Origin of the sequence: Streptomyces sp. NPDC049040, from assembly GCF_043197715.1 — a bacterium.
Lineage (GTDB): Bacteria > Actinomycetota > Actinomycetes > Streptomycetales > Streptomycetaceae > Actinacidiphila.
This window is the reverse complement of sequence record NZ_JBICTO010000020.1, coordinates 1-57,152: the sequence shown is the minus strand read 5'-3', so window position 1 is coordinate 57,152 and position 57,152 is coordinate 1. Positions and strand designations below refer to the sequence as shown.

Annotated in this window: 49 protein-coding genes, 1 tRNA gene and 1 pseudogene (1 of these 51 running past the window's edge); 18 read left to right on the top strand and 33 right to left on the bottom strand. The window is 71.5% G+C overall.

The genetic code is table 11. The features are described 5' to 3' along the window. Nucleotides 1–154, bottom strand: partial view of a hypothetical protein gene (locus ACGFMP_RS31795; protein ID WP_393676818.1) — the start only. Its footprint begins 407 nt before the window's first position; 154 of the gene's 561 nt are visible here — the first part of the coding sequence; it begins with the start codon at nt 152–154; its stop codon lies beyond the left edge, outside the window. 251 nt (nt 155–405) lie between these two features. Here ACGFMP_RS31795 and ACGFMP_RS31790 point away from each other — a divergent pair, with 251 nt between their 5' ends. The 3 genes from ACGFMP_RS31790 to ACGFMP_RS31780 all read left to right on the top strand — a co-directional run bounded on the left by ACGFMP_RS31790 (nt 406) and on the right by ACGFMP_RS31780 (nt 2,821). Further along, a complete protein-coding gene (locus ACGFMP_RS31790) occupies nt 406–789 on the top strand; it encodes a hypothetical protein (RefSeq protein ID WP_393676816.1) in 384 nt (127 codons plus the stop codon). A gap of 552 nt (nt 790–1,341) precedes the next feature. Next, nucleotides 1,342–2,397, top strand: coding sequence for a transposase (locus ACGFMP_RS31785; RefSeq protein WP_393676815.1), 1,056 nt, complete (start codon nt 1,342–1,344; stop codon nt 2,395–2,397). Between the two features lie 40 nt (nt 2,398–2,437). Further along, nucleotides 2,438–2,821, top strand: a complete 384-nt coding sequence (locus ACGFMP_RS31780; protein WP_393676813.1) for a DUF1524 domain-containing protein — start codon at nt 2,438–2,440, stop codon at nt 2,819–2,821. A gap of 136 nt (nt 2,822–2,957) precedes the next feature. Here ACGFMP_RS31780 and ACGFMP_RS31775 read toward each other — a convergent pair whose 3' ends face one another. Both ACGFMP_RS31775 and ACGFMP_RS31770 read right to left on the bottom strand, forming a co-directional pair. After that, on the bottom strand, nt 2,958–3,464 hold the full coding sequence (locus ACGFMP_RS31775; RefSeq protein WP_393676811.1) for a hypothetical protein: 507 nt from the start codon (nt 3,462–3,464) through the stop codon (nt 2,958–2,960). Nucleotides 3,465–3,767: 303 nt separating this feature from the next. Beyond that, a pseudogene (locus ACGFMP_RS31770) lies at nt 3,768–5,026 on the bottom strand (IS256 family transposase). Nucleotides 5,027–5,238: 212 nt separating this feature from the next. Between ACGFMP_RS31770 and ACGFMP_RS31765 the strand changes: the two are divergent. Next, entirely contained in the window at nt 5,239–6,468 is a 1,230-nt protein-coding gene (locus tag ACGFMP_RS31765) for a tyrosine-type recombinase/integrase (RefSeq protein WP_393676906.1), read from the top strand. Nucleotides 6,469–6,662: 194 nt separating this feature from the next. Here ACGFMP_RS31765 and ACGFMP_RS31760 read toward each other — a convergent pair. After that, nucleotides 6,663–6,736: transfer RNA gene (locus ACGFMP_RS31760), tRNA-Pro, on the bottom strand. A 107-nt stretch (nt 6,737–6,843) separates the two neighbouring features. Continuing rightward, nucleotides 6,844–7,380 carry a hypothetical protein gene (locus ACGFMP_RS31755; RefSeq protein WP_393676809.1) on the bottom strand — a complete coding sequence of 179 codons (537 nt, stop codon included), beginning with the start codon at nt 7,378–7,380 and terminating at the stop codon, nt 6,844–6,846. Between the two features lie 272 nt (nt 7,381–7,652). Here ACGFMP_RS31755 and ACGFMP_RS31750 point away from each other — a divergent pair, with 272 nt between their 5' ends. Continuing rightward, nucleotides 7,653–10,613, top strand: coding sequence for a glycoside hydrolase family 2 TIM barrel-domain containing protein (locus ACGFMP_RS31750; protein ID WP_393676807.1), 2,961 nt, complete (start codon nt 7,653–7,655; stop codon nt 10,611–10,613). Nucleotides 10,614–11,050: 437 nt separating this feature from the next. Here ACGFMP_RS31750 and ACGFMP_RS31745 read toward each other — a convergent pair whose 3' ends face one another. Further along, complete coding sequence (locus ACGFMP_RS31745; protein WP_393676805.1) at nt 11,051–12,241, bottom strand: MBL fold metallo-hydrolase; 1,191 nt, start codon at nt 12,239–12,241, stop codon at nt 11,051–11,053. A 402-nt stretch (nt 12,242–12,643) separates the two neighbouring features. Between ACGFMP_RS31745 and ACGFMP_RS31740 the strand changes: the two genes are divergently transcribed. From ACGFMP_RS31740 to ACGFMP_RS31715, 6 genes are read left to right on the top strand one after another with little or no spacing between them, the layout of a single operon-like run. After that, entirely contained in the window at nt 12,644–13,414 is a 771-nt protein-coding gene (locus ACGFMP_RS31740) for a GntR family transcriptional regulator (RefSeq protein WP_393676802.1), read from the top strand. Between the two features lie 37 nt (nt 13,415–13,451). Next, nucleotides 13,452–13,679 (top strand): ferredoxin family protein, encoded by a 228-nt coding sequence (locus tag ACGFMP_RS31735; RefSeq protein WP_393676801.1) that lies wholly within the window; start codon nt 13,452–13,454, stop codon nt 13,677–13,679. An 11-nt stretch (nt 13,680–13,690) separates the two neighbouring features. Continuing rightward, a complete protein-coding gene (locus ACGFMP_RS31730; RefSeq protein WP_393676799.1) occupies nt 13,691–15,115 on the top strand; it encodes an ABC transporter substrate-binding protein in 1,425 nt (474 codons plus the stop codon). Continuing rightward, the gene (locus ACGFMP_RS31725) at nt 15,112–16,056 is read left to right on the top strand and encodes an ABC transporter permease (protein WP_393676797.1); all 945 of its coding nucleotides are present in this window, start codon (nt 15,112–15,114) and stop codon (nt 16,054–16,056) included. The genes ACGFMP_RS31730 and ACGFMP_RS31725 overlap by 4 nt, the downstream gene beginning before the upstream one ends. 5 nt (nt 16,057–16,061) lie before the next feature. Then, a complete protein-coding gene (locus tag ACGFMP_RS31720) occupies nt 16,062–16,844 on the top strand; it encodes an ABC transporter ATP-binding protein (RefSeq protein WP_393676795.1) in 783 nt (260 codons plus the stop codon). A gap of 26 nt (nt 16,845–16,870) precedes the next feature. Continuing rightward, a complete protein-coding gene (locus ACGFMP_RS31715) occupies nt 16,871–19,831 on the top strand; it encodes a fumarate reductase/succinate dehydrogenase flavoprotein subunit (RefSeq protein ID WP_393676794.1) in 2,961 nt (986 codons plus the stop codon). Nucleotides 19,832–20,163: 332 nt separating this feature from the next. Here ACGFMP_RS31715 and ACGFMP_RS31710 read toward each other — a convergent pair whose 3' ends face one another. After that, complete coding sequence (locus tag ACGFMP_RS31710) at nt 20,164–20,412, bottom strand: DUF5302 domain-containing protein (protein ID WP_393676793.1); 249 nt, start codon at nt 20,410–20,412, stop codon at nt 20,164–20,166. 102 nt (nt 20,413–20,514) lie between these two features. On the opposite strand from ACGFMP_RS31710, the gene ACGFMP_RS31705 reads away from it, so the two are divergent. Further along, entirely contained in the window at nt 20,515–21,543 is a 1,029-nt protein-coding gene (locus ACGFMP_RS31705) for a saccharopine dehydrogenase family protein (protein WP_393676791.1), read from the top strand. 117 nt (nt 21,544–21,660) lie between these two features. On the opposite strand, the gene ACGFMP_RS31700 is transcribed toward ACGFMP_RS31705, so the two are convergent. From ACGFMP_RS31700 to ACGFMP_RS31680, 5 genes are all read right to left on the bottom strand, one after another. Next, complete coding sequence (locus ACGFMP_RS31700; RefSeq protein ID WP_393676790.1) at nt 21,661–22,467, bottom strand: SAM-dependent methyltransferase; 807 nt, start codon at nt 22,465–22,467, stop codon at nt 21,661–21,663. Then, on the bottom strand, nt 22,464–23,288 hold the full coding sequence (locus ACGFMP_RS31695; protein ID WP_393676788.1) for an SAM-dependent methyltransferase: 825 nt from the start codon (nt 23,286–23,288) through the stop codon (nt 22,464–22,466). The genes ACGFMP_RS31700 and ACGFMP_RS31695 overlap by 4 nt, the downstream gene beginning before the upstream one ends. A gap of 56 nt (nt 23,289–23,344) precedes the next feature. Further along, complete coding sequence (locus ACGFMP_RS31690) at nt 23,345–24,163, bottom strand: SAM-dependent methyltransferase (RefSeq protein WP_393676787.1); 819 nt, start codon at nt 24,161–24,163, stop codon at nt 23,345–23,347. 81 nt (nt 24,164–24,244) lie between these two features. Next, nucleotides 24,245–24,526, bottom strand: coding sequence for a DUF397 domain-containing protein (locus ACGFMP_RS31685; protein WP_393676785.1), 282 nt, complete (start codon nt 24,524–24,526; stop codon nt 24,245–24,247). 3 nt (nt 24,527–24,529) lie between these two features. Beyond that, entirely contained in the window at nt 24,530–25,354 is an 825-nt protein-coding gene (locus ACGFMP_RS31680; RefSeq protein ID WP_393676904.1) for a helix-turn-helix domain-containing protein, read from the bottom strand. A gap of 178 nt (nt 25,355–25,532) precedes the next feature. Between ACGFMP_RS31680 and ACGFMP_RS31675 the strand changes: the two genes are divergently transcribed. After that, nucleotides 25,533–25,991, top strand: a complete 459-nt coding sequence (locus tag ACGFMP_RS31675) for an ATP-binding protein (protein ID WP_393676784.1) — start codon at nt 25,533–25,535, stop codon at nt 25,989–25,991. A gap of 135 nt (nt 25,992–26,126) precedes the next feature. Here ACGFMP_RS31675 and ACGFMP_RS31670 read toward each other — a convergent pair whose 3' ends face one another. Together ACGFMP_RS31670 and ACGFMP_RS31665 are read right to left on the bottom strand one after the other, a co-directional pair. Beyond that, the gene (locus ACGFMP_RS31670) at nt 26,127–26,921 is read right to left on the bottom strand and encodes an SGNH/GDSL hydrolase family protein (protein WP_393676783.1); all 795 of its coding nucleotides are present in this window, start codon (nt 26,919–26,921) and stop codon (nt 26,127–26,129) included. A gap of 79 nt (nt 26,922–27,000) precedes the next feature. After that, the gene (locus tag ACGFMP_RS31665; protein ID WP_393676782.1) at nt 27,001–29,112 is read right to left on the bottom strand and encodes an alpha-galactosidase; all 2,112 of its coding nucleotides are present in this window, start codon (nt 29,110–29,112) and stop codon (nt 27,001–27,003) included. Nucleotides 29,113–29,292: 180 nt separating this feature from the next. On the opposite strand from ACGFMP_RS31665, the gene ACGFMP_RS31660 reads away from it, so the two are divergent. Continuing rightward, nucleotides 29,293–30,129: a tyrosine-protein phosphatase gene (locus ACGFMP_RS31660; RefSeq protein WP_393676780.1), complete on the top strand. Its 837-nt coding sequence runs from the start codon at nt 29,293–29,295 to the stop codon at nt 30,127–30,129. A gap of 124 nt (nt 30,130–30,253) precedes the next feature. Here the strand turns inward: ACGFMP_RS31660 and ACGFMP_RS31655 are convergent, their stop codons facing one another. The 16 genes from ACGFMP_RS31655 to ACGFMP_RS31580 all read right to left on the bottom strand — a co-directional run bounded on the left by ACGFMP_RS31655 (nt 30,254) and on the right by ACGFMP_RS31580 (nt 49,570). Next, on the bottom strand, nt 30,254–31,741 hold the full coding sequence (locus tag ACGFMP_RS31655) for an aspartate aminotransferase family protein (protein ID WP_393676778.1): 1,488 nt from the start codon (nt 31,739–31,741) through the stop codon (nt 30,254–30,256). After that, nucleotides 31,728–33,722, bottom strand: a complete 1,995-nt coding sequence (gene dxs, locus ACGFMP_RS31650) for a 1-deoxy-D-xylulose-5-phosphate synthase (RefSeq protein ID WP_393676776.1) — start codon at nt 33,720–33,722, stop codon at nt 31,728–31,730. The genes ACGFMP_RS31655 and dxs overlap by 14 nt, the downstream gene beginning before the upstream one ends. Before the next feature lie 126 nt (nt 33,723–33,848). Further along, nucleotides 33,849–34,877, bottom strand: coding sequence for an adenosyl-hopene transferase HpnH (gene hpnH / locus ACGFMP_RS31645; RefSeq protein ID WP_393676775.1), 1,029 nt, complete (start codon nt 34,875–34,877; stop codon nt 33,849–33,851). Then, a complete protein-coding gene (locus ACGFMP_RS31640) occupies nt 34,878–35,486 on the bottom strand; it encodes a 1-hydroxy-2-methyl-2-butenyl 4-diphosphate reductase (protein ID WP_393676773.1) in 609 nt (202 codons plus the stop codon). Nucleotides 35,487–35,489: 3 nt separating this feature from the next. Further along, nucleotides 35,490–37,511 (bottom strand): squalene--hopene cyclase, encoded by a 2,022-nt coding sequence (gene shc, locus ACGFMP_RS31635; protein ID WP_393676772.1) that lies wholly within the window; start codon nt 37,509–37,511, stop codon nt 35,490–35,492. A gap of 99 nt (nt 37,512–37,610) precedes the next feature. Then, a complete protein-coding gene (locus tag ACGFMP_RS31630) occupies nt 37,611–38,681 on the bottom strand; it encodes a polyprenyl synthetase family protein (protein WP_393676770.1) in 1,071 nt (356 codons plus the stop codon). Continuing rightward, nucleotides 38,678–40,087, bottom strand: coding sequence for a hydroxysqualene dehydroxylase HpnE (gene hpnE, locus ACGFMP_RS31625; protein ID WP_393676769.1), 1,410 nt, complete (start codon nt 40,085–40,087; stop codon nt 38,678–38,680). The genes ACGFMP_RS31630 and hpnE overlap by 4 nt, the downstream gene beginning before the upstream one ends. Nucleotides 40,088–40,247: 160 nt before the next feature. After that, complete coding sequence (gene hpnD / locus ACGFMP_RS31620; RefSeq protein WP_393676767.1) at nt 40,248–41,192, bottom strand: presqualene diphosphate synthase HpnD; 945 nt, start codon at nt 41,190–41,192, stop codon at nt 40,248–40,250. Beyond that, entirely contained in the window at nt 41,189–42,076 is an 888-nt protein-coding gene (gene hpnC / locus ACGFMP_RS31615; RefSeq protein WP_393676765.1) for a squalene synthase HpnC, read from the bottom strand. Before hpnC ends, hpnD begins: the two co-directional genes overlap by 4 nt. A 320-nt stretch (nt 42,077–42,396) precedes the next feature. Continuing rightward, complete coding sequence (locus tag ACGFMP_RS31610) at nt 42,397–43,203, bottom strand: ABC transporter ATP-binding protein (RefSeq protein ID WP_393676764.1); 807 nt, start codon at nt 43,201–43,203, stop codon at nt 42,397–42,399. After that, complete coding sequence (locus tag ACGFMP_RS31605; RefSeq protein WP_393676763.1) at nt 43,190–44,119, bottom strand: ABC transporter permease; 930 nt, start codon at nt 44,117–44,119, stop codon at nt 43,190–43,192. Before ACGFMP_RS31605 ends, ACGFMP_RS31610 begins: the two co-directional genes overlap by 14 nt. Nucleotides 44,120–44,200: 81 nt before the next feature. Continuing rightward, nucleotides 44,201–45,085, bottom strand: a complete 885-nt coding sequence (locus tag ACGFMP_RS31600) for a glycosyltransferase family 2 protein (RefSeq protein WP_393676761.1) — start codon at nt 45,083–45,085, stop codon at nt 44,201–44,203. Between the two features lie 7 nt (nt 45,086–45,092). Beyond that, nucleotides 45,093–45,872, bottom strand: coding sequence for a CDP-alcohol phosphatidyltransferase family protein (locus ACGFMP_RS31595; RefSeq protein ID WP_393676760.1), 780 nt, complete (start codon nt 45,870–45,872; stop codon nt 45,093–45,095). Further along, nucleotides 45,850–46,911 carry an iron-containing alcohol dehydrogenase family protein gene (locus ACGFMP_RS31590; protein ID WP_393676758.1) on the bottom strand — a complete coding sequence of 354 codons (1,062 nt, stop codon included), beginning with the start codon at nt 46,909–46,911 and terminating at the stop codon, nt 45,850–45,852. Before ACGFMP_RS31590 ends, ACGFMP_RS31595 begins: the two co-directional genes overlap by 23 nt. Continuing rightward, complete coding sequence (locus ACGFMP_RS31585) at nt 46,899–47,651, bottom strand: sugar phosphate nucleotidyltransferase (RefSeq protein ID WP_393676756.1); 753 nt, start codon at nt 47,649–47,651, stop codon at nt 46,899–46,901. The genes ACGFMP_RS31590 and ACGFMP_RS31585 overlap by 13 nt, the downstream gene beginning before the upstream one ends. Then, a complete protein-coding gene (locus ACGFMP_RS31580) occupies nt 47,648–49,570 on the bottom strand; it encodes a DUF5941 domain-containing protein (protein ID WP_393676754.1) in 1,923 nt (640 codons plus the stop codon). The genes ACGFMP_RS31585 and ACGFMP_RS31580 overlap by 4 nt, the downstream gene beginning before the upstream one ends. Nucleotides 49,571–50,118: 548 nt before the next feature. On the opposite strand from ACGFMP_RS31580, the gene ACGFMP_RS31575 reads away from it, so the two are divergent. Together ACGFMP_RS31575 and idi are read left to right on the top strand one after the other, a co-directional pair. Next, entirely contained in the window at nt 50,119–51,057 is a 939-nt protein-coding gene (locus tag ACGFMP_RS31575) for a cation diffusion facilitator family transporter (RefSeq protein WP_393676752.1), read from the top strand. Between the two features lie 74 nt (nt 51,058–51,131). After that, nucleotides 51,132–51,743 (top strand): isopentenyl-diphosphate Delta-isomerase, encoded by a 612-nt coding sequence (idi, locus tag ACGFMP_RS31570; RefSeq protein WP_393676750.1) that lies wholly within the window; start codon nt 51,132–51,134, stop codon nt 51,741–51,743. 7 nt (nt 51,744–51,750) lie between these two features. On the opposite strand, the gene ACGFMP_RS31565 is transcribed toward idi, so the two are convergent. Then, a complete protein-coding gene (locus ACGFMP_RS31565; protein WP_393676903.1) occupies nt 51,751–52,221 on the bottom strand; it encodes an ATP-binding protein in 471 nt (156 codons plus the stop codon). Between the two features lie 249 nt (nt 52,222–52,470). On the opposite strand from ACGFMP_RS31565, the gene ACGFMP_RS31560 reads away from it, so the two are divergent. Beyond that, the gene (locus tag ACGFMP_RS31560) at nt 52,471–53,244 is read left to right on the top strand and encodes an enoyl-CoA hydratase/isomerase family protein (protein WP_393676902.1); all 774 of its coding nucleotides are present in this window, start codon (nt 52,471–52,473) and stop codon (nt 53,242–53,244) included. Between the two features lie 40 nt (nt 53,245–53,284). Here ACGFMP_RS31560 and ACGFMP_RS31555 read toward each other — a convergent pair whose 3' ends face one another. Together ACGFMP_RS31555 and ACGFMP_RS31550 are read right to left on the bottom strand one after the other, a co-directional pair. Beyond that, nucleotides 53,285–54,172 (bottom strand): DMT family transporter, encoded by an 888-nt coding sequence (locus tag ACGFMP_RS31555; RefSeq protein WP_393676749.1) that lies wholly within the window; start codon nt 54,170–54,172, stop codon nt 53,285–53,287. A 208-nt stretch (nt 54,173–54,380) separates the two neighbouring features. Further along, nucleotides 54,381–55,196: a TrmB family transcriptional regulator gene (locus ACGFMP_RS31550; RefSeq protein WP_393676747.1), complete on the bottom strand. Its 816-nt coding sequence runs from the start codon at nt 55,194–55,196 to the stop codon at nt 54,381–54,383. Nucleotides 55,197–55,507: 311 nt separating this feature from the next. Here ACGFMP_RS31550 and ACGFMP_RS31545 point away from each other — a divergent pair. Beyond that, nucleotides 55,508–57,152, top strand: a 1,645-nt coding sequence (locus ACGFMP_RS31545; RefSeq protein WP_393676745.1) for a putative Ig domain-containing protein, incomplete at its 3' end; no start/stop codon positions are given.

Here is a 57,152-nt window from a genome sequence, read left to right as displayed (position 1 = left end):
AGAACCACTTGTCATTCCTAAGGTCCCAGACCGTCCAGACTCTAGTGAGCGTCCGGCCAGCAAGACCACGCAGACGTTGCCCATGCTCCTGCACGATGTCACTACGCCTGTCCAACCATGCTGGCCGGTAGCCCGCGATACCGAAATCGAACATGACGTCATCTTGCCAGAGGCCCTCTTCCTGGGATCAAAGCAATCCCGAACGACGACCAGCCGTCGACTTCTCGAACAGCCCTATCGGGACAAAATGCTCTTCAAGAGGGCGGTTTGTGGGCTGTTGTCCATTGCCGGGTGAGCCTGGGAGGGGCTGCTGTGATGTCGACCTGTAGTTGGCCGTTCCGGTTCCGAGTCGGCCAGTGGGCGGACGCGTGACGAGGCGGGCGGGGCCTCTGGCAGCATGGGCTTGTGACTAATGCGAACGACGCGGACGACCCGCTCCAGCTGCTGATGGGCCTTGAGGTCAGCGCCGTGTCTTTCGTGCGCGACTTCGTCGAGCTGCACTTCGATGGACCGATTCTGCGGGCCTTGAGCGACCCCTCGGGGGTGTACGGGGGCCGCGAGTGGCGCTTTCCCGCACCAGGGTCGCTGGAGCTCATGCGCTGCTACATCGGCAAGACCGTCGACGGCTATGAACTGGATCCAGATCGGATTCTCGCCCTGGACTTTGGAGAGCACCGCTTCGTCATCCCGCTCGACTCCGATTCAAGCGGTGGTCCCGAGGCGGCCCACATGGTCGGCGTCGACGAGAGCGGTCGGGCTTCTGTCCTCGGCGGGATGTGGATCTGGTGACAAGAGCGGCGCCGATCCGGGGTGGCCGATCGGTCGTGGTCACAGCGGCTGGTCCTGGTGCCCTGCCACTCTCAGGTGAAGGCGATGGCTGCTCCGGTCGCGATCGAGAGTTGTGCAGCCTGGAGGAGTTGCAGGCACACATAGGATTCGACGCCGTACGCTGCCATCCCCCGTCGGCCGGCCCTTCGGCATCGGCGGCCTCGAAGACCTCTTCGGAGTGCGGATCGAGGTTTTTTGGGTGAGGTCGGGTACGCCGAGCTGGCCGCGCATCCTGATGCTCTGGCCCAGCTGCGTGCCGACATGTGCCTCGCCGGCTGGCGCGACGAGCGCCAGCTTGAACAGTTCCTGACCCTGTAGGTGCCGGATATTGCATCCGCGCCGGTCACAGCCCTGGTTCGGGGTCAGCGGTGCGCGGTGGCAGTTGAGCGTCCGACGCAGGGAAGGCTGCTCGTGGAGCCCGTACTGCTTCAAAATCCCTTCACCACTGGTGACCTGGTCCGATGCGCACGACCGGATAACCGTCCGGCATCATCGGAACTTGTGCTCGTACAGATGGTCTACCTACTCGCCACCCGGATCTTCGCCTGTCTTGTCCTGCTGTGCCGATCCTCCGCCGCCAAGAACGCCGAGATACTGGTCCTTCGACACGAGGTTGCAGTGCTGCGCCGGCAAGTCGACGCCTCGAAGCCGACCTGGCCCGACCGCGCACTGATCGCCGCTCTGTCCCGGCTACTGCCGCGGATCCTGCGCGGCCACCGGATCGTCTCTCCGCGTACCCTGCTGGCCTGGCACCAGCACCTGGTCAAACAGAAGTGGACCCAGCCCCGATCGCCAGGACGGCCACCGGTATCCGACGAGCTGCACAACCTGATCATCCGGCTCGGCGTCGAGAATCCCCGCTGGGGCGCCCGCCGCGTCCACGGCGAACTGCACCGCCTCGGCCACAAGGTCAGCGCATCCACCGTCCGCCGCATCCTGCGTCAAGCCGGCCTCGGACCCGCACCACGACACCAGCCGGCCCGAGGCGAGTGGGCGGTGTTCCTGAAAGCCCAGGCCAGCGGCCTGCTCGCCACGGATTTCTTTCACGTGGACACCATCACAGTGCAGCGTCTGTACGCCTTGTTCGTCATGGAGGTCCGCACCCGCACCGTTCACATCCTCGGCGTGACCGCCCACCCCAGTGCCGCCTGGGCGACCCAGCAAGCCCGGCAACTCCTGTGGCACCTCGGCGACAGGGCTGCCGATTTCACCCACCTCATCCGTGACCGCGACACCAAGTTCACCGCCGCGTTCGATGCTGTCTTCGCCAGCGAAAACATCACCGTGACCAAGATTCCCCCGAGAAGCCCGAACTGCAACCCGCACGCCGAACGCTTCGTCCGGTCCGTGCGGGAGGAGTGCACCGACCGGCTCCTGATCTACGACCGCGGCCACGCGCACAAGATCCTCCACGAGTACGTCACCCACTTCAACCGGCACCGGCCGCACCAAGGACGAGATCAACTCGCTCCCCTCGACGACCCGAATGTCATCGCCTTCCCTGCCGCCCGCATCGAGCGGCGGCAAGCGGTCGCCAGCCTGATCAACGAGTACCACAGGGCGAGTTGAACAAGGGACAACCTCCCAGGTCAGAGCCTGTGAAGGCGTTTTGAAGCACTACGGGCCTACGTCAACGGGCGAAGCCGGAGAAGCCGCCGCCGCACTCGTCATCGACCATCTCGTGCCACTCGCCGAGACCTGGGATTCGGGCGCCTCGAAGTGGACCAAGGCCCGCCGCGTCGCCTACGCCAAGTATCTGACCGACCCCCGGCACCTGGTTGCTGTGAGCGCCCGTTCCAACAGGAGCAAGGCCGATCAGGACCCGGCCACCTGGATGCCGCCGTCCCCCGATGCGACCTGCCGCTACACCGCCGACTGGATCAGCGTGAAACGCACCTGGGGCCTGAGCATCGACCAGCCCGAGCAGGACGCCCTCACCCGCCCGGCAGCCTCCTGCCCCGACCAGGACATCGCCTACACCCCCGCAGCCTGACCCCCGCCACAGCACCAGGCAGCTTCCTTCGCGCCCTCACCCTCGCGCGGGCGGCTATCTGCGGATAAGGACACGCCCAGCACACTCACGCCAGCAGCCTGGCCTTCGCTGACGTCTCTCCCAAGGCGCAGCCCTCCTACGCGTGATCCTCGTCATCACCAGAGCCAAACTTGACTTGCCAAAGAGTCGACTGGAAGCGCGCGTCGCCTTGTGCCCAATAGCAGCGAGCCATTTCGACGATCGCAGCATATTCGGCGCATCCTACAACGGAGATCAACGTAGCGCCTACCAAGGACCCGTCGTCGTACGGTCGAGCCAACATAGCGACGCTTCCCTCGTAGCAGTACCCCTGGATGAGCCAGTGGTCAAACGACTCCGAGAGAGACAGTGTTGCAGGATCGTGGAATTCCTCCTCAGAAAGCAACGCCGCCAAGACATTATCTGGATCTTTGGAGAATAGACTAAATCTATGATCCGAGAATCGCGGAAGGTTTCCCATTTCCTCGAAAGCGCCGTAGGCAAAGCTGGGCTCAGCACCACCGATCAGCCGACCTTCGATGACCAACTGGACTCGGGACTCGCCTGAAGCAACCACCGGGGTGACAAGCAGGCCAAATCGACCGTCGTCGGTCAGAAATCGCAAGACCTACCTCCTTCTGACCGAAATCGGGATATCGTCGAGGGGAATAGCAACGGGATTACCGGACTTCGTTACCCCATTACTACTTCCGCTGAAGTGCCACACATCCTCGGTGTGCTGAGAGTAACGGTAATACACAGCCTTTTTCCCAGAGCCGATCTTGGTCCATCGCACCCTGCCAACCTGGACACTGTTGGCAAATTGCTCTTCCGCATCAGCTGGCAGCACACCTTTCGCAGGATTATATGGATTCGGGCCGCCCCACGGGGGTCTGTAAAACGAGCGGTGTAACTGGGGTTGTTGGGGTTACTGGCGTGCTGCTGAGAGGCGGCCGTCGAAGGTGATGTCGAAGGCGTTCAGCGCGGTCTTCCAGCGCATGGTCCAGCGGGCCTGGCCCTTGCCGGTGGGGTCGAGCGACATGACAGCCATGTAGACGCACTTCAGGGCGGCTTGCTCGTTGGGGAAGTGGCCACGGGCTTTGACCGCCCGGCGGATCCTGGCGTTCACGGACTCGATCGCATTCGTGGTGCAGACGATGCGGCGGATCTCGGTGTCGAAGCGGAGGAAGGGGGTGAACTCCTCCCATGCGTTCTCCCGGAGCCGGCGATCGCCGGGTTCTTCCTGCCCCAGGTATCGGCGAACTCGGCGAAGCGTTCCAGCGCGGCCTCTTCGGTTGCGGCGGTGTAGACAGGCTTCAGCACACGGGCGATTTTGTCCCAGTCCTGGCGGGCGGCATAGCGGAAGGAGTTCCGCAGCAGGTGGACCACGCAGGTCTGGACGATCGTTTGTGGCCACACCGCTTCGACCGCGTCGGGCAGACCCTTCAGGCCGTCGCAGACCAGCATGAGGACGTCGTTGACGCCGCGGTTCTTGATCTCGGTGAGGATGTGCAGCCAGTGCTTGGCGCCCTCGCCGCCGTCGCCGGCCCACAAGCCGAGGATCTCGCGACGGCCGTCGACGGTGGCGGCCAGGGCCACATAGATCGGCCGGTTGGCGACGGCGCCATCGCGGATCTTCACGTGGATCGCGTCGATGAAGACCACCGGGTGGACGCCGTCCAGCGGTCGGCTCTGCCATTCGGCCATGCTGTCCATGACCTTGTCGGTGATCGTGGAGATCGTCTGACGGGAGACCTCGGCGCCATAGACCTCGGCCAGGTGAGCCTGGACCTCGCCGGTGGTCAAGCCCTTCGCGGACAGTGAGATCACCATCTCGTCCACGCCGGTCAGGCGCTTCTGCCGCTTCTTGACGATCTTCGGCTCGAAGGAGCCGTCACGGTCGCGGGGCACCGATATCTCGACCGGACCGACGTCCGTGAGCACGGTCTTGGCCCGGGTCCCGTTCCGAGAGTTGCCTCCGTTCTTGCCTACCGGGTCGTGCTTGTCATAGCCGAGGTGGTCGGTGATCTCGCCCTCCAGGGCGGACTCCGGCAGCCGCTTCGTCAGCTGCTGCAGCAGCCCGCCCTCACCGGTCAGTTGCAGGCCCTCGGCCTGGGCACGACCCACCAGCTCGTCAATGAGCTGGTCGTCCACCGCCCGTCCGGTGCGGCTTGGCCGCCTCGACAGATTCGGCCTCGGCCACGTTCTCGCTGGTCATCGACGCATCTTCCTTGATCAGGAGTTACACCGAACGTTTTACAGTCCCGGCGCTGGCGTGCCGAACGACCGCCGCAGGGACCACCCTTCATCCGCCTCTCCGACCGTGTCGTCCTCTACGACGACAACGACCTGCAGACGTGGCTGGCCGAGCGACGCACCGACCCCGGGCAGGTGGCAGCCTGACCCCCTACGTCCACAGCCTGCCCATCGCTGTCCCCCTGTCTGCCGACATCGAGCACCGTCCCGAACGGGGGCTCCCCTACCGTGCCCGCGTGCGATGGGTCGACCCCCACACCAAGCGGCGCGCGTCGCTTTCCCAGTCCCATTCCACGCAGGACGCCGCGCAAGAGTGGCTTGACGCCCTCCACGCTTCAGCTGCCCGCGGAATCGATCCCACCGCCGCTACGCAAACCCTCGCCGAATACGGCAACACCCACATGGCACTGGCCCTGCGAGGACTGGAGCCCAAGACCACCGACCCATACCTGGCCGGGTGGCGGCTGCGCGTCGTGCCCGCTCTCGGGCACCTGCCGGTGACCATGGTGACCAACGGGGCTGTCGACCGCACCATCTACGCCTGGATCGCCGACGGAGAGGGCCGCTCCACCGTCAAGAACACCCTCGCCGTCTTGGTGCGCGTCATGGAACAGGCCGTCCGCGACGGACTGATCACCGCCAACCCCGCCCGTATCAAGGGCTGGCAGCGCCAGTACCAGCTTGCCGAGGACGAACTCGACGACCCGCGCGCGCTCGCCCTGCGCAACTGGGCGGCTCTGCAAGAGCTCGCCGCGGCCCTTGTCGCCCGCTCCCACGAGCAGTACACCGGCTGGGGCGACGTCGTCACCTTCTCCGCCTGCACCGCCGCCCGCATCGGTGAAGTCTCCGGAGTACGGGTCAAGGACATCGACACCAGGAACTGGATCTGGACACTACGCCGCCAGACCACCCCCTCCCCCGGCGGCCTCGCCGACAAGAACACCAAAGGCAAGACCGCCCGCCGCGTCCCCCTCATCGAAGAGATACGCCCCATGGTCGCCCAACGCCTGCTCACACTGCGGGACAAGCCCGACGCCCGCCTGTTCACCGGACCACGCGGCGGCCGCATCACCACCGCCGTCCTGCGCGACGCCACCCACTGGGACGAAGTCGTACGCGCGCTCGGTTACGAACACCTGCGCCGCCACGACCTGCGCCACACCGGCCTGACATGGATGGCGGACGCCGGAGTCCCCCTGCACGTCCTGCGGTTGATCGCCGGACACGGCTCCCTGCACACCACCCAGCGCTACCTCCACCCCGACCTGCAAGCCGTCATGAACGCCGGCCGCACCTTCAGCAACCACCTGACCCCGCCCCCCGCCCTGCCGCCGCCCTCCCCCGGGCTGTCAGCAACCCTCCGCCGCTTGTAGGAACCGCACAATCCCCACCCGTAGGACGTGATCTTGGTCCCCAAGAAAACAGGCTCTGACCTGCGGGTTTTCTAGAGCCACGGTCCCCAAGTGGTCCCCCACTACTGACCCGTCATCAGACGGGCATGATTCCCAAAAACGAGAAGAGGCCCGCTGACCTGGCCGAATGCCAGTCAGCGGACCTCTCTGCACCGTCGGGACGACAGGATTTGAACCTGCGACCCCTTGACCCCCAGTCAAGTGCGCTACCAAGCTGCGCCACGTCCCGGTGCCTGGCCGGTCCGGGGTGGTGTCCCGGCTGGCCGTGCATGAGAACAATACCTCACGTCGGGCGGTGTTCGCTCGCACCCGGGGGTGGGGTGGGGGTGGTGGGGGTCACTCCTCGTGGTCGGGGGGTGACGGGGGCGCCGTGGGGGCGGGCTTGGGGGGTTGAGGGGTGGGCGGGCGGCGGGCGTCCTCCGCGCTGTTCTGGGCGCCGAGGGATCCGAAGTAGAAGCCCGAGACGGTGGCCAGGACGGTCATCAGGGAGGTCACGATGGTCTTGGGGAGGTCGCCGGAGTCGGCGCCGGAGGAGAGCATCGCCACGGCCAAGGCGAAGCCGACCAGGGCCAGGATGAGGACGGCGATGATGCTGCGGGTCAGGCCGCGGACCCCGCGGGGTTCGCGCAGGTCGCGGAGGAAGTCGCGGACCTCCGCGTCGGTGGCGGCGCGGTCGATCAGGTGGTCGGTGAGCTGGCGGCGCCAGGCGGTGGCCCGGCGGACGTCCATGAGGAGCGGTACGACGGCGATCGCGGAGATGACCACGACGACCACCGCGATCAGGACGAAGGCCGAGCGGCCGCTGAGGCCGCTGATCGGCTCCGCGGCTCCGTTCACGGCGGCGGCCGCGGTCACGGCTGGTGAGTGGGTCATCACAGTTTCCCCCCAGTGTTTCGGGCGGGCAGGATCCCAGCGGGTCGGCCGGACGGTCAAGTCCCCCGCCGGTTGGGGCAATTGGGTGGCAGCGGCGCTGCGCTGGCATGAGGGTGTAACGAGGCCGCGGGCGGGGCGCCGTACCGATTCGGTGACCGGTACATCTAGCGGCGGGCCCGTCGCCTCAGCAGAATCGAACCTGCAGATCAACCGGGCCGGACAGGTCCGGACAGCCCGACCCCCGGGGAACCGGGACCTGAGGAGCAGCAACGATGCACGACGCGGAGCCGTCCGAGGCCGTTCCGTACTACGAGGACATGGCCCCCGGTACGGGTGCGCTGCCGCCCCGGGCCTGGTCGGCGGTCTCCGACGCCCGGCGGGTGGGCCTCGGCGGGGCATGGCGCTTCCGTCTGTCGGCGACCGCGGAGGCGGAGGACGACTCCTTCGCCCGGCCGGGTTACGACGCCGCCCACTGGGACGTGCTGCCGGTGCCGTCGCACTGGCCGCTCCAGGGGCACGGCCTGCCCGCGTACACCAATATCCGCTACCCCTTCCCGATCGATCCGCCGCACGTGCCGACGGAGAACCCGACCGGAGACCACCTGCGGATGTTCGACCTGCCGGACGACTGGCCCGGGGGCGCGGCGGTGCTGCGCTTCGACGGGGTGGACTCCTGCGCCCGGGTGTGGCTGAACGGGACCGAGCTCGGCACCTTCAAGGGCAGCAGGCTGCCGGTGGAGTTCGAGGTCGGCGAGCTGCTGCAGCCGCAGGGGAACGTGCTGGCCGTACGGGTGCACCAGTGGTCGTCGGGCAGCTACCTGGAGGACCAGGACATGTGGTGGCTGCCGGGGATCTTCCGGGAGGTCACGCTGATCGAGCGGCCGGAGGGCGCGGTCGGCGACTTCTTCGTGCACTGCGGCTACGACCACACCACCGGGCTGGGCACGCTGCGGGTGGACTGCGAGCCCGGCGGCACGGTCACTGTGCCGGAGCTCGGCCTCGACATCCCGACCGGCGAGCCGGTGACCGTGGCCGTGGAGCCCTGGTCCGCGGAGCTGCCGCGGCTCTACGACGCGGAACTGGCGACCGAGGGAGAGCGCATTCCGCTGCGGATCGGCTTCCGTACCGTCGCCGTCGAGGACGGTGTACTCAAGGTCAACGGGCGGCGGATCGCCTTCCGCGGCGTGAACCGGCACGAGTTCGACCCGGACCACGGTCGGGCGCTGGACCAGGAGACGATGCGCGACGACCTGCTGCTGATGAAGCGGCACAACATCAACGCGGTACGCACCAGCCACTATCCGCCGCACCCGGCGTTCCTCGACCTGTGCGACGAGCTGGGCATGTGGGTGATCGACGAGTGCGATCTGGAGACGCACGGCTTCGAGGAGGTCGGCTGGCGCGGCAATCCGGTGGCGGACGAGCGCTGGACGCCGGCGCTGCTCGACCGGGCCGCCCGGATGGTGGAGCGGGACAAGAACCACCCCTCGGTGGTGATGTGGTCGCTGGGCAACGAGTGCGGCACCGGCGCGGGGCTGTCCGCGATGGCGTCCTGGATCCGCGACCGCGACCCGGCCCGGCCGATCCACTACGAGGGCGACCTGTCCTGCGCGGACGTGGACGTCTACTCGCGGATGTACGCCGACCACGCCGAGTCGGAGCTGATCGGCCGCCGCGCCGAACCGCCCCTGGCGGACGCGGAGTCGGACAAGCGGCGGCGCGACATGCCCTTCCTGCTCTGCGAGTACGCGCACGCGATGGGCAACGGCCCTGGCGGGCTGGCCGAATACCAGCGGATCTTCGACACGTACGAGCGCTGCCAGGGCGGCTTCGTCTGGGAGTGGATCGACCACGGGCTGCGCCGCAGGACCGCGGACGGGACGGCGTACTTCGCCTACGGCGGTGACTTCGGCGAGGAGCTGCATGACGGGAACTTCGTCTGCGACGGGCTCCTCTTCCCCGACCGCACCCCCTCGCCCGGGCTGGTCGAGTACAAGAAGGTGATCGAGCCGGTGCGGATCGAGGGCGATCCCGGGCGCGGGGTCGTCACGGTCACCAACCGCCATGACTTCGCGGACCTCTCGGGGCTGGTCTTCCGCTGGTCGTACGAGGTGGAGGGGGTCGTGGCGGACTCGGGCCGCTTCACCGTTCCGGCCACCGGACCCGGGGAGAGCGCTCTCCTCGAACTGCCGGCGCTCCCTCACTCCCCCGGTGGCGGCGAGGCCTGGTGGACGGTACGCGCGCTGCTGGCCGAGGACACCGCCTGGGCGCCGTCGGGGCACGAGGTGGCCTGGACCCAGTTCGCGGCGGCGGACCAGGGCGTCGGCGGCCGTGCGCACCTGGGCGCACCGCACTCCCCGCGGCTGGCCGAGGGCGGGATGATCGTGCTCGGCCCCGGCACCTTCGACGCCGCCAGCGGCGCCCTGCGCTACCTCGGCAACGCCCAGGTGCACGCCCCGCGCCTGGACGTGTGGCGGGCGCCCACCGACAACGACCGCGGCATGCCCTGGTTCGCCGACAGCCAACTCGAAGGCCAGTGGCGGGAGTCGGGCATGCACCGGATGCAGCAGCGGGTGGTGGGTGTCGCCGTCGGCGGCGACGCGCTGACCGTCACCACCCGGGTCGCCCCTGCGGCCGCCGACCACGCCCTGCGGACCGTGTACACCTGGACCGCGAGCGGCGACCGGCTGCGGCTTGACGTCGCGGTGACCCCCGAGGGCGACTGGCGGCTGCCGCTCCCCCGGCTCGGGGTACGTATCGGGCTCTGCCCCACCCTGGACTCCGTCGAGTGGTACGGCGGCGGGCCAGGCGAGGCGTACCCCGACAGCCGCACGGCGGCCAGGGTCGGGCGCTGGCGGTCCTCGGTCGACGCGCTCCAGACCCCCTACGTCCGCCCGCAGGAGAACGGTGCCAGGGCCGATGTGCGGTGGGCGGAACTGCGGCGGGCCGACGGCTCGGGCGTACGGATCGAGGGCGCGCCGGCCTTCTGGCTGACCGCGCGGCCGTGGAGCACCGAGGCGCTCGACGCCGCGGAGCACACCTACGACCTGGAGCATTCGGACACCCTGTGGGTGCATCTGGACCACGGGCTGCACGGCCTGGGCAGCGCGTCCTGCGGCCCGGTGGTACTGCCCGGCTTCCGGTTGGACGCCGCTCCGGCCGACTTCTCCTTCACCTTCGTCCGGTTGGACGCCGCCCAGCCGTCGCCGGACGGGGACCAGGAGCGGCGGTGACCCGGTCGATCCGTCCCTGACGGCCTACCGGCCCGCCGGCGCCCCACGCCGTCTGCCTGCTACCGCGGGCGCGGGCGAGGACGCGAGCGGGGGCTGCCCCGAGCAGGACCATGCCCTGCTCGGGGCGGTCTTCGCGGCGCCTTGGGCGGTACCGGCGCCCGGGTCCGCCTTCGCGGTGGACGACGGGCCAGGGCAGGCGGTGGGACAGCTGACCCGCCTGGGCCGGGCGACCTCGTAGCGGTCGCAGTACGGCCTGCGGGTACGCCCGGGGGCGGCACCAGGGCGGACCCTTGCCCGCGACGGTGCCCGTACCCACGACGGTGCCGTACCCGGCGGGTGAGGCACCCCGCTGCCTGCCAAGGTGGCACCGGGTCCCGTGAACGCCTCGCTGCCGGTGCCCGGTGCCGTGCGCCTGCCGGGCCGCCCGCGGCCGGCGGCTACTCGGGGCGGGCCGCCTCGTAGTCGTCGGCCGGGTGGTCGGCGCCGGCCGGGCGGGCGGGGTGCACGGGCCAGCCGCCCGCGGGGAGGACGGCGACCTCGCGCCACCACCAGTCGTCGGGCTGCGGGTCGGCCGGTTCGAAGGGGGCGCCGACCCGGGGGATGGCGATCTTCGCCCCGGTCGCACGGGCGGCCGCGACGGTGCCCTCCGCGGGGTCGGCCCAGCCGTGCTGGGCGAGGTTGAAGGTGCCCCAGTGGATCGGCAGCATCACGCCGCGCGGGGTGCCGCCGGACAGGTCGGTGTGCGCCTGCATGCCCTCGGCGGGCGTCATGTGGATGTCGGGCCAGAACTCGCTGTAGGCGCCGATCTGGATCATCGTGGCGTCGAAGGGTCCGTGCTCGGCGCCGATGTCGGCGAAGCCGGGGAAGTAGCCGGTGTCGCCGCTGTGGAAGATCCGGTGCGTGCCGTCGGTGACCGCCCAGGACGCCCACAGGGTCTGCTGCCGCCCGCGCAGGCCGCGCCCGCAGAAGTGCCGGGCGGGGGTGGCGGTCAGGCTGAGGCCGGCGATCTCGGTGGACTCGTTCCAGTCCAGCTCGTGTATCCGGGCCGCCGGCACGCCCCAGTGCTCCAGGTGCGCGCCGACGCCGAGGGGGACCGCGAACACGGCTTCGCTGCGCCGGAGTTCGATGATGCTCGGCATGTCGAGGTGGTCGTAGTGGTCGTGCGAGATCACGACCACGTCGATGCCGGTCAGCGAGCCCAGCGGGACGGGGGCGGGGTGCACGCGCCGCGGTCCGACGAGGGAGAAGGGCGAGCAGCGCTCTCCCCACACCGGGTCGAACAGCACCCGGCGGCCGCCTGTCTCGGCCAGCACCGTGGAGTGCCCCATCCAGGTCAGCCGCAGTCCTGACGCGGGCGGCACGGCGATGTCGGCGAGGGTGGTGGGGTGTACGGGGACCGGCCTGGCCGGTTTCCTGGTCACCCGGGCCTCTTTGCGGAGGTTCGCGGGCAGCGACGTGAACATCTCGCGGCTCGGGCCCGACCGGGTCCCGATCGGGTTCACGAACGCCCCGTCCGCGTAGTTCGGGGACTGCAGGATTCGCTCGAGACGGGCGCCTGTGGGGTCGGCCCCGAACGGCGCGGGGCGCGCTTTCACGAGGCGGGAGGGCTGTCGGCCGGCGCCGGTCACTTTTCCTCCGGGTGGAAATCGTTTGATCGGCGGACTATCCGCCCCCTCCATTATGCGGGGGCCGGTGGATCATCCCCGGGGGGCCTGCCCGTCCCCGGCGGTGTCCGTGGCCCGGCGGTGGTGGGGGCCAGGTGCAGGGCTTCGCAGACCGCGGCAGGACGGAGTTCTCCATCGGGCGCTTCAGGAGGGAGCCCACTGCCGCGCGGGGGAAGCGGTCGGGGCCTGTGGTGGCGGATCTGCCAGGAGCGGGGGCATCGCCCCAGGTCAGGGCGGTGCCGATCGCGGGTCAGATGGCGCAACACAGCAGCAACACCATTCCGCGGTGCCCGTCGGTATGGTCCGTGGGCGGCGGCGAAAAGACCGCCGACCGCGGAGCACACCGAGACGAAGGCGGACCACCCGATGGCAGCCGACCGCACCCGTGAGCGCACCGCACCGGTGGCCGCCGCACGGCGTCGCAGGCTGCGGGCGGACCAGGCGCGGCAGTTGGCCGATCTGCTGCGCCGGCAGGTGCTGGGGCAGGTGTTCACCGACGGTGTGCTGCCGCACGAGGATGCGCTCGGCGCCGAGTACGGGGTGTCCCGCAACACCGTGCGCCAGGCGCTGGACCTGCTGCGGGCCGAGCACCTGGTGGAGCGGGTGCCGGGGCTCGGCACGGTGGTGGTGGGGCAGAAGTACCCGCACGGGCTCGACCGGCTGATGGGCCTGGCGGAGACGCTGCACGGGCACGGCCGGGTCAGCAACGAGGTGCGCGCGCTCGGCCCGGTGCGCGCGCCCGCCGCGGTCGCGTCGCGGCTGGGGGTCAGGGAGCACGACGACGTGCTCTACGTCGAGCGGCTGCGGCGGCTCGACGGCCTGCCCTTGTCGCTCGACCTCACCTACATCCCGATGGACCTCGGCATCGGCCTGCTCAGCGCCGACCTGGAGAACAACGACGTCTTCCGGCTGCTCGAGCAGATCTCGGGACAGCCGCTCGGCACCGCCGAGATCACCCTGGAGGCGGTCAGCGCCGACCTGCACTCCGCGACCGTGCTCGAAGCGCCGCGCGGTGCGGCCCTGTTGATGCTCGAACGGCTCAGCCACCTGTCCGACGGCCGCCCGGTGGACCTGGAGTTCGTCCGCTTCCGCGGCGACCGGATCACCATGCGCGGCCTGCTGCACCGCGGCGCCTGACCGGCGCCACCACCGAACCCCGTCCCTGGAGACAGCCATGCCTGTCGTGCCCCAGCGCGCAGACGTACCCGTGACCATCGACGAGTCCAAGTGCATCGACGGCTGCACCCTGTGCGTCGACATGTGCCCGCTGGACTCCCTGGCGATCGACCCGGACAGCGGCAAGGCCTTCATGCACGTCGACGAGTGCTGGTACTGCGGCCCGTGCGCAGCCCGCTGCCCGACCGGCGCGGTGACCGTCAACATGCCCTATCTGCTGCGTTGAAAGGTGCGGAGATGCGCAAGAACCTGCTGATGGCGGGTGCCGCCGCCCTGCTGCTGCCGCTGGCCGGCTGCGGCTCGGACGCGGGCGGCGGCAGCGGTGGGAAGACCGTCACCGTGCATGTCGGATACCAGTCCAAGACGATCAACACCGTGACGGCGGGCACCCTGCTGCGCTCGCTCGGCTACTTCGAGCAGCAACTGGACGCGCTCGGGCGGCGCGACGGCACGAGGTACAAGGTCGACTGGCAGGACTACGCGACCGGGGCGCCGATCACGGCGCAGATGGTGGCGGGGAAGATCGACGTCGGGTCGATGGGGGACTTTCCGCTGCTGATCAACGCGGCCCGCGGGACGCAGATGCGGCAGCCGACAGAACTGGTGTCGGTGACCGGCTACAACCTGCGCGGCGGGCTCAACATGGTGGTGACCGCGCCGGATTCGAAGCTGACCGGCCTGGCCGGGCTGCGCGGGGCAAAGGTGTCGACGAGTGTCGGCTCCGCGGCGGACGGCACGCTGGTGCGGGCGCTGCAGCAGCGCGGCATCGACGCCGACAAGGACCTGCACAAGCTCAACCAGCAGCCCGCGGTGGGTGCTTCGTCGCTCCAGGCCGGCAGCGTGGACGCGCTGTCGCAGTTCGTGGCCTGGCCGGGGCAGCTGGTCTTCCAGGGCAAGGCGAAGGCGCTCTACGACGGGGCCGCGCTCGACCTGCCGACCTTCCACGGGGTGACCGTGCGCAAGGACTTCGCCAAGCGGAGGCCCACGGTGGTGGACGCCTTCCTGGCCGCGCAGATCCAGGCCACCGACTATCTGCACGCCCACCCGCTGGACGCGGCGCAGAAGGTCGCCACCGCCACCGGGCTGCCGCCGGAGGTGGTCTACCTCTACAACGGGCCGGGCGGCATCGCCACCTTCGACCCGACGATCAAGCCGCAGCTGCTGGAGGCGTTCGCCGAGGACGTGCCGGTGCTGGCCTCGGAGAAGCTGGTCGGGAAGATCGACATCAGCCACTTCGCCGACGACAGCTTCATCAAGCGGGCGGTCGGCGCGGACTACGGCAGGCAGGTCGCCTCGGTGGCCAACCCGGCCCCGGTGACCGGCACCGACCCGCTGTGTGGCGGCAAGGTCGCCGACCCGGCGACGGCGAGCGAGGCGTGGCCGGCCGGGCAGCAGCAGACGGTGCCTTTCAGCACCCCGAGCTGCCTGTTGCGGTATCTCGGTCAGCACCCGGGGGCCGCGGTGCGCGCAGCTTACGTACCCGACGCGTTGACCGGGACGCGCTGGTTCGCCGACCGCTCGGTGTGGGCGGTGGATCCGGCGGCCGGGGCCAAGGACCGCTTCCGGCCGTTCACGACGCCGGAGAACGCCCGCAACTGGGTGACGGCGCACCCGGGTTCGCGGCTGGTGGACTTCGCGCAGGCCGTGCGGGACGCGTCGTGACCGGCAGTACGCGGGTCCACCGCTACCTGCTGCGTACGGCCTCGCTGCTCGCCTTCCTCGGCGCGTGGCAGGCGGTGACCGCGCTGCGGGTGCATCTGTGGGTGCACTTCGAGCAGTTGCCGACGGTGGTGCAGGTCGGCCGGGAGTTCCGGCACCGGCTGGGCACCGGTGTCTACTGGCAGGACCTGGGCGACAGCCTCGGCCGGATCCTCACCGGCTTCGGCCTCGCCGCGGTGCTGGGGGTGGCCTGCGGGGTCGCCATCGGGCGCTCCCGGCTCGCCGAGGACCTGCTCGGGCCGATCGTCGAACTGCTGCGGCCCATACCGGCGATCGCGCTGGTGCCGGTGGCGATCCTGCTCTTCCCGAGCAACGAGCAGGGCATTGTCTTCATCACCTTCTCCGCCGCCTTCTTCCCGGTCCTGGTCAGCACCCGGCACGCGGTGCGCGCGCTGACCCCGGTGTGGGAGGAGGCCGTGCTGACCATGGGCGGCGGGCGGTGGCGGGTACTGGCCCAGGTGGTGCTGCCGGGCGCGCTGCCGGGCATATTCGGCGGCCTTTCGGTCGGCATCGGAGTGGCGTGGATCTGCGTGATCTCCGCGGAGATGATCTCCGGCGAGTACGGGGTCGGCTACCGCACCTGGCAGGACTACACCGTGGTGGACTACCCGGGGGTGCTGGTCGGCATGGTCACCATCGGGTTGCTGGGCCATCTCACCTCCTCCGCGGTGGAGTTCGCCGGCCGGCGGGCCACCCGTTGGCTGCCGCGGACCGAACAGCGCCCGGATCGGGGCGCGGTACGCCGCCGGGCCCGCACCTCCCCCGCCCCCGAAGGTCCTGCGCGCGTCGGGCCGGGCGTGGCTGCCGGGGACGGCCGCCGGGCTGCACCGGGACCGGGGGCAGAGCCCGTGTCCGTATCCGACTCCGCACCCCACGGCAGGTGACCGCCATGACCCTCTCCGCCACTTCCGCCGCGCCGCGTCCGCCCGCCGCGGACGGTGCCCGGCTCACGCTGCGCGATGTCGCGCTGGGACGGCGCGGCGCCCCGGTGCTCGCCGGGGTCGCGCTCGACGTGGTGCCCGGCGAGGTGCTGACGGTGGTCGGCGCCTCAGGGTGCGGCAAGTCGACGCTGCTGCGCACCCTGGCCGGGCTGCTGCCGCCGCTTGACGGCGAGGTGGCCGAGGACGGCCGCCCGCTGACCGGCCCTGGTGGCGGGCGCGCGCTGGTCTTCCAGGAGGACGGCCTGCTGCCGTGGCGCACCGCCCGAGCCAATGTCGAACTCCCGCTGGCCATTGCCAAGGTGGCCAGGTCCGAGCGCAGGGAGCGGGCTCGGGAGTGGCTGGGGCGGGTCGGACTCGCGGGCTGCGAGGACCGGTTGCCGCACCGGTTGTCCGGCGGTCAGCGGCAGCGGGTCCAGCTGGCCAGGGCGCTCGCGGGGCAGCCGCGGGTGCTGCTGATGGACGAGCCGTTCGGGGCGCTGGACGCCCAGACCCGGGCCGGGATGCAGCAGTTGCTCGTCGATGTGCTGCGCTCGACCCGCGCGACCGTCGTCTTCGTCACCCACGACGTGGACGAGGCGCTCTTCCTCGGTGACCGGGTGGCGCTGCTCGGCGCGTCCCGGGACGTGCCGGTGCGGCTGGTCACGGTGCCGCGCCCGCGCGACCGGGGGGCGCACGACACCGCCGCGACCACCGCTGTGCGCCGTGACCTCCTTGAATCGCTGGCCAGTTGACACCGCCGACCTCCGAAGGGCCTTCGATGGACATCCCCGAGCTGACCGACGCCGAGGAGTTCGGCTGCGACGTGCTGGTGATCGGCGGCGGCACGGCGGGGACCATGGCCGCGCTGACCGCGGCCGAGAACGGCGCGGACGTGCTGCTGCTGGAGAAGGCGCACGTCAGGCACTCGGGCGCGCTCGCCATGGGCATGGACGGCGTCAACAACGCCGTGATACCCGGCCGGGCGGAACCCGACGACTACGTCGCGGAGATCACCCGCGCCAACGACGGCATCGTCAACCAGGCCACCGTCCGGCAGACGGCGACCCGCGGCTTCGCGATGGTTCAGCGCCTGGAGCGCTACGGCGTGAAGTTCGAGAAGGACGAGCACGGGGAGTACGCGGTCCGGCAGGTGCACAGGTCCGGCAGCTACGTGCTGCCGATGCCGGAGGGCAAGGACGTCAAGAAGGTCCTCTACCGGGTGCTGCGGCGGCGCGAGATGCGTGAGCGGATCACGATCGAGAACCGGGTGATGCCGGTCCGCGTCCTGACCGTCGACGGCCGGGCGGTGGGCGCCGCCGGCTTCAACACCCGTACCGGGCGCTTCGTGACGGTACGGGCCGGTGCGGTGATCCTGGCGACCGGCGCGGCCGGCCGGCTGGGCCTGCCCGCCAGCGGATACCTCTACGGCACCTACGAGAACCCCACCAACGCCGGTGACGGGCACGCCATGGCCTACCACGCGGGTGCCGAGCTCAGCGGTATCGAGTGCTTCCAGATCAACCCGCTGATCAAGGACTACAACGGGCCGGCCTGCGCGTACGTCGCGAACCCCTTCGGCGGCTACCAGGTCAACCGGCACGGGGAGCGGTTCGTCGACTCCGACTACTGGTCGGGCCGGATGATGAGCGAGTTCGCGGCCGAGGTCGCCTCGGAGCGCGGCCCCGTCTACCTCAAGCTCAGCCACCTGCCGGAGGAGTCGGTCGCGGCGCTCGAGACCATCCTGCACTCCACCGAGCGGCCCACCCGCGGCACCTTCCACGCGGGCCGCGGGCACGACTACCGCACCCACGACGTGGAGATGCACATCTCGGAGATCGGCCTGTGCGGGGGCCATTCGGCCTCCGGGGTGTGGGTCGACGAGCACGCCCGCACCACCGTGCCGGGGCTCTACGCGGCAGGCGACCTGGCGTGCGTGCCGCACAACTACATGATCGGCGCCTTCGTCTACGGGGAGTTGGCGGGCGCCGACGCGGCCGGCCGGGCCCGCTACGAGGGGCCGCTGCCCGCAGAGCAGCTGGCGGCTGCGCACGAGCTGGTCTACCGGCCGCTGCGGCACCCGGAAGGGCCGCCGCAGACCCAGGTCGAATACAAGCTGCGGCGCTTCGTCAACGACTATGTGGCGCCGCCCAAGAGCGGCGCCCGGCTGTCGCTGGCGGTGGAGTCCTTCGAGCGGATGCGCGGCGAGATCGAGGAGATGGGCGGGCACACCCCGCATGAGCTGATGCGGTGCGCCGAGGTGTCCTTCATCCGGGACTGCGCGGAGATGGCGGCACGGTCGTCGCTGGCGCGGACCGAGAGCCGCTGGGGGCTCTACCACGAGCGGACCGACCACCCGGAGCGGGACGACGCGGCATGGCTGCACCACCTCAACCTGCGCAAGGGGGAGGGCGGCGCGATGGAATTCCTGACCCGGCCGGTGGCGCCCTACGTGGTGCCGGTCGAGGGCTTCACGCCGGGCGGCGGTGAGGTGCGGCTGATCGGGGAGGTGCTGCCCGAGCAGGTCGCGACGGCCGGGCGGCGGGAGGTGCCGCCGGTCGACCCGGGGGCGGTGGCGGCGCGGGCGGTGCCGGCGGGGTCACAGGCCGCAGGGGCGTCAGCCGCGGGTGGCTCGCCGCGGATTCTCGCGCTGCTGGAGCTGGCCGAGCGGGAGCCGGCGCTGGCGGACCTCGCGCCGTATCTCGCCGACGCCGACGCGGCCGTGCGGCGGGCGGCCGTCGACACGCTGACCGAGACGGTGCCCGCGGGCACGGGGCCGGCGCTGGCGGCCGCGCTGGCCGACGCGGACAGCGCGGTGCGGGGCGCCGCGGGCGCCGGGTTGCTGGAACTCGTCGAAGTGCTGCCGCCCACGCCGGAGCTGGCGGCCGCGCTGACGGAGGCCATGGGTCGTGACGACCCGGCCGCCCGGGCCGCCGCCGCGGGCACGATGCGGGCGCTGCGGTTGGGCGGGAGAGCGCTCTATGCCGATGCGCTCGGCGATCCCGACCCCCGGGTACGGATCGAGGCGGTCCGCGGCCTGATCGCCCTGGACGCGCCTGACGCCCTCACACCGGCCGCCGGCGACGCCTCGCGCGAGGTGCGGGTGGCTCTGGCCAAGGGGCTCGCGACGGTGGCGGGTGGGCAGGGGGCGGACCCCGCGACCGCAGGCGGTGCGGAGCCGGCCGACGAGGCCGACGGGGCCGTTCCGGGCACGGTGGCGGCGGGTGTGCGGGGCGCGAGCCGCGCGACTGCCGTCGAGGCGGGTGTGGGCGCGGTGGCGGCGGCTGCTGGGCACGCCCCGGGCTCCGTCACGGTCGACGGGGCCGCCGTGTCCGAACGGGCCGCGGTGGCGGCGGGAGTGCGGGGCGACGTGGCCGCCGGGCTGCTCGGGCGATTGGCGGCGGACGCCGATCCGCTGGTGCGGGCCGCCGCGCTGGAGTCGGCGGGGGCGATCGGCTGCCCGCCGCCACTCGACACCCTCGCCGTCTCCGCCGTCACCGATGCGCAGTGGCGGGTGCGGCGGGGGGCGGTCGTCGCGCTGGGCGGCGCGGCGCGGGAGATCGCTCTCCCGGCGCTTCTGCCGGCGGCGACCGACGAGCATGCCGACGTGCGGCGTGCGGCCGTCACCGCGCTCGGCCGGTACGCGCGGCTGACCGAGGTGGGCGCGGTCCTCCACGGAGCAGCCGGGACGGATCCGGACGCCGATGTTCGCGCCTACGCGCGGCGTGCTCTCACGTCCTGAGGGTTCGCCGCCGGGGGCGGTCGGGGGGCACCCGGTGCCGCTCGCGGGGGCGGCCCCTGAGGCCCTTCCCCGTGCGGTGGGTGGCCTGCTGCCGGGCCGCCGGGGCCGAGCGCGCGGGGGGCCCCACGCCCCGGGCACCCGCCCCATGCGGTGGATCGTGGGCCGCCTCACCGCCGAGGGCGGGGGCGCCGGTGCTCGTGGGCCCGGGCCCCGAGGGTGAACCGTCGCACGCAGCATCGCCGCGTCCGGGAGCCGGTGCGCGCGAGCCCCGGGTGGCGCGGGGCAGCGGGGAAGGCCCGCCCGGGGAGCCGGGCGGGGCGGAGAGGGGAAGGTCAGCCGCTCTTGCGGCGGAATTCGCGGGCGCCGCCGGCGCGGCCGTGGGCGCCGTGGATCTTGGACTGGTCGGGTCCTGTGCCGGCACCGCCGGCACCGCGACGGGCGCCCTGCTTGCGTTCGAGGGCTTCGCGGAACTTCCGCTTCACCTCGTCCTCCTCCTCGGCGGGCGCCGCGGCGTCCGTTTCCTCGGTGGAGGGTTCTGCGTCCGCGGGGGCCGCGGCGGCCTGCTGCTGTTGGTCGGTCATGCCACCAGAGTCGCACGCCGCGGCCCCGGCGCCCACCCGATATCCCCGACGCGGGCGGCGCGTGTACGGTTCCGGTCACGACCTCGGAGGAGGATCAGACCCATGACCTGGCTGTTGTACGGCGCTACCGGCTACACGGGCCGCCTGATCGCCCGCCGCGCCGTCACCCTCGGCATGCGCCCCGTCCTTGCTGGTCGCAGCGCCGCGAAGGTGGTGCCGCTGGCGGCCGAACTCGGTCTGGAGCACCGAGTGTTCGGCCTTCAGGAGCCGGGCGCGATACGCCGCGGCCTGGCCGGCGTGGAGAGCGTGGCGCACTGCGCGGGCCCCTTCACCCGTACCGCTCTGCCGATGGCGGCGGCCTGCGTGGAGACGGGCACCGGCTATCTGGACATCACCGGTGAGATCGACGTCTTCGAGTCGCTGCACGCGATGGGCGGCCGGGCGGCTGCTGCCGGGGTGACGCTGCTGCCGGGCGCGGGCTTCGACGTGGTGCCCACCGACTGCGTGGCCGCGCTGCTCGCGGCACGGCTGCCGGACGCGACGCAGCTGGACCTGGCCTTCCTCACCGGCGGCGGGGCGAGCCCCGGCACGGTGCGTACCGCGGTGGAGAGCGCGGCGGACGGCGGGCGGATCCGTTCCGGCGGCGAGATCCGCACGGTGCCCTTCGCTTCGCGGCAGGTGCGGGCGGCCTTCCCCTCGGGGGCGCGGACGGTGGTGTCGGTGCCGTGGGGTGACGTCAGTACGGCCTACCACTCGACCGGCATCCCTGACATCACCACCTACACGGCGGTGCCGGCGGCCGCGCTCGCCGCGACCCGGGTGCTGCGGCTCGGCCCGCTGCGCGGGGCGGTCGGCGGGGCGGTGGGGCGGCTGGTGCGCGGTCCGGGTGAGCGGGCGCTGAACGGCACCGGCTGCGAGGTGTGGGGGCGGGCGAGGGACGCGGCGGGCAACACGGTCTCGGCGACGCTCACCGGCCCGAATCCGTACCGTCTGACGGTGGACGCGGTGCTGCGGATCATCGAGCGGCTGCCGGGGCTGCCGGACGGCTTCCAGACGCCGTCCCGTGCGCTGGGCGCGGACTTCGCCGCGACCCTGGACGGTGTGGAGGTCACCATGGCCGCGCTGCGCTGACCTGCGGGGCGCGGCCGGGGGTGGTGGTCGGACGACGGCCGCAGCGGTTCGAGAATGCCGCTGCGGCCGCCGCCCTTCCCTTCCCCGGTGATGGTTGGTTTGTGGGGGCGGGGCGGCTCAGGGCTTTCGGCCGACGCCGCCGTAGATGCCGATGTTGCGCAGGTCGTCCGGTTCCGGCTCGGGTCCTTGCGGGTGCCACAGCGGTACGCGTACCAGCCCCGGCTCCAGCAGGTCGAAGCCGTCGAAGAAGGCCAGGACCTCGTCGTACGGGCGCAGGCTCAGGTTCGCGGTGGACTTGCGGTAGACCGAGACGGCCTCGTCGACCTTGTGGGCGTGGAAGTCGGCCGTGCCGTGCGAGAGCACCAGGTGGCTGCCGGAGGGCAGCGCGTCGCGCAGCAGCGCCACGGTGCCCGCCGGGTCCTCGTCGTCGCCGACGAAGTGCAGCACGGAGACGAGCATGACCGCCACCGGCCGGGTGAAGTCGATCAGCCCGTTGACGGCGGGGTGTTCGAGGATGCTCCGCGGGTTGCGCATGTCGGCGAGCCCGAAGGCGGTGTTGCTCGCGCGCAGCAGCCGGGCTCCCGCGTGGGCGGCCACGATCGGGTCGTTGTCGACGTACACGACGCGGGCGTCGGGGGCCGCGGACTGGGCGATCTCGTGGGTGTTGGGCGAGGTCGGGATGCCGGTGCCGATGTCGATGAACTGCCGGACGCCCGCGGCGACCAGGTGCCCGACGGTGCGCCGCAGGAATTCGCGGTTGGCCAGTGCGCTGTCGACGACCGCGGGGGAGGCTTTGATGATCTGCTCCGCGGCCTCGCGGTCGACGAGGTAGTTGTCCCTGCCGCCGAGGTAGTAGTCGTACATCCGGGCCGGGTGCGGCCTGCTGGTGTCGATCCCCCCGGCGAGGAACCCCTGTTCGGTCATCGCGCCTCCTTGACGCCGATACCGCCGTATGTCCCGACGTGGCCGAGTTCCTCCGCGGACGGCAGCGGGCCGTCCGGGTGCCACAGCGGGATCTGGACCAGGCCCGGGTCGGTCAGCTCGAAGCCGTCGAAGAACGGCATGATCTGCTCGTAGGTCCTGGTGGTGACCGTCGCGGTCGCCCCGCGGTCCTTGTAGACGTCCTTGGCCTCCTCCACGCCCGCCTCCGGAGGGTGGAAGTCGGTGGTGGCGTGGGTGAGGACCAGCCGGCTGCCGGCGGGCAGCGCGTCGCGGTAGGCGGCGACCAGCGCCGCCGGGTCCTCCTCGTCCTTGATGAAGTGCAGGACGGCCACCAGCATCAGCCCGACCGGCTGGTCGAAGTCGATCATCCCGCCGATGGTCGGGTGCTTCAGGATGCTCTCCGGGTCGCGCAGGTCGGCCAGGAAGAACCCGGTGTTCCCCGCGCCGAGCAGGTGCGCCCCGGCGTGGGCGGCCACGATCGGGTCGTTGTCGACGTAGGCCACCCGGATGTCCTCGGACACCTCGTGGGCGACCTGGTGGGTGTTGGGCGAGGTCGGGATGCCGGTGCCGATGTCGATGATCTGCCGGATACCGCTCTCCGCCAGCCGGCGCACCGCACGGTGCATGAAGCGGCGGTTGGCGCGGGTGGTCGGCACGATGTCGGGAAAGACGTCGACCACGCGCTGGGCGGCCTCCCGGTCGACCTCGTAGTTGTCCCTGCCGCCGAGGAAGTAGTCGTACATCCGGGCCGGGTGCGGCCTGCTGGTGTCTATCTGCTCGGCGGGCAGTCCCTCGTCGGCCAACGCCGTCCTCCGGTCTTCCTCGTGGTTGGGTGGTACGGGTGACACGCGGTTACCGCTCAGTTCTTGACGCCGACGCCGGCGTAGAAGCCGACATGGGCGAGTTCCTGCTCCGACGGGACGGGGCCGTCCGGGCGCCACAGCGGCGGCTGGACCAGGCCGGGGTCGACGAGGTCGAAGCCGTCGAAGAAGCCCAGCACCTGCTCGCGGGAGCGCAGGGTCAAGGTGGCGGTGGCCCCCTTGTCCCGGTAGACGTCCCGGGCTTCGCCCGCGTCGCCGTCCAGCTGGTGGAAGTCTCCTGTCGTGTGGCTGAGGACCAGCCGGCTGCCGGCGGGCAGCGCGTCGCGGTAGGCGGCGACCAGCGCCGCCGGGTCCTCCTCGTCCTTGATGAAGTGCAGGACGGCCACCAGCATCAGCCCGACCGGCTGGTCGAAGTCGATCATCCCGCCGATGGTCGGGTGCTTCAGGATGCTCTCCGGGTCACGCACGTCACCGAGGAAGAATCCGGTGTTCCCCGCGCCGAGCAGGTGCGCCCCCGCGTAGGTCGCCACGATCGGGTCGTTGTCGACGTAGGCGACGCGGACGTCGGGCGAGACCTTCTGCGCGACCTGGTGGGTGTTGGGCGCGGTCGGGATGCCGGTGCCGATGTCGATGATCTGCCGGATACCGCTCTCCGCCATGTACCGCACGGCCCGGTGCATGAAGCGGCGGTTGCCCTGCGCCATGGAGACGATGTCCGGGAAGAGGTCGATCACTCGCTGGGCCGCCTCGCGGTCCACCTCGTAGTTGTCCCTGCCGCCCAGGTAGTAGTCGTACATGCGGGCCGGATGCGGCCTGCTGGTGTCTATCTGCTCCGCGGTGAATCCCTGGTCGGTCAAGGCCGTCCTCCGGTTCCTTCGCTCGCTGCCGCGCGCTGGGTTCGTGCTGTGTGCATGGGTGGTGCCTTCGTACGTGGTTGCTCAGCCGAGCAGGAAATCCGCCTCGCCCGCTTTGGCGCCCAGGATGAACGTGGTGATCTCGTGATTGCTGTAGATCAGCGCGGGACCGTCGGGATCGGTGGACTGCCGCAGCGCCACCCTCCCGTCATTGAGTTTCTTGGCCTCGACACAGGAGCCGCCGTTGCCACCGCTCCACGGCTTCCGCCAACCCTCGACACCGAGTTGGTTGGCGGGCATTCCGTTGTAGATTCCGTCGTATACGTCCTCGTACCCGCATATGCTGTCATTGCCGACGCGACCCATGGTTCAGATCTCCTTGCGCATGCCATCGAGGATGGCTTTGGTGCTCTGTGCTGGCGCGGCCTGCGCGCACATCCGGTCAAGCGCTTCCAGGAACGCGGACACGTCGTCGCGCTCGTCGAAGTAGACGCCGCCCACCAGGCTTTCGGCGTAGGCGATGTCCGGAATCTCCTGGAGCTGGAATCGGAAGATGTGGAAGGGCCCGTACATCGCCGGGTGCGGCCCCGCCGCGAACGGCATGATCTGCAGCCTGACGTTGGGCAGCTCGGTGGCCTCCATCAGCCGCTCGATCTGCTCGCGCATGACCCGCCGGCCGCCGATCGGGCGGCGCAGCACCGTCTCGTCCATGACGATCCACAGCAGCGGCGCGTCGGCGCGTGTGACCAGGGCCTGGCGTTCGTTCCGCAGCGTGACCAGCCGGTCGATCTCCTCCGGCGCCGCGTGCGGCAGGCCCGCGCGCAGCGTGGCGCGGGCGTAACCGGCGGTCTGGAGCAGGCCGGGGGCGTAGTGCGGCTCGTACGCGCGGATGACCGCGGCCTCGCCCTCGAGGCTGACGAAGGCGCTGAACCAGTCGGGCAGGACGTCGCGGAAGCTGTGCCACCAGCCGGGCCTGTTGGCCTCGCGGGCGAGTGCGAGGAAACCGCTGATCTCCTCGGGTGAGGTGATTCCATAAGTGATGAGCAGCTTCTCGACATACGGGATTTTCAGCCCGACTTCCGCCTTTTCCATCCGGCGGACCGTGGCGTGTGTGACGTCCAGCGCGCGACCGGCCTGCTCCAGGCTGATACCGGCCTGCTCCCGCAGATCCTGAAGGCGCTTTCCGAGCACCATGCGCAGGACGGTCGGGGCTCCTCCCGGCCGGGGGTCCATCACGTGGCTCATCCTCCAACTTCCTTGGCTGAGAAGCAGTCTGTCATGTTGTCAGCGCACGCGACAGCATGTAGCGCCGATTCTGTAAATTACAGATCGGACCTTGCCATGTGTCCCGCGCGAGCCTCATAGTTACGGAGTGGTTCCTTCACCTGACGCCCTTCGGCGCGAGCGCCGAGACGGTGTCGGCGACCCCGGCCGCCATGACGTGTTCAGGCTGCCCGCGCTCAGTGCGTCCGTTGCGGACGCCCGCGGGCGGATCCGTGCTCGTCTGCGGGAATGGGGCGCCGACACGGAACTACGCGATGACGCAAGTCTGGTGGTGACCGAGCTGTTCACCAACGCGGTACGGCACACCGACAGCGAGAAGATCACCTGTGTACTGCACGACCAGGGCAACGTCGTACGGGTCGAAGTGACCGATCAGGGCCGGGGCGCGGCTGAGCCCGCGCCCGGGATCGCCGGCGCCGACGAAGAAGGCGGGCGGGGGCTGCTGCTGGTCAGCGTGCTCTCGCTGGCATGGGGGTCGGACCCGGCGGAGGACGGTACGGGTCGGGTGGTGTGGGCCGAACTGGCCACGCACCGCTCGCACCACTGACGTAGCGCCTCCGCCGGGCCCGATGGCGCCCGCCGGGCAGCGGACCCGGAACCTTCCCAACGGCGGCGGGACGGCCGACCGGCCGCCCGGCCCCGGCTCGGCACCCGGCCCCGCGGACCCGACACCCGCAGGGATTCAGCGCAGCGGCAGCAGGTCGGGGCGCTTGGGCTCGACGTGGTCGCCCGAGGACTCGCCGCGCAGCCGGCGCCCGATCCACGGCACCAGATACTCCCGCGCCCACTGGATGTTGTCCCGGCGCACCTCCGACGGCAGCCGCGGGTCCTGCGGCGGCCAGGCGTGGTCGGGGTCGGTGGGCACGTCGAGGCCGAGTACCTGGGCGGCGCGCAGCGCGACCCGGGTGTGGCCCTCGGCCGACAGGTGCAGCCGGTCGTCGCTCCACGCCCTGCGGTCCTGGACCGAGCGCAGCGACCACAGGTCGAGAACCGGACATCCGTGGCGGTCGGCGATGGCCCGCACATGGGCGGTGTAGGTGGCGATCTTGCCCCGCAGGTGCCGCAGCACGGGCACCCCGCGGGTGTCGAAACCGGTGCAGACCAGGACCGTGCCGACGGCGCCGCTGAGTTCGACGACCGCGGCCTCGAAGCGCTCGGCGATGGCGTCCGGGTCGCCGCCCGGGCGCAGGATGTCGTTGCCGCCGGCGCAGAAGGTGACCAGGTCGGGGGCGAGTTCGACGGCCCGCGGCACCTGTTCCGCCACGATCTGGTCGAGCAGCCTGCCGCGCACCGCGAGGTTGGCGTAGCGGAAGGCGTACTCCTCGCGCCGGTCGGCGAGCAGTACCGCGAGCCGGTCGGCCCAGCCGACGAAGCCGCCGTCGGGGCCGGGGTCGCCGACGCCTTCGGTGAAGCTGTCCCCCACCGCGGTGTACGACCCGATCACGCCATCGTTGAGTCCTTGCGAATCGTCAGCCACGTCGGACCATCTTTCTCCCCTCGGTGCGGCCTACGCGACCGTAAGGGGGTGTTGACGCGACGTGATTCATCCCACCAGGTCAAAGTCGGCGCAGATGGAATACGGCGGCGTCGAGGTCGCCGGCCAGTGTGGTGCGCAGTCCGCGCTCGGCGAGCACCGCCCCGCGCTGCACGACTCCGGTGGCCACGTCGCGGTACGAGGCGTCGCGGTCGAGGCCGCGCAGCCGCAGCGGCGGCACCGGGATGCCGAAGGCCTGCGCCGGCAGCCAGGCCAGGACGACGGTGTCCGCGCCGTGCACGTACTGGACGGCGGTCAGACCGCCGTCGCCGGGCGGGCGCAGCCGGTAGAGGTCGCCGAGTTGCACGACGGGGCGGACCGTCTTGTAGAGCGCCACCCAGCTGGCGGCCTCCGCGCGTTCCTCCGGGCTCCACTCCAGCAGGTCGCCGCCGATGCCCAGTACGCCCGCCATGGCGCTGACGAAGCGGAAGCGCAGCGAGCTGCGGCGGTGGTTGAGCATGGGGCTCGGGCTGTCGGTCACCCAGGCGGCCATCACCCGGGCGGGGTGCAGCTGGCTGAAACCGTGCTGGATCGGCAGCCGGTCGAGAGGGTCGGTGTTGTCGGAGGTCCACACCTGGTCGGTGCGCGCCATGATGCCCAGGTCGGCCCGGCCGCCGCCGCCGGAGCAGGACTCGAAGGCCACCGACGGGTGCGCGGCCCGCAGCCGGTCGATCAGCTCGTACAGGCCTTCGACATGGGCGGTCCACAGCCGCTCCGGATAGCGCTCTCCCGGCCAGCCGGGGTCGGTGAAGCAGCGGTTGAAGTCCCATTTCAGGTAGTCGACGGGGGCGCTGTGCAGCAGTGCGTCGAGCCGTTCCGCGAGGTGTTCGCGCACATCGGTGCGCGCCAGGTTGAGCACCAGCTGGTTGCGGTATTCGGTGGTGCGGCGGCCGGGGTGGTGCTGGACCCAGTCCGGGTGGGCGCGGTAGAGGTCGCTGTCGGGGTTGACCATCTCGGGTTCGACCCAGATGCCGAACTGCATGCCGAGCGCGTGCACCTCGTCGGAGAGCGGTTTCAGGCCGTTCGGGAAGCGGTCCCTGTTGGGCGCCCAGTCCCCCAGGCCCGCCCGGTCGCTCACCCGGGCGCCGAACCAGCCGTCGTCCACCACGAACAGCTCCACGCCCATCGCCGCCGCCCGCCGGGCGAGCTCGCGCTGCTGCCGCTCGCCGACGTCGAAGCCGGTGGCCTCCCAGGAGTTGTAGAGCACCGGCCGCACCTCCTGCCCGTCCGGTACGACATGGGCCAGCTGGTAGGCGTGCCAGGCCCTGCTGGCGGCGCCGAAGCCGCCGTCGGTCCACAGGGCGGCGAAGACCGGGCTGGTGTAGGAGTCGCCGGGTTCGAGGCGTACGAGTCCCGCGTCGTCGTGTCCTGCGCCGCCGGTGGCCTGCACGCGCCCGTCCGGCAGGTCCGCGACCGCGATCCGCCAGGAGCCGGACCAGGCCAGCGCGCCGGTCCAGACCTCGCCGTGCTCCTCCCCCGCGTCGCCGGCGTCCAGCGCGAACCACGGCACGTGGTGGTGGCCGGTGTGGCCGCGGCGGGAGCCGATCACCCGCTCGCCGGGCGTCAGCGGGGCGCGTACCAGCCGGCTCTCCGCGCCCCAGCGGCCGTGCAGCTGGGACATCCGCCAGCCGTCGCGGTGCGGCAGCGTCCAGGTGGCCGCGTCGGCCCGCAGCAGCTCCAGCGGGTCGCGGTGGCCGTTGGGGACGTGGGTGGCGGTCGTCCAGCGCTCGACGACGTCGCAGCCGGGGCGCAGCCGGTAGTGCAGGGTGAGGTCGAGGTGGTGCAGCGAGTCGTGGAAGTGCAGCCGAAGTTCGTGGCCTGCCGGGCCCGCGGCCGTCTCGTACTCCTCGAAGCACCACTCGGTGCCGCGCACCTGCCGGGACCTCACCGACAGGGCGGGGCGGACGAAGCGGGGGCCGCCCTCGACCGGGTACTCCTCGTGGCCGTCGAGCGCCGACTCGAAGGGCCGCTCGGCGGGCAGCGGGTCGGCCGCGAGGGCTTCGGCGTCGGAGAGCGCGATCCGCCGTCCCCAGTGCAGGTGCAGCAGCTCGTCGCGTTCGGTGAGGTGCAGGGCGTAGCTGCTGCCAGGACCCGAGAGCAGCCAGAGCCGGCCGGATCCGCCCGTTTCGATCATCTGAACTCCCCTTGCCCCGATCGGGTCCGGACATCATCGGCCCAGCCCCCGCGGAGGGGCAATGCTTGCACCCCCAGCAGTGGTCCAACGGACACATACCGCTCGGTACGCCGTCTCCTCCGCTGCCGTATCGTCGGGTGTGCCCCAGCATGAGCGGTAGCGAGCAACGGAGGAGCGCAGGTGACGCAGGAAGTGCGGCAGTCCACCCCGTGGGAACCGGAACCCGAGCCCCAGCTGACCGGCGTACGCAATTTCCGCGACGTCGGCGGTCTGCCCACCACGGACGGCCGCCGGGTCAGGAACGGCGTGCTGTTCCGCAGCGGCCACCTCGCGCACGCCACCGCACATGATGCCGCCTTCCTCGAAGGGCTCGGCCTGCACACCGTCTTCGACTTCCGCAACCCCGACGACGTCGCCATCGAGGGCGAGGACACCGCTCTCCCGGGCACCCGCAACCTGAGCATGCCGCTCAACGACCCGGCCGACAGCGCGGGCTTCTGGCAGACCGTGCGGGACGGCGACGTGGCGTCGCTGCGGGCCGTGCTGGCCGACGGCCGCGCCGCGGCCCGGATGGTCGCCGCCTACCGCAAGCTCATCCTGGAGCGTACGAAGGAGCACTCCCGGATGCTGGAGCTGCTCAGCGAGCCGGGGCAGCCGGCGGTGCCCGCCCTGCTGCACTGCGCCGCGGGCAAGGACCGGGCCGGCACCTCGATCGCGATCATCCTGCTCGCGCTGGGCGTGGAGCGGTCCGCGATCGAGGCGGACTACCTGGAGAGCAACGCCAGGCACCGCCGCTACAAGGTGGTGCGGGGCGACGGCAGCACGGGCACCGCCATCGACCCGGAGATCAGGGAACTGCTCAGCCCGCTGTTCGAGGCACGGGTGGAGTATCTGCGTGCGGCCTTCGACACCATCGAGGAGCGCTGGGGCTCGGTCGACCGCTACCTCGAGGAAGGCCTCGGCCTGACCCCCGAGAGCCGGGAACGCCTGCGCGAGCACCTGCTGACCGCGGCCTGACCCGCCCCGGGCGCGCCCCCGCGCGGGGGCGCGCCAGAAGGCACCGGCGGCGGGCCGCGGGACCCGCCCCGGGGCCTGTCGCCCGGATCCCGGCGGCGTCCCGCGGAGATCCGGACGGCAGACGCTAGCGGTTCGCGACCGCCTGCTTGACCAGCGTCTTGCCGAAGTCCCACATCAGACCGCCGCCGCCGTGCGCGTCGTCCATCACCTCGGTGAAGGCGGTCACGAAGCGCTCCACGTCGGCCTCGTCCACCACCAGCGGCGGGATCAGCTTGATGATCTCCACGTGGTCGCCGGAGACCTGGGTGAGGATGTGGTGGCGCTGGAGCAGCGGCACCACCACCATCTGCGCGAACAGGCCCTTGCGCGCGGCCTGGAGCATCGTCCAGCGGCCGCGCAGGCCCAGTGACTTGGGGCGGCCGAACTCGATGCCGATCATCAGGCCGCGGCCGCGCACCTCCTTGAGCAGTTCGTACCGGTCGGTGAGCGCGGCCAGCCGGGTGCGCAGCAGGTCGCCCATCACCCGGCTGTTCTCGACCAGCCGCTCGTCCTCGACCACCGCGAGGGTGGCCAGGCCCGCGGCCATCGCCTGGGCGTTGGAGCCGAAGCTCGCCGAGTGCACCAGCACCCGGTCCATGGAGGAGTAGACCTTCTTGAAGATCCAGTCCCGGCCGAGCGTGGCGCCCACCGGGACGTAGCCGCCGGAGAGCGTCTTGGCCACCGTCACCAGGTCGGGCTCGACGCCCTCCTCGTGCTGGTAGGCGTAGAAGGCGCCGGTGCGGCCGATGCCGGTCTGCACCTCGTCGCAGATCAGCAGCGCCTTGTGCCTGTGCAGCAGTTCCTGGGCGGCGCGCAGGTAGCCGGGCGGCGGGATGTAGACGCCGTGGCCCTGGATGGGCTCGATGATCATGGCGGCCACGTCGCCGCGCTTGAGCTCCCTGGCGAGCGCGTCCAGGTCGCCGATCTCGACGGCGGTGTCCGGCAGCAGCGGCGCGAAGCCGTCCTGGAAGCCGGCTTCGCCGTTGACCGAGAGCGATCCGGTGGTCAGGCCGTGGAAGGAGTGCTTGCAGTACAGGATCCGCGGCTTGCCGGTGGCGTAGCGGGCGAACTTCAGCGCGGTCTCGACCGCCTCGGTGCCGCTGTTGCCGAAGAACACCCGGTCCAGGTGCGGGGTGTGGCCGAGCAGCCGCTCGGCGAGCAGGCCCGGCAGCGGCTGGCAGTCGAAGCGGGTGAGGTCGGCGAGCCCCGCGTCCAGCACGTCGTGCAGCGCCTTGCGGACCACCGGGTGGTGCCGGCCGAGGCCCATCACCCCGAAGCCGGCCAGCATGTCGAGGTAGTCGTTGCCCTCCGCGTCCCAGAAGTGGGCGCCCTCGGCCCGCTCGTAGACCTTGTCGAAGCCGATGGTGTGCAGCATGCGCGGCAGTTGGTGGTTGAGGTACCTGCTGTGCAGGTCGTAGCGCTCGCCGCCGCGCTCGGCGATCAGCGTCGCCAGGTCGAAGCCCTTGGGCTGCCCGCCGGGGCCCTCCTGGGCGGCGGGGCCGCCCGCCGCCGGGTCACCGGCGGCGGGCTCCGTACCGATCGGCTGCTTACCGGTCGGTTCAGACGATGTCATCGCTCAGCTGCTCCTTGCGTACGTGGGTGCCGCTCCCGGCAGTATGCGGCGCGGGGATCGCCGGGCCGGCCGCGGGGTCGCCGGCGGCGCCCGCGCTCCTGGCCTTGATGCGCAGCAGGGCCGCGCCGATGCCGCCGGCGATCTCGGCGGGGGTCAGGCCCAGGTCGGCGAGCAGTTCGCCGCGCTTGGCGTGGGCGAGGAACTGCTGCGGGATGCCGAAGTCGCGTACCGGCACGTCCACGCCGGCGTCGCGCAGCGCCTGGGCGACGGCGGAACCCACGCCGCCGGCCCGCCCGTTGTCCTCGACCACGGCCACCATGCGGTGCCTGGCGGCCAGTGCGGGCAGCGCGGGGTCGACGGGCTTGACCCAGCGCGGGTCGACCACGGTGACGCCGATCCTGCGGCCCGCCAGGAGTTCCGCGGCCGACTTCCCGCAGCCGCCGAGGGCGCCGACGGCGACCAGCAGCACGTCCTCGCCCTGGTCCTGCGCGGGTTGGTGCAGGACGTCCATGCCGCCGACCCGGCCGATCGCCGGGAGCGGTTCGCCAGCGGTCTCCTTCGGGAAGCGGATCACGGTGGGGGCGTCGTGGACGTCGACGGCCTCGCGCAGCTGGGCGCGCAGCTGGTCGGCGTCGCGCGGGGCGGCGATCCGCAGGCCGGGCACGACCTGGAGGATCGACATGTCCCACATGCCGTTGTGGGAGGGCCCGTCGACGCCGGTCACCCCGGCGCGGTCGAGGACGAAGGTGACACCGCACTTGTGCAGGGCCACGTCCATCAGCACCTGGTCGAAGGCCCGGTTGAGGAAGGTCGCGTAGACCGCGACGACCGGGTGCAGGCCTCCGGTGGCCAGTCCGGCCGCCGAGGTCGCGGCGTGCTGTTCTGCGATGCCGACGTCGAAGACCCGCCCCGGGTGGGCGCGCGCGAAGGGTTCGAGGCCGACCGGCTGGAGCATGGCGGCGGTGATGGCGACCACGTCGGGCCGCTCCTCGCCGATGGCGACCATCTCCTCGCCGAAGACCGAGGTCCAGGAGGGCCCGCCGGAGGGGGCGAGCGGGCGGCAGGTGGCCGGGTCCATGACGCCGACGGTGTGGAAGCGGTCGGCCTCGTCCTGCTCGGCGGCCGGGTAGCCGCGGCCCTTCTCGGTGAGGCAGTGCACCAGCACGGGGCCGTGGAAGCGGCGGGCGCGGCGCAGCGCGGAGTCCACGGCGGCGATGTCGTGGCCGTCGATCGGGCCGAGGTATTTCAGGCCCAGGTCCTCGAACATGCCCTGCGGCGCGAAGGCGTCCTTGAAGCCCTTCTTGGCGCCGTGCAGGGATTCGTAGAGGGGCTGGCCGATCACCGGGGTCTGCTGGAGCAGCTGCTTGCCCCAGGACAGGAAGCGCTCGTAGCCGTCGGTGGTGCGCAGCGTGGCCAGGTGGTTGGCGAGGCCGCCGATCGTCGGCGCGTAGGAGCGCTCGTTGTCGTTGACCACGATGATCAGCGGCCGGTCCCTGGCGGCGGCGATGTTGTTCAGCGCCTCCCAGGCCATGCCGCCGGTCAGCGCACCGTCGCCGATGACGGCGACGACGTGGTCGTCGCGGCCCTGGATCTCGTTGGCCTTGGCCAGTCCGTCGGCCCAGCCCAGCACGGTCGAGGCGTGGCTGTTCTCGATCACGTCGTGGTCGGACTCGGCGCGCGAGGGGTAGCCGGACAGGCCGCCCTTGCTGCGGAGTTTGGAGAAGTCCTGGCGGCCGGTCAGCAGCTTGTGGACGTAGCTCTGGTGGCCGGTGTCCCACAGGATCCGGTCGGCGGGCGAGTCGAAGACGCGGTGCAGCGCGATGGTCAGCTCCACCACACCGAGGTTGGGGCCCAGGTGCCCGCCGGTCCTCGCCACCGCCTGGACGAGGAAGTGGCGGATCTCGGCGGCCAGTTCGTCCAGCCGGCCGTCGGGCAGCGCCTTCAGGTCGCGCGGGCCCTTGATGTTCTCCAGCATCGACATGTACAGACCTCGTTCCTGCCGGGTTGTGCTCCGGATCGCCGGCCGCCCACCGGCCGGCGGCAGTACGGGTACGAGCCACCGGCCGGTCGTGCCGGCCGGTGGCTCGTACCCGCGATCACCGGGAGGTCACTTCGCGCGGTTCGACGCGACGGTCTCCCTGGCGGCTCGGATGGACTCCTTGAGCGAGCCCATGGTCGCGAGGACCGCGGTGGGCTCGTAGCCGCAGTGGGCCATGCAGTTGTCGCAGCGGTCGTCCTTGCCGCGGCCGTACTTGTCCCAGTCCGTCTTGTCGATCAGCTCCTGGTAGGTCGGCACGTAGCCGTCGGCCATCAGGTAGCAGGGGCGCTGCCAGCCGAAGAGCGAGTAGTTGGGGATCGCCCAGGCGGTGCAGGGGAAGTCCGCCTTGCCCTCGAGGAAGTCGAGGAAGAGCGGGCTGTGGTTGAGCCGCCACTTGCGCCGGTTGCCGCCGTCGAAGGCCTTCTTGAAGAGCTCCCGGGTCTGTGCGACGCCCAGGAAGTGCTCCTGGTCGGGGGCCTTCTCGTAGGCGTACGCGGGCGACAGCATCATCTCCTCCACCTTGAGATCGTCATTGAGGAAGTTCATGACCTCGATGATCGTCTGCGGGGTGTCGGTGTTGAAGAAGGTCGAGTTGGTGGTCACCCGGAATCCGCGGCGCTGCGCCTCCTTGATCGCCGCGACGGCCTCGTCGAAGGTGCCCTCCTTGGCCACCGATTCGTCGTGCCGTTCCCGCATGCCGTCGATATGAACAGTGAAGGCGAAGTAGGGCGACGGGGTGAATTTCTCGATCTTCTTGCGCAGCAGCAGGGCATTGGTGCAGAGGAAGACGAACTTCTTCTTCGCCACCAGCTGCCGGACGATCTCGTCGATCTGCGGGTGCATGAGCGGCTCGCCGCCGGCGATCGACACCATGGGGGCCCCGGACTCCAGCACCGCCCCCACGGCCTGCGCCACGGGCATGCGCTGCTTGAGCACCCCGGCAGGATGCTGGATCTTGCCGCAGCCCTCACAGGCGAGGTTGCACGCGAAAAGGGGTTCCAGCTCGACGATGAGCGGGAACTTTTCGCGCCGCCGGACCATTTTCTGTTCGAAGAGGTACGACGCGATACGGACGGTCTGACGAAGCGGCATGGCCATCTAGCTCACCTCCGGGGGAGCAGTGGTAGTGCGGTGCCAATCGAGAAAGGCGGGTACAAGATCTCTGAGCACCCGGAATGCGATGATCCCGGTGCGTAGCGTTCCGACGCGCACGAGTTCGTATTCGGGCGTGTCGACGACGACGCGGGCCGCGGCGATGTGCTGCGCTCCTTCTGCGAGCGCGGCACGCCGCATGGCGGCCGATTCCATGTCGACGGCGATGGCACCGGTCGCCGCCAGCGCGGTGCGTTCCGCACCCCGCACGACATGGTCGGACTCGGCCAGGGGGCCGGTGTGCACGGTGTTCCCCGCGGCCTTGAGGGCGGCGGCAAGCGCCGCGCTGTCATGCCCCTCGTCGGAGACGACGATGTCACCTGGCCGCATGCCGGGGGCGAGCCCCGCGCAGAAGCCGGTGGTGACGACGGCGGCGTCGCGCAGCGCAGGGTCGTGCAGCGCCTTGCGTACGGCCGCTTCCGCGGCTGTGGGCCCCATGCCGGTACGGAGCACGGTGAGCGGGTGCGCGGCGCCCCTGGCCGCTCCCCTGCGCAGCGCGAAACGCTCGATGCGCAGGGCGCACACCACCAGCAGCGGTGGTCCGGTATGACCCACGAACTATGCCCCCTTTCCCGCGGCTGTGGCGGTGGCGGTGTGTCCCGCGGCACCGAAGGGCTCGCTGCGGGCGTAGCGTCCGAGCGCGGTGAGCGGGAAGACCATGCGGTACAGGTGGTAGTTGATCGAGAAGTCCCGCGGGAAGCCGGTGCCGGTGAAGTAGGGCTCGTCCCACGAGCCGTCCGGCAGCTGGGTGTCGGCCAGCCACCGCACCCCGCGCTCGACGGCGGGGGTGTCCCGGCGGCCGGCGGCGAGCAGCGCCATCAGCGCCCAGGCGGTCTGCGAGGCGGTGGAGTGCCCGCGTCCTGCCCATTCCCTGTCGGAGTAGGAGCGCAGGTCCTCGCCCCAGCCGCCGTCGGCGTTCTGCACGGACTCCAGCCAGTCGACGGCCCTGCGGATCGCCGGGTGGTCGGCGGGCAGCCCGGCTGCGGCCAGCGCGGGGACCGCGGAGCCGGTGCCGTAGATGTAGTTGACGCCCCAGCGGCCGAACCAGGAGCCGTTGTCCTCCTGCTCGGCCAGCAGCCAGTCGATGCCGCTGCGGGTGTGCGGGTCCCCCTCGATGCCCAGTGCGGCGAGCATCTCCACCACGTGGGCGGTGACGTCCGCGGACGGCGGGTCGATGACCTCGCCGAAGTCGCAGAAGGGCAGCCGGTTGGGGAAGGGGCTGGTGTTGTCGGCGTCGAAGGCGCCCCAGGCGCCGTTCCTGGACTGCATGCCGACCGTCCAGCGCACCGCCCGGTCCACGGCGGTGTCCACCCGGGCCTGGTCGGGGTGGGCGACCCGGCGAAGCGCGAGCACGACCTCGGCGGTGTCGTCGATGTCGGGGTAGTTGTCGTTGTGGAATTCGAAGGCCCAGCCGCCGGGGGCGAGCTGCGGGCGCTGCACGGACCAGTCGCCCGGGCGGGTGATCTGCTCCCCCATCATCCAGTCGGCCGCCTTGATCAGCGCCGGGTGGTCCGCGGGCAGGCCGGCGTCGGCCAGCGCGATCGCGGCGAGGCAGGTGTCCCAGACCGGGGACTGGCATGCCTCGATCATCCGGACGCCCTCTTCCGGCCAGACGGCGAAACGATCCAGCGAATCCAGCCCGGCCTTGAGCACCGGGTGGTCCAGGTCGTAGCCGAGCAGGTGCAGGGCGATCACCGAGTACACGGCCGGCGGCTGGATGCCGCCCCAGCAGCCGTCGGCCTCCTGGCGCTCGATGATCCAGCGGGCGCACGCGTTCATGGCGCTGCGCCGGACCGGACGCGGGCTGAAGCGTCGGTAGACGTGCAGCACCTGGTCGAGCCGCTGGAAGACCCCGTCCCAGCTGGTGATGGGGGCACGGCGCTGCTTGGGGCTGGGCTGCGCGGGGTTGATGTGCAGTTCGTCGATGCCGAAGGGGGCGGGGCGCACCGGGCGCAGCGCGCCGACGACGGTCAGCGGCACGATGGTCTGCCTGGCCCAGCAGCCGAAGGAGTAGATGTTCAGCGGCATCCACTTGGGCAGGTAGATGACCTCGGGCGGGAGCTCCGGCAGGTCGTCCCAGTCCCACCAGCCGAAAAGCGCGAGCCAGATCCGGGTGAAGACCCGGCTGGCCGCCACCCCTCCCTCGCCGCGCGACCACTTGGCGGCCAGCGACATGTGCGCCTGGTCCGGGGAGTCCCCGGCGAGGCGGAGCGCCACGTAGGCCTCGATGGTGGCGGACAGGTCGCCCGGGCCGCCGTGGAAGGTGGGCCAGGCGCCGTCCTCGCGCTGCTGGGAGCGGATCCAGCGGGCGGAGGCGGCCGTGGTGGACGCGTCCTGGATGCCGAGGAACTGACGCAGCAGCAGGTCCTCGGCGTCCATCGTCACATTGGTCTCGAGGTCGCCCTTCCACCATCCGTCAGGGTGCTGCCGCGCCAGGAGGTGGTCTGCGGCGCGCTGCACGGCACGCTGCGCCGCCGCCTCGGGGTCACCGGATGGAACAGGATCCGGGTCCGAGGTGCTGCTGGCCGAGGGTGTCCGGTGGGTTGGCGTACCTGGACTGCCATCGGTCGTCGCTGTCATGGCTTCCCCTTTGCAGTTGAGACTTCTGCGGTGTTGGGGGCGGCCGTCGGCCGTCACATGCGAGGGACCGGCGACGTCAGCGCTCCACGTTGCTGTTCTTTACTTCTCGCGGACCACCACAAAATCCGCAAGACCTACGAGTTTACGATTAATTTCTTCCGGCATGTCCATTTTGTCCAGCGCGGCGACGGCGGTTGCGTACTGCCTCCTGGCTTCCTGGGAAGTCCATTCGCGCCCGCCGGCCTCTTCGATCAACGCCGCGCGCATGGCGAACTCTTCCTCGTTGAAGGCATCGTTTTCAGGATTCTTCGCATCCGCCGCGAGCAGTTCACCCAGCCGCTCCGATGCCGGGCCGCCGGCGGCCAGCGCGGCCACCACGGGAAGGGACTTCTTGCGCTGCCGCAGGTCGCTCCAGGTCTGCTTACCGGTGCTCGCCGGATCGCCCCAGATGCCCAGCAGGTCGTCCACCGCCTGGAAGGCCAGCCCCAGGTGGTAGCCGTACTCCTCCAGCGCGTCGGCGTCGGCCTCGGACGCGCCGCCGAGCACCGCGCCGATGGAGGCGGCACAGGCCAGCAGCGAGCCGGTCTTGTTGCCCTCCATGTCCAGGCACTCCTGGACGGAGACCCGCTCGAGGTGTTCGAAGGTGATGTCCTGGGCCTGACCGTCGATCAGCTTGCGGGTGGCGGTGGTCAGCCGGCGTGCGGCCCTTCCCGCCTCCACGGTGCCCTGCTCCAGCAGGATCTCGTTGGCCAGCGCGAAGAGCGCGTCGCCGACGAGGATCGCCTGTGCCGGGCCGTGCACCTTCCACACCGTGTCGCGGTGCCGCCGCTGCTCGTCGCCGTCGATCAGGTCGTCGTGCAGCAGCGAGAAGTTGTGCACCAGCTCCACCGCGACCGCGCCGGGGATGCCGGTCTCCGCCGGGGCACCCGCCGCCTCCGCGGTCAGCAGGGCGAGCGCGGGGCGTACGGCCTTGCCGCCGTCGCCGTCCGCGGGCCTGCCGGTCTGGTCGATCCAGCCGAAGTGGTAGGACGCCACGGTGTCCATCGGGGGTGCGAGGCGTGCGACTGCCGCGCGGAGCACTGGGGTGGTCAGGATGCGGCCTTTTTCCAGCAGCGCAATGACGCCGGCAGCGGTCACGTTCTCTCCTCTGGTTGCACCAATAGCACTCATGCCGCCTCCAGGACGCCGTTGTCAACCGGCAGGCCGAGGGCGGACAAAGCTTCTTTCGACGCGTGCAGGCCGCTGCGCACCGCGCTCTCCATGGTCGCGGGCCAGCCTGTCGCGGTCCACGCCCCGGCCAGGAAGAGGCCGGGGGCGCGGGTGACGGGTCCCGGCCGCAGCGCGCCCACCCCCGGGGTGGGCGCGAAGGTGGCGGTGCGCTCCCGGGTGACGAACACGTCGCGGACGACGGCTCCACGGGCGGCGGGGAGCACACGCTCGAGTTCCGGCAGGTAGCGGTCGCGCAGCTCGGCGACCGGCAGGTCGATCTCGTCCTCGACGGCCGACTGCGACACGGCCACGTACTGGCCGCCGCCGGTCAGGCCGGAGCTCTCCGTACGGTCGAAGACCCACTGGACGGGGCTGCCGAGAGCCGCGAGAAACGGCTGCCGGAGCACCTGTCTGTCATAGATCACATGGACATTGAGGATCGGTGCGGTGCCGATCTGCAACAGCTTTTCCGGATGCTGGACAGCGCCTTCCGGCAGCAGGGCGTGCGCCTCGCGCTGCGGGACGGCCAACACCACCACGTCGGCGGTCAATTGCTGGCCGCGGCCGGGTCCCGTCTCCAGCGAGACCTGCCAATCGCCGTCCGCCGACCGCTCGATGCCGCTGGTGCGGGTCCGCAGCAGCGTACGGACGCCGGCCTTGTCGAGCGCCTTGCGGCCGCGGCCGTCGTGCAGGTCGCCGAGCGGCGCGGAGGCCCAGCCGATGTCGGCGGCGCCGGGGTCGGTCAGCAGCCCGGTCTTGAAGACCATCGCGGCAAGGCCGAGGGAGGAGTGCGCGGCGGTGGCGTTGAGCGTCGCCACGCCGACCAGGTCCCACAGCGCCTCGATGGTGCGGGCGGACTGCCCGCGTGCGGCCAGCCAGCCGGCGAAGTCGATGTCGTCCAGGGCCGGGTCGGCCAGGTCGAGGCGGCGCAGCGCGAGGGCGGCCCGGCCGACCGAGGCGCGCTCGCGCAGCGACAGGTGCGGATAGCGGGCCAGGCTCGCCGCCAGGTGCAGCGGCACCGGAAGGGCCGCCCTGGTCAGCCGGCCGGTCCGCCCGGTGTCGGCGTCGACGACCGGCACGTCCAGCCGGTCCTGGAGGGTGACCAGGTCGCGGGCGGCGATCCGGTCGAGGAACCACTGGTAGGCGGTGCAGCAGCGCAGGAAGACGTGCTGGCCGTTGTCCACGGTCAGCTCGCCGCGCTTGAAGGAGAAGGCCAGCCCGCCCAGCCGCGGGCGTGCCTCGGCGAGCGTGACGCGCAGACCGGCGTCGGCCAGTTCCAGTGCGGCGGTGATGCCGGCCAGGCCGCCGCCGACGACCACGGCGGTGCGGTCGGGCGACTGCTCCGATCCGCCGTGCGACCTCGTCATTCGTCCCCCCCTCCGGCCGGGCACCGCGGGATGCGGCGCGCTGTCGCGGGAAGTGACGCGGTGAACGGGTGCGGGGTTGCCTGGCTGCGGGCGCCACGCGTCCCGTGACGGTTCGACCGGTCTGCCGCGTGCCGTGGACCCGCGCCCTCGCGGGTGGGTCTCACGAGTCCTCCAGAGGGCTGCGGGCGGTGCGGCGCGCGTCCAGGCCCGCCAGGCCGCGGACGGCGACGTAGGCCTTCTGCCGGCCGGGCAGCGACACCCGGCCGCGCAGCACGGCCTCGGGGTCGGCGGCGATCCGGTCGAGCAGCCGGCGGTAGATGCCCGCCATGGCGGCCACGCACGCGCCGCTGCGCCGGTCGAGCATCGGCAGCAGCCGGTATCCGGTGGCGAAGAGACTGCGCGCCCTGCGGACTTCGAATTCCACCAGGCCGGCGAAATCCGAGCCGGGCGGTGCGGTGTCGCTGTGGAATCCCGCGGCGCATCCGAATTTGGCGAGGTCCTGTGCGGGCAGATAGGTACGTCCGCTGCCGGCGTCCTCGCGGACGTCGCGGAGGATGTTGGTGAGTTGCAGGGCAAGGCCGAGCGTGTCGGCGTATTCGGCGGCACGTGCATGATCGTGCCCATTCACGGTGCCGAACACGCCAAGCGAGAGCCTTCCGATCGCACCGGCCACACAGCGGCAGTAAACGGCCAGGTCGTCCCACGTCTCATAAACCTCGCCCCGAACATCCATCAGAACACCGTCGATGAGTTCGTCCAGGCCTTCGAGCGGAATGGGGAAGACGCGGGCGGCATCGGCGAGCGCGACGGCGACGGGGTCGGTGTCGTCCTCGCGGATCTCGCCGTTCCTGACCCGGGTGAGCAGCTGCCTGGTGGTGTCGAGGCGTGCGGTTTTCTCGGCGGGCGCCAGATCGCCGTCGCCGATGTCGTCGACGCGCCGCGAGAACGCGTAGAGGGCCGACATGGCCTGCCGCTTGGCGGTGGGCAGCAGACGGATGCCGTACGCGAAGTTACGGGCCTCGTGGCCGGTCACGGTCTCGCAGTACCTGTATGCGGCAAGTACCGGTCCGGACGTGTGGGCGGAACCGTTCACGGTCCGGCTCACCCCTTTCTTCGCAATGTCGACCCCACTTCGCGCAGCAGGCCGTTCTTGGTGGCTTTGGGCGAACCCGCGAGGACGTCGTATCCGGCACGCTCGACCGATTTCAGTGCCGCACGCCCTCCGCCGACGAATCCCGCGAGCAGCAGCCGAAGCCTGCCACGGACGCTACCCACCAGGGGGGTACCTTCATTCAACAGCGCGCGGGCGCGTTCGGCCTCGAACGCGACCAATGCCTTGACCTGCGGGCCTGCCTGCGGTGCTGCCAGGTCGGCCTCATCCACGGCGTAGCGTTTCATGTCCTCCGACGGCAGATACACCCGGTCCCTCGCAAGGTCCTCCGCAACGTCCTGCAAGTGCTCGACGATCTGCAGTGCGGTGCACACCGCGTCGGAGTGGCGGACCCGCTCGGGAGTCGAGGTGCCGGTGATGGACAGGACCAGGCGGCCGACCGGATTGGCGGACAGCTCGCAGTACGCGAGCAGGTCGTCGTAGGTCTCGTAGCGGGCCACCAGCTGGTCCTGCCGGTTGGCCGCGATCAGTCCGAGGAACGGGTCGGGGGTCAGCCGGTGGCGGCGGACGGTGGGCTGGAGGGCGAGCAGCAGGGGGTGGGTGGGGGTGCCGTCGAAGACCCGCCGCAGGTCCGCCTCGAAGGCGTCCAGCATCGCGACCCGGTCGCCGGCGGCCGCCGGGTCGAGGCCGAGGCGCACCGCGTCCTGGCGGCCGCCGCCCGCCAGGTCGCCGTCGCCGATGTCGTCCACCAGGCGGGCGAAGCCGTAGACCGCCATCAGGTCCTGCCGCCACGCACGCGGCAGGAAAACCGGTGCCACCGGGAAGTTCTCGCGCGCGGCCTTGTCCAGCACGGCCCGGGACGTGTCGTCCGCGGTCACCGCGGGCTGCCCGGCGCACAGGCGGGATACGTGCCCCGGAGCAGGATGGTCCCGTGTCTCATGGCCGCCACATCCCCCGTTCTACACCGCCCGGTCGGATCTTCCCATTTCGGACACGCCGCCGCGCCGGGCGTCGCACACCCGGTATCGATCATCAGAGGGCTCCCAGCACCGGTACAGCTTACGTCGGGCCACTGCCCGGCGTGCGCCGGGGGCGCGAAGGACAGTACCTGCGACAACGCGCGGCCCCCGCCGGATCATCCGGCGGGGGCCGTCGTTTTTCGCGACGTCCGGCCGCGGTCTCCCGCGGCGGCGTGTCGCTACTTGCTGTGCGCCTCGTAGGCCTTGATGACGTCGTCGGTCGGGCCGTCCATCAGCAGCTCGCCCTTCTCCAGCCACACCACCCGGTCGCACGTGTCGCGGATGGACTTGTTGTTGTGGCTGACCAGGAAGACCGTGCCGGCCTCCTTGCGCAGCTCGCGGATCCGCTCCTCGGACCTGCGCTGGAAGGCCCGGTCGCCGGTGGCCAGTGCCTCGTCGATCATCAGCACGTCGTGGTTCTTGGCCGCCGCGATGGAGAACCGCAGCCGGGCGGCCATGCCGGACGAGTACGTGCGCATCGGCAGCGAGATGAAGTCGCCCTTCTCGTTGATCCCGGAGAAGTCGACGATCCCCTGGTAGCGCCCGCGCACCTCCTCCTGCGACATGCCCATCGCCAGACCGCCGAGCAGCACGTTGGTGGCGCCGGTCAGGTCGTTCATCAGCGCCGCGTTCACGCCCAGCAGCGACGGCTGGCCGTCGGTGTAGATCCGGCCGCTCTCCGGTGGCAGCAGACCGGCGATGGCCCGCAGGATGGTGGACTTGCCGGAGCCGTTGGAGCCGATGATGCCGATGGCCTCGCCGCGGTAGGCGGTGAAGCTCACCCCGCGCACCGCGTGCACCCGGCGGACGTTCGGCGAGCCGCGGCGCAGCAGCAGCCGGCCGAGCGCGGCGGTGGCACTGCCCTTGCCGGTGCCGGCGCCGTAGACCTTGTAGACGATGTGCACGTCGTCCACGATCACCGTCGGGACGCGGCCGTCTGCCGTCTGCGTAGCTGTTGCGACGGGTTGCTGCTCAGCCACGGCCATACTGCTCCTCCGCCTTCCAGAAGTAGATGTAGCCGCCGACGCCCACCAGGACCGCCCAGCCCACCGCGCTGATCCACACGTGCGGTGGCATCTGCGAGGCGGTGACACTGTCGATCAGTGCGAACCGGGCCAGGTCGATGTAGACCGCGGCGGGGTTGATGTCCAGCAGGACCCGTACGTAGTGCGGGGCCTTCGAGGTCAGGTTCTCGATGCTGTACATGACGCCCGAGGTGTACATCCAGGTGCGGAGCATGAACGGCATCAGCTGGGCCAGGTCGGTCATCTTGCTGCCGAGTCTGGCCACGATCATCGCGAGCCCGGTGTTGAAGACCCACTGGGTGATCAGCGCGGGGATGATCAGCAGCCAGGAGGCGTCAGGGACCTCGCCGGTCATCAGCACGATCGCCACGAGCACGAACATGGACATCATCAGCTGCTGGAGCTGCATCAGCGTGAAGGCGATCGGCATCGAGGCACGCGGGAAGTGCAGCGCCCTGATCAGCCCGAGGTTTCCGGCGACCGCCCGCACGCCGCTCATCACCGAGGACTGCGTGAAGGTGAAGATGAAGATGCCGGTGACCAGGAACGCGATGAAGTTGTCGACGCCTTTTCTGGTGCCGATCAGCACACCGAAGATCAGGTAGTAGACCGCCGCGTTCAGCAGCGGTGTCATGACCTGCCAGAGCTGGCCGAGGCGGGCCTGGGTGTACTGCGCCGCAGTACGCGCCTTGGCGAACTCGTTGATGAAATGTCGGCGGCCCCACAGCTGCCGGGTGTACTCCGCCAGCCCCGGGCGGGCACCGCTGACGGTCAGCCCGTACTTGGCGGCGAGCTGGGAGGGACTGAGGCCGTCATCGGCCGTGGGTACCGGTGGGGCACCGACGGCGACCGCACCATTGTGCGTTGTCTCGCTCACAGTTGACACTTTCGTCCTCAAGGTGCGCGCCGGGTGCAGGGGATTCCCGGGCTGCGCCTGATGCTCTCAGGTCCGAGCTTGTCAGATGATCGGGGGTCGGCCCAGCCGGGTCAACCGCCAGACCGTCCGCCACTTCATCGGCCGCCGCTCACCGCAGGGTGTGGCCCATCCCTCCCGGAAGCCGCCGAGCCACGCGCGCAGCGCGGGACCGGACGGCCGCCGCAGCAGCGTCAGGGCGAACCACACTCCGAGGTAGACCGGGACCAGCAGCCACGGCAGATTGCGCCGGGCCAGCCAGACCCGGTTGCGGGCCACCATCCTGTGGTAGACCGCGTGCCGCGCCGGCGAGGTCGTCGGGTGGTGCAGTACGAGGTCGGAACGGTAGTCGATCATCCAGCCCGCGTCGAGCGCGCGCCAGGCGAGATCGGTCTCCTCATGGGCGTAGAAGAACTCCCCCGGCAGCGGTCCGACCTGCTGGATCACCCGGCTGCGGACCGCGCAGGCACCGCCGAGGAAGGTGGTGACGCGGGAGTTGCGCATCGGATCGGCGGCGCGCAGCCGGGGGACGTGGCGGCGCTGGGTGACCCCGGTGTCGGGGTCGGCGATCCGGAAACTGATGATGCCCAGCTGCGGGTCGGCCGCGAAGGCCGCCCTGACCAGCTCGGCGGTGTCGTCGCCCGGCAGCAGCCCGTCGTCGTCGAGGAAGAGCACCACGTCGACATCGGCGGCGGCCGGCCCGAAGAGCTCGATGCCCGCGTTGCGGCCGCCGGGGATGCCCAGGTTCTCCGGGAGCTCGGCGGTGCGCACCCCCTCGGGCAGCACCGGCAGCGGGGAGCCGTTGCCGATCACCGCGACCTCGACCTGGGGGCCCTGCTGCTTGGCGACCGAGTCCAGCAGGTCCCGCAGCTCGGCCGGCCGGTTGCCCATGGTGATGACGACCGCGCCGACCTTGAGCGGTTCGCTCATGTCCGCCTCATTTCAGCCTGCTGGAAGCCAGGACCGACACGAGATGCAGCAGCGTCTGCACCAGTGCGATTCCGGCCAGAACGGCCACGCCGAGCCGGGTGAAGAACAGGTCGCCGCGGATCTGGTCGACGAACGCCAGCACCAGGATGAGCAGCGAGGCCTCGACGCCCAGCACCAGCCGGTGGAACTGGAGCGCGGCGGCGGCCTTGCGGGCCAGCGCAAGGCCGGAGGAGCGCGGCTGGGAGGCCGCCTCCTTCACCGGCGGCAGCCCGCCCTGGTGGCGGGCCACACCGACGAGGTCGGTCTCGGCCTTGATCAGGATCGCGCCGAGCGCGGCGAGGGTGCCGAGGAAGGCCCACAGCCAGTCGATCCGGCCGTCGCCGAACAGGTCGGCGGCGCGCAGTCCGAAGCCGACGAGGACCGCGGCGTCGCACAGGTAGGCGCCGACCCGGTCGAGGTAGACACCGCTGAGCGAGAACTGCTGCTTCCAGCGGGCGATCTCACCGTCGACGCAGTCGAGCAGCAGGTAGAGCTGGACCATCAGCACGCCGAGCACGGCGCCGGTGATCCCCGGCACGAGCAGTGCCGGGGCGGCGAGCACGCCGAAGACGGTCATCAGGTAGGTCAGCTGGTTGGGCGTGACCCGGGTGGGGACCAGGTGCCGGTCTATGCGCAGCGAGAGCTCGCGCATGTAGAGCCGGCCGGCCCAGTGCTCGCCGCTGCGCCGGTCCTTGACACCCGGGGGGTGGACGACCGGGCGCAGTTCAGCTACTGATGGTTTTGGCATAGTCGGCGTATGCGTCCCTGATCTCGGTTGCGGACAGGTCGAGGTGTTCCAGGATCGTGAAGCGGCCGGGGCGGGTCTGCGGGGCGTAGCCCACCGCCTGTGCGAACTCCGCTTCGGTGAAGCCCATCTCCGCGGGCAGCACGGGCAGGCCGTGCCGGCGCAGGGTGTCGGTGATCACGCCCGAGTCCTCGCGGGCGCCGCGCAGGTGCATGGCGAAGGCGGCGCCGAGGCCGACCTGCTCGCCGTGCGCGGCGGCGCGCTGCGGGTACAGCAGGTCGAGCGCGTGGCTGATCTCGTGGCAGGCGCCGGACGCGGGGCGGGTGTCGCCGCTGATCGACACGGCGATGCCGGACAGCACCAGGCCTTCGGCCAGCGTGCCGAGGAAGGCGTCGTCGCCGATCCCGCCCGGGTGCCGCAGCACCGCCTCGCCCGCGCTGCGGGCCATCGCGGCGGCCAGGCCGTCGACCGGCTCGCCGGTCTCGCGGTGGGACAGCTCCCAGTCCGCGATGGCGGAGATGTTGGAGACCGCGTCCCCGATCCCGGAGCGGATGTAGCGCGCCGGGGCCTCGCGGATCACGTCGAGGTCGACGACCACCGCGATGGGGGTGGGGACGCCGTAGGAGCCGCGCCCGTTGTCGTTGTCCAGGGTGGAGACGGGCGAGCAGATGCCGTCGTGCGCCAGGTTGGTGGCGACCGCGACCATCGGCAGCCCGACCCGTGCGGCGGCGTACTTCGTGACGTCGATGATCTTGCCGCCGCCGAGGCCGACGACCGCGTCGTAGCGCTTGCCCCGTATGGCGTCGGCGAGCTTGACCGCGGCGTCGATGGTGCCGCCGTGCACGGGGAACCAGTCGGCGCCCGGCAGCTCGGGGGCGAGCCGCTCGCGGAGCTTGACCCCCGAGCCCTCGCTCATGGCGATGGCCAGCTTGCCCGAGGTGGAGATGCGCTGGTCGGCGAGCAGCCGGGAGAGGTCGGCGAGCGCGCCCGCCCTGATGTCGACGACGACCGGCGAGGGGATCAGCCGGGTCAGTACTGGCACGCGATCTCCCGGCCCTTGGCGAGGTCGTCGTTGTTGTCGATCTCGACCCAGGCGACGTCCCCGATCGGCGCCACGTCCACGGTCAGGCCGCGGTCGACCATCTCCTGGTAGCCGTCCTCGTAGTACAGGCCGGGGTCGCGCTCGAAGGTGGTCTTGAGGGCGTCGGCGAGATCGGCGGCCGCCTCGGGCTCGATGAGGGTGACACCGATGTACTCGCCGGTGGCCTCGGCGGGGTCCATCAGCTTGGTGATCCGCCGCACGCCCTTGCCGGCCTCGACGACGACCTTCATCTCCTCGTCGGCGAGGCGCTTGACGGTGTCGAGCGCCAGGATGATGCGCCGGCCCTCACCGCGGGCGGCGAGCAGCGTGCGCTCGACCGAGACGGGGTGGACGGTGTCGCCGTTGGCCAGAATCACACCCTGGCGGATCACGTCGCGGGCGCACCACAGGGAGTAGGCGTTGTTCCACTCCTCGGCCTTGTCGTTGTCGATCAGCGTGAGGGTGAGCCCGTAGCGGGCCTCGAGGGCCGCTTTGCGCGCGTAGACCGCTTCCTTGCGGTAGCCGACGACGACAGCCGCCTCGGTGAGGCCGACCTCGGCGAAGTTCGCCAGGGTGAGGTCGAGCACGGTCAGGCTGTCCCGCGCGCCTTCCGGGCCGACCGGGACCAGCGCCTTGGGCAGCGTGTCGGTATGGGGGCGCAGGCGCCTGCCTGCGCCGGCCGCCAGCACGAGGCCGATCATGCGGGTTCTCCTGATTCGTCGTGTACGGCGGCCGCGGCCCCCGAGGACACCCAGAAGCGGATGCTCTCGGTGAGGACCAGCAAGGCGATGGCGATGGCGAGCACCGTCAGCGTGGCCGTGAAGCCTGTGCGGTGGGCGGCGACGGCGGCCGCGAGGGCCACGACCAGCGTGCGGCCCTCGTGTCCGCCCGCGAACCGCACCACGGCCCGCGGCGGCGCGCCGGCGCCGCCGCGTATGCGGTACACCGTGTCGTAGTGATGGTAGGCGACGGCGGCTACCAGTCCGAAAGCGGCGGGCAACGCGCCGTTCACCTCCGAGACGGCGGCGAGCGCGAGCACCGTGCCGTACTCCCCCGCCCTGAACATCGGCGGGACCAGCCAGTCGAGCGCGCCCTTGAGCGGCAGCGCGACGGCGAAGGCCGAGGCGACCGCGTAGACCGCGGCGACGAGCACCGGATACCAGCTGCCGTGCGGGGCCAGCGCGGCGGTCGCGACCACCCCGCAAGCGGCGAGCAGCGCCACGGCGGGCGCGGCGAAGGCGGGCGCCCTGCGGGCGAGCGGGCGCAGCACCCCGGAGAGGATCTCGGCGAGCGGGCCGCTGTCGGCCAGGTCGTCGAGCGCCCTGGCGGCCCGGTCGGTCCTGCGTGCCTTGCGGGTCAGCGAGCGCAGCACCCGGCCCGCGGTGGTGTAGCAGGCGGCGAGCGCGCAGCCGACGAGCAGCACCACGAAGGTGATCCGCGGGGTGCTGACCGCGGTGAGCACCGCGATCAGCGCCCAGCGCTCGCCGATCGGCAGCACGACCATCCGGCGCACCCAGACCGTCCAGCCGACGCTGTCCAGCTTGTCGGACAGCGCGGCGGTGGGGCTGGTGTTGCCTGTGGCGTCGTGGTTGGCCTCGTTGAAGGCGAAGTCGACGACATGGCGGCAGGTCTGGAGCACCATCGCGCCCAGGGCGAGCGCCCACACGTCGTCCCCGCCGCGGGCCGCGCCCAGGGCGAGACCGGCGTAGTACGCGTACTCCTTGGCCCGGTCGAAGGTGGCGTCGAGCCAGGCACCCAGGGTCGAGTACTGGAGCGAGTAGCGGGCCAGCTGGCCGTCGGTGCAGTCCAGCACGAACGATCCGAGCAGCAGGACGCCGGCGGCGACGAATCCGGCGCGGGTGCCGGTGGCCGCGCAGCCCGCGGCGATCAGCGCGACCAGCAGCGAGGCGGTGGTGACCTGGTTGGGGGTCAGCCCGCGGCGGGCGCACCAGCGGGCCAGGTAGCGCGAGTAAGGGCTGATGCAGTGGGTGGTGAAGAAGCCGTCGCGTGCCTTGACCGCGCTGCGCAGCCTGACGGACTCCTCGTCGACGGCGGCGATCGCGGCGGCCGCGGCGTCGGCGGCGGCGCGGTCGGTGGGCACCTCGGCGACCAGGACCCCCAGCTCGGGGCGGTGCGGCGGCTCGCCTGCCGCGGCCAGGCCGGCGGCCAGCGCGTCGGGCAGCACGTCGTCGGCCGGGGTGCCGCGGCGGGGGGCAGGGAACGGGACGGCGGCACCCTGCGGGTCGGCGTCGGTGCCGGTCGCCGCGTCGGGCGGGGTGGCCGGGCCCGGCACGGTGTCCGTGCCGGTGGCCGTCGCCGTCGTGGTGGGCGCGGCGCTCGCCGCGGTGCCGGACGCGGCGGTGGCCGTCGCGGCGGAGCCGGCGGCCGCGCCGCTCGTGGCCGTCGCCGTGGCGCCTGCGGGGCGGGCGGCAGCGGCGGACGAACCGCCGGGAAGCGCCGCCAGGGCGCGGACCAGCGACTGGCGGGCCGCGGGGAGGGCGGTCATGGCGCCGGGCACCGCCGCGGTGTCGAACCGCGGATCGGTCAGTGCCAGGCGCAGCGCGTGCAGGTGGCCGCGGAAGCGGCGGTCCACCACGGCCACCCGGTCGCCGGACGGCACCTCGGCGAGCCGGGCCGCGACGGCGTCCGGCGCGTCCGCCTCGACGACCTGGAACCCCAGTGCCCGCAGGTCGTCCGTCAGCGATGACGACGACCCCGCGGCGGGCGGGCCGGTGAGAATAGCGGTCGGCAGAGGAACCCACTCCCTGGAAGCGTGCGAAGGCCGTGCCCGCGGGCGGCCGGCGGCGGAGCAGCCGGCCGCCCGGCACGACGGCAGAGGCTATCGGATGAATGACAGTGGTCGTTCACCGACTATTCGCCCAGACTTGGTGCGCACGGTGTGATCATCATGCGCGATCGGCGGCGCCCCGACAACCAGCATCCCCTCTACGCCGTACGAGTGACCGCCCGGACTCTCCTCGCGCCCTTCCCGCGTGGCTCATCGCCGCAGGTCATCGCACATGACAACGGTCTCCAGTACCGGCTTGCCCACCGTGGGTGACCGGTGTTGACTGACCGCCGCGGCCGGAAGGCCCGGGCCCGGGTTCTCCGACGGCGGCCCGCATACAGAACGGCACATCGCAGCGTAAAAGGGAAGGGGACGCGCCGATGGGGGCAGGGCACAGCCACGGTCACGGGCACACGCACGGCCACGGCGGCACCGTGACGGCCGCGCACCGCGGCCGGCTGCTGGTCGCGCTGGGCATCACGCTGCTGGTGCTGGCCACCGAGGTGGTGGGCAGCGCGCTGACCGACTCGCTGGCACTGCTCGCCGACGCCGGGCACATGGCCACCGACGCGGCGGGCATCGCCATGGCGCTGCTCGCCGTGCACATCGCGGGCCGCCCGGCGAACGAGCGCCGCACCTTCGGCTACGCACGCGCCGAGATCCTGGCGGCGGTGCTCAACGCGGTGCTGCTCTTCGGCGTCGGCGCCTTCATCTTCGCCGAGGGCATCAGCCGGCTGATCACCCCGCAGCACTTCGACGGCGGCGCCACCATCGTCTTCGGCCTGGTCGGCATGGTCGCGAACACCGTCTCGCTGCTGGTGCTCATGCGCGGCCAGCAGGAGAGCCTGAACGTGCGCGGCGCCTTCCTCGAAGTGATGGCGGACGCGTTGGGCTCGCTGGCCGTGGTGGTGGCCGCGGTGCTCTTCCTGACCACCGGCTGGCGGCAGGCGGACGCGGTGGCGTCTCTGCTGATCGGGCTGCTGATCGTGCCGCGCACCTGGCGGCTGCTGCGCGAGGCCGTGGACGTGCTGCTCGAGGCGGCGCCCAAGGACGTCGACATGGCGGCGGTACGCCATCACATCGAGGGGCTCAAGGGCGTGGAGGGCCTGCACGACCTGCACGCCTGGACGATCACCTCGGGGATGCCGGTGCTGTCGGCGCATGTGGTGGTCAGCCAGGAGGTGCTGGAGGAGGTGGGCTACGAGAGGATGCTGCACGATCTGCAGGGCTGCCTCGGCGCCCATTTCGACGTCGAGCACTGCACCTTCCAGCTGGAGCCTGTCGGGCACGCGGAGCACGAGGCACGGCTGTGCCACTGAAGAGGGTGTCCGCGATCGGCGGCACCCCGAGTGAGGCAGACTGAGGACTCGCCGTCGAAATGCGAAGGATGGTTATGCCCAGCAGTCCTGCCACCGATCGACCCGGCTCCTCCGCTGTTCCGCCGTCCGCCGGCAGAACCGAGGAGCCGATCATGCTCGAACTGGTCGACGAGAACGGTGTGACGACCGGCACAGCGGAGAAGCTGTCGGCACACCTGGCGCCCGGCCGGCTGCACCGCGCCTTCTCGGTCTTCCTCTTCGACGACGAGGGCCGGCTGCTGCTGCAGCGCAGGGCGCTGGGCAAATACCACTCGCCCGGCGTGTGGTCCAACACCTGCTGCGGCCACCCTTACCCCGGTGAGCAGCCGTTCGTCGCCGCCGCCCGGCGTACCGCGGAGGAGCTGGGGGTCGCGCCGGTGCTGATGCGCGAGGCGGGCACGGTGCGCTACAACCACCCGGACCCGGCGTCCGGCCTGGTCGAGCAGGAATTCAACCACCTCTACGTCGGGGTGGTGCGCGGGCCGCTGGACCCGGACCCCGAGGAGATCGACGACACCGCCTTCGCGGGTCCCGCCGATCTGGCGGCGCTGCGGGCCGAGGGGACCTTCTCCGCGTGGTTCGGCTCGGTGCTCGACGCGGCGCTGCCCGCGGTGCGCGAGGTGACCGGGGGCCGGGCCGGCTGGTAGCCGCGGTTCAGCGGGCGGGCGGCCGGAGCGGCAGGGCGGCCCAGATCACCTTGCCGCCGGTCGCGGTCTGCGCGATGTCGCAGCTGCCGCCCGCCTCCGTGGTGATCGTCTTGACCAGCAGCAGTCCCCGCCCGCCGGTCCTGCCGTGATCGGTCTCCAGCGCCTTGGGGCGGTAGGGGTGCTGGTCCTCCACCGCGACCCGGATCCAGTCAGGCCCGACCGCGACCTCCACCCCCAGCTCGGGCGAGAGCACCGCCGCGTGCTTCACGGCGTTGGTGACCAGCTCGGAGACGATCACCAGCAGCCCGTAGAGGATGTCCTCGTCGATCGGCACCGCCAGGTCGGCGACGAGCGCGCGCACCCCGTGCCGCACCTGGGGGACGGAGGAGTCCACGGCGGGGGCCGTGAAGCGCCACACGCCCTCGTACGGTCCCGGGGCCGGAGCCTGATCGTGCGGGACACTCCCGCGGACCTCCATGACCGCACCCACCATCGCCTTCGCGTACGTGTCCCCGCAGGTACCGCCGGTGTCCCGGCGGATTCCGCCTCATGGCATCGAGTGTCCGCAATGCCGGGGCCGCACCGGCCGGGAAACCGTAAGTCCGCACCTTTCAGCGATTCGCGACCGGTGCCGACCGGTAATGTCGTCCCGCCGACCGATTCCGACCGGCCGCTGTCGCATGCGTGCCGCCCGCGCGCCCGTCCTGTCCGAGGAGTCGCCATGACCATGCCGCCGGCGTTGTCGGTCGGCACCGCGGACGGCACCGCCACCGTCACCATCTCCAACCCGGCCCGCCGCAACGCCATGACCACGGACATGTGGGCCGCGCTGCCGGGCCTGCTGGCGCCGCTGGCGGCGGACCCCGCGGTGCGGGTGCTGGTGCTGACCGGGGCGGGCGACACCTTCTGCGCGGGCGCCGACATCAGCGGCTTCACCGACGCCGCGGAACTGCGGGCGGTGCAGGAGGTCGCGGTCGCGGCGGAGGAGGCGCTCGCCGCCTTCCCCAAGCCGACGCTCGCCGCGGTACGCGGCCACTGCGTCGGCGGCGGCTGCCAGCTCGCGGCGGCCTGCGACCTGCGTTTCGCGGCACAGGGGTCACTCTTCGGGGTGACACCGGCAAGGCTCGGCATCGTCTACCCCACGTCCTCCACCCGGCGGCTCGCCCGGTTGACCGGTCCCGCCACGGCCAGGCACCTGCTCTTCTCCGCGGAGCTGATCGACCACGAGCGGGCGCTGCGCACCGGTCTGGTCGACGAGGTGTGGCCGCCCGGCGCCCTCGCCGGGCGGGTCCTGGAGTACACCGCCCTGCTCGCCACCCGCTCGCGCCTGACGCAGCACGCCGCGAAGGACTTCACCGCCGACTCCCCCGCGCCCGGCCGCGAGCCCTACTGGTCGGCGCAGGCAGCCGCGAGCCCCGACCCGCTGGAGGGCGCCACCGCCTTCCTCACCCGCCGGCCCCCGCGCTTCACCTGGACCCCGCCGGGCAGCGGCACGCCGTAGCCGTCGTCGCGGACCGGCGCGGGGGCACGGCCACGGGGCGTCAGCGCATCCGGCCGGCACCGACCGGCTCCTCCTCCGCGACGCCGGTGGGCATCGCGGGGTGGCGGCCGAGCAGGACCACGCCGCTCACGATCGCCGCGAGGCCCGCCGCCTCCCAGGCGAGCGCTCCCGAGGTGAACCGCAGCCGGTCGCCGAGGAAGCCCACCCCGCAGGCGATCCCGGCGATCGGCTGTGCGGCCGTCAGCGACGGCAGCGACATCCGCAGCGGCGCCATCTCGAAGGCGCTCTGCACCAGCAGCATGCCGGTGAGCCCGAACACGCCGACGGCGTACGGCTGCCAGGACGCGGCGAGCCTGCCGAGCCCGTCGTCCTGGATGATCTGGCCGCAGACCCGGGTCAGTGAGTCCTGGAGCCCGTAGAGCAGCCCGGCGGCAAGGCCGAGCAGCGCCGCCTCGCCCGATCTGGGGAGCCTGCGGGCCTTGAGGGTGAGCAGCAGCGCGATCCCGGCGACGACGCCGAAGACCAGCCAGTGCCGCAGCGCCCCTGCCTCCGCGCCGCCGCCCCTGGGCCGGCCGGCGACGATGAAGCCGGTCACGCCGAGCGCCAGCAGGGCGACCCCGAGCCAGCCGTTCCAGCCCAGTGGCTGGCCGGTGAGCTTGCGCGAGAGGGCCATGGCGAACAGCAGGTTCGTCGCGGTGAGCGGTTCGACCAGCGACACCTCGCCGTATCCGAGGGCGATCGCGCCCAGCACCTGGCCGCAGACCATCAGTCCGACGCCGAGCAGCCAGTCCGGCATGTGGATCAGGTCGAGCAGCAGCCGGAAGGAGAGGAAGTCCGCGAGCGGGGCACGGGTGGCCGCGCGCTGCTGCAACACGAACCCGAAGCCGAGGCAGCAGGCGGCACCGACTCCGAGCAGAAACACGCCCACACGCCCACTCTATGGCCTGTCCGGCGCATCCCGGTGTATCCCGGCGGATCGGGTGACTCGCCCGCGTACCGGTTCTTACGCGGATGATTCGGCCTGGTGGTGGGATGCGGTGCCGGGTGCCGCGGGGCGGGCAGGGCCCGCAGGACAGGCCCTGGGCCTGTGCCACCGGCGCCGGCGGTGCGGCCGTCCGGTGGTGCGGCCGTCCGCCTCAGGGATGGGTGCCCGGCACGGTCTGTGCGCTTTCCCACACCGTGAGGAAGGCCAGCCGCAGGCAGGCGGCGAGCGCGGGGTGCTCGATGTAGAGCGCGGTGGTGGCGCCGGTGCCCGCGACGGGGTCGGGCATGTCGCACAGCACGAGGCGCGCGTCGGCGACGACGAGCTTGAGCGGCAGCTCGGCGGTGAAGCGGCACTCCTCCCCCGCGGCGCCGAAGCGGCGTACGTTCTCCAGCACGTCCGCGTCGTCGAGCGCGTCATGGGTGTAGACGGCCCGCACGGTGCCGCCCGAGCGGCGCAGCCTGCGGGCGACCTTGATGCCGGGGGTGTTGGCCGCGGGGGCGACGAAGGGCGGCTTGCAGAAGCTGAGCAGTTCGCGGCTGGCGTGCGCCTGGATGTCGGTGAAGGCCTCGGCGATGGCCTTGGGGTCGCGCAGGATCTCGACGTAGTCCAGCGGGACGGTGTGGTTGCGCCCGTCGGCCCACACCGGGACGAGTGCGGCGGTGAGCGCGGTGGAGACCCGGTCGAGGCGTTCGAGCTGTTCGCGCTGGAGGGCCATCAGCCGGGCGACGGCCAGCTCGGGACCGATGGCGGAGAAGGTCGCCACCCGGCCCGGATGGGCGACGGCCAGCCGGCGCCTGACGAGGGCGTCGAGGACGTCGTAGACCCGTTGCCGCGGTACGTCGGCGGCGCGCGCCACCTCGGCGGCGGTGTACGACTCCCGGCGTACGAGGGCGAGGTAGACCCGTGCCTCGTAGCGCGCGAGACCGAGTGCGACGAGGTCGCCGACCGGTTCTTCCTCGGTGTCCATGGCGCCACAACGTATACGGCCCTGATCGTTCCGGGGAAGCGAGCGGGGGTGCCGTCCGCGGTGATTCGAGGGGAAGCCTTTGCCATTACCCGGTAGTCCCTTGGGCCGGGTTTCACTACCTTCAACCTCGGCCACCACTGAACGTGGTGGCAGTGAACGGAAGTTGACAACCGTCGACAACGTGATCACCAGTGAACGTGCGCCACTCGAAGTCCCAGGCGATACCGCTCCATGATCAGTTGTCATGACCTTGACATCCCGATCATTCGCGGACGCCCTCGGGAGCAGATCCCCCCATGGAGGGCAGTTCATTGCAGCTGACAAGTCCCGGCCGGGTCAGACGTGCGATCCGCCGCGCCACCGTCGCCGTCGTCGCCGCCGGCGCGCTGGTCACCGGCGGCATGGTCGCCGCCGCATCCCCGTCCGTCGCCGGCACCCCCGCGGCCACCTCCGCGAACGGCACCGGAGCCACCGGCGGTGCCGCCACCGCCGCGCACACCGAGCGCCTGTGCTCGGCCCCCGCCGCGCCGGGCCGGATGTCCTGCCTGGCACTCGCGCGCACCGACGTCATCCACCACCTGGGCATATCCCCGGACGCCACACCTTCCGGCTACGGCCCCACCGACCTGCAGAGCGCGTACGCCCTGCCGTCGTCGGCCGGCGCCGGCGCCACCGTGGCCATCGTGGACGCCCAGGACGACCCGAGCGCCGAGGCCGACCTCGCCACCTACCGCAGCCAGTACGGCCTGCCGGCCTGCACCACCGCCAACGGCTGCTTCAGGAAGGTCAACCAGAGCGGTGGCACCAGCTACCCCTCGGCCGACTCCGGCTGGGCGGGCGAGATCTCACTCGACCTCGACATGGTCAGCGCCGTCTGCCCGCAGTGCCACATCCTGCTGGTCGAGGCCACCTCGGCGAGCATGGACGACCTGGGCACCGCGGTGAACCGGGCCGTCACCATGGGCGCGAAGTACGTCTCCAACAGCTACGGCGGCGACGAGGACTCAAGCGACACCACCGCGGACTCGCAGTACTTCAACCACCCCGGCGTGGCCATCACCGTCAGCTCGGGCGACGCGGGCTACGGTGCCGAATACCCGGCCTCGTCGCGCTACGTCACCGCGGTCGGCGGCACCTCGCTGTCCCGGTCGAGCGGCACCTCGCGCGGCTGGACCGAGAAGGTGTGGGGCTCGACCACCGGTGACGGCGCGGGCTCAGGCTGCTCGGCCTACGACGCCAAGCCCAGCTGGCAGACCGACACCGGCTGCGCCCGGCGCACCGTCGCCGACGTCTCCGCGGTCGCCGACCCGGCCACCGGCCTCGCCGTCTACGACAGCTACCAGGCCAGCGGCTGGCAGGTCTACGGCGGCACCAGCGCCTCCTCGCCGATCATCGCGTCGGTCTACGCGCTGGCCGGCACCCCGGCCGCAGGCAGCACTCCGGCCTCCTACCCGTACGCGCACACCAGCGCCCTCAACGACGTGACCACCGGCACCAACGGATCGTGCGGCAGCAGCTACCTGTGCACCGCGAAGGCGGGTTACGACGGCCCGACCGGCCTCGGCACCCCCAACGGCACCAGCGCCTTCACCAACGGCGGGTCGACCGGCGGCAACACCGTGACGGTCACCAGCCCGGGCAACCAGTCCACCAAGGTCGGCACCGCCGTCAGCCTCACGGTCCACGCCACCGACTCCGCGTCCGGCCAGACCCTGACGTACTCGGCGACCGGCCTGCCCGCGGGCCTGGCGATCAACGCCTCCACCGGCGTCATCTCCGGCACCCCGAGCACGGTGGGCACCTCGAGCGTCACCGTCACCGCGAAGGACTCCACCAACGCCACCGGCTCGGCGTCCTTCAGCTGGGCGGTCACCAGCGGCAGCGGGGGCGGCTGCACCGCAGGACAGCTGCTGGCCAACCCCGGCTTCGAGAGCAGCGGCGGCTGGACCTACTCCA

What these genes read in the sequence shown, in the direction of transcription:
- ACGFMP_RS31785 (WP_393676815.1), top strand. Translation starts at nt 1,342, where the DNA reads ATGGTCTACCTACTCGCCACCCGGATCTTCGCCTGTCTTGTCCTGCTG.
- ACGFMP_RS31755 (WP_393676809.1), bottom strand. Translation starts at nt 7,380, where the DNA reads ATGACCCACTCACCAGCCGTGACCGCGGCCGCCGCCGTGAACGGAGCC.
- ACGFMP_RS31750 (WP_393676807.1), top strand. Translation starts at nt 7,653, where the DNA reads ATGCACGACGCGGAGCCGTCCGAGGCCGTTCCGTACTACGAGGACATG.
- ACGFMP_RS31740 (WP_393676802.1), top strand. Translation starts at nt 12,644, where the DNA reads ATGGCAGCCGACCGCACCCGTGAGCGCACCGCACCGGTGGCCGCCGCA.
- ACGFMP_RS31735 (WP_393676801.1), top strand. Translation starts at nt 13,452, where the DNA reads ATGCCTGTCGTGCCCCAGCGCGCAGACGTACCCGTGACCATCGACGAG.
- ACGFMP_RS31730 (WP_393676799.1), top strand. Translation starts at nt 13,691, where the DNA reads ATGCGCAAGAACCTGCTGATGGCGGGTGCCGCCGCCCTGCTGCTGCCG.
- ACGFMP_RS31720 (WP_393676795.1), top strand. Translation starts at nt 16,062, where the DNA reads ATGACCCTCTCCGCCACTTCCGCCGCGCCGCGTCCGCCCGCCGCGGAC.
- ACGFMP_RS31715 (WP_393676794.1), top strand. Translation starts at nt 16,871, where the DNA reads ATGGACATCCCCGAGCTGACCGACGCCGAGGAGTTCGGCTGCGACGTG.
- ACGFMP_RS31710 (WP_393676793.1), bottom strand. Translation starts at nt 20,412, where the DNA reads ATGACCGACCAACAGCAGCAGGCCGCCGCGGCCCCCGCGGACGCAGAA.
- ACGFMP_RS31705 (WP_393676791.1), top strand. Translation starts at nt 20,515, where the DNA reads ATGACCTGGCTGTTGTACGGCGCTACCGGCTACACGGGCCGCCTGATC.
- ACGFMP_RS31700 (WP_393676790.1), bottom strand. Translation starts at nt 22,467, where the DNA reads ATGACCGAACAGGGGTTCCTCGCCGGGGGGATCGACACCAGCAGGCCG.
- ACGFMP_RS31685 (WP_393676785.1), bottom strand. Translation starts at nt 24,526, where the DNA reads ATGGGTCGCGTCGGCAATGACAGCATATGCGGGTACGAGGACGTATAC.
- ACGFMP_RS31680 (WP_393676904.1), bottom strand. Translation starts at nt 25,354, where the DNA reads ATGGTGCTCGGAAAGCGCCTTCAGGATCTGCGGGAGCAGGCCGGTATC.
- ACGFMP_RS31665 (WP_393676782.1), bottom strand. Translation starts at nt 29,112, where the DNA reads ATGATCGAAACGGGCGGATCCGGCCGGCTCTGGCTGCTCTCGGGTCCT.
- ACGFMP_RS31655 (WP_393676778.1), bottom strand. Translation starts at nt 31,741, where the DNA reads ATGACATCGTCTGAACCGACCGGTAAGCAGCCGATCGGTACGGAGCCC.
- dxs (WP_393676776.1), bottom strand. Translation starts at nt 33,722, where the DNA reads ATGTCGATGCTGGAGAACATCAAGGGCCCGCGCGACCTGAAGGCGCTG.
- hpnH (WP_393676775.1), bottom strand. Translation starts at nt 34,877, where the DNA reads ATGGCCATGCCGCTTCGTCAGACCGTCCGTATCGCGTCGTACCTCTTC.
- shc (WP_393676772.1), bottom strand. Translation starts at nt 37,511, where the DNA reads ATGACAGCGACGACCGATGGCAGTCCAGGTACGCCAACCCACCGGACA.
- ACGFMP_RS31630 (WP_393676770.1), bottom strand. Translation starts at nt 38,681, where the DNA reads ATGAGTGCTATTGGTGCAACCAGAGGAGAGAACGTGACCGCTGCCGGC.
- hpnE (WP_393676769.1), bottom strand. Translation starts at nt 40,087, where the DNA reads ATGACGAGGTCGCACGGCGGATCGGAGCAGTCGCCCGACCGCACCGCC.
- ACGFMP_RS31610 (WP_393676764.1), bottom strand. Translation starts at nt 43,203, where the DNA reads ATGGCCGTGGCTGAGCAGCAACCCGTCGCAACAGCTACGCAGACGGCA.
- ACGFMP_RS31600 (WP_393676761.1), bottom strand. Translation starts at nt 45,085, where the DNA reads ATGAGCGAACCGCTCAAGGTCGGCGCGGTCGTCATCACCATGGGCAAC.
- ACGFMP_RS31595 (WP_393676760.1), bottom strand. Translation starts at nt 45,872, where the DNA reads ATGCCAAAACCATCAGTAGCTGAACTGCGCCCGGTCGTCCACCCCCCG.
- ACGFMP_RS31585 (WP_393676756.1), bottom strand. Translation starts at nt 47,651, where the DNA reads ATGATCGGCCTCGTGCTGGCGGCCGGCGCAGGCAGGCGCCTGCGCCCC.
- ACGFMP_RS31575 (WP_393676752.1), top strand. Translation starts at nt 50,119, where the DNA reads ATGGGGGCAGGGCACAGCCACGGTCACGGGCACACGCACGGCCACGGC.
- idi (WP_393676750.1), top strand. Translation starts at nt 51,132, where the DNA reads ATGCCCAGCAGTCCTGCCACCGATCGACCCGGCTCCTCCGCTGTTCCG.
- ACGFMP_RS31565 (WP_393676903.1), bottom strand. Translation starts at nt 52,221, where the DNA reads ATGGAGGTCCGCGGGAGTGTCCCGCACGATCAGGCTCCGGCCCCGGGA.
- ACGFMP_RS31560 (WP_393676902.1), top strand. Translation starts at nt 52,471, where the DNA reads ATGCCGCCGGCGTTGTCGGTCGGCACCGCGGACGGCACCGCCACCGTC.
- ACGFMP_RS31550 (WP_393676747.1), bottom strand. Translation starts at nt 55,196, where the DNA reads ATGGACACCGAGGAAGAACCGGTCGGCGACCTCGTCGCACTCGGTCTC.